The 57,671-nt window shown below is 67.0% G+C and carries 41 protein-coding genes and 1 pseudogene (2 of these 42 cut by a window edge); 25 read left to right on the forward strand and 17 right to left on the reverse strand.

Annotated features, from left to right (window positions below):
- On the reverse strand, positions 1–846 hold the 5' portion of the coding sequence (locus BLU22_RS08115) for an ABC transporter ATP-binding protein (RefSeq protein ID WP_090213509.1). Its footprint begins 39 nt before the window's first position; the window shows 846 of its 885 coding nt (coding positions 1–846); the start codon lies at positions 844–846; its stop codon lies beyond the left edge, outside the window.
- Positions 839–1,246 (reverse strand): hotdog family protein, encoded by a 408-nt coding sequence (locus tag BLU22_RS08120; RefSeq protein ID WP_090213511.1) that lies wholly within the window; start codon positions 1,244–1,246, stop codon positions 839–841. The genes BLU22_RS08115 and BLU22_RS08120 overlap by 8 nt, the downstream gene beginning before the upstream one ends.
- Positions 1,247–1,337: 91 nt before the next feature.
- Here BLU22_RS08120 and BLU22_RS08125 point away from each other — a divergent pair, with 91 nt between their 5' ends.
- The gene (locus BLU22_RS08125; RefSeq protein WP_090213512.1) at positions 1,338–1,883 is read left to right on the forward strand and encodes a methyltransferase family protein; all 546 of its coding nucleotides are present in this window, start codon (positions 1,338–1,340) and stop codon (positions 1,881–1,883) included.
- Positions 1,884–1,968: 85 nt separating this feature from the next.
- Positions 1,969–2,733, forward strand: a complete 765-nt coding sequence (locus tag BLU22_RS08130) for a ParA family protein (protein WP_090213514.1) — start codon at positions 1,969–1,971, stop codon at positions 2,731–2,733.
- A gap of 18 nt (positions 2,734–2,751) precedes the next feature.
- Here the strand turns inward: BLU22_RS08130 and BLU22_RS08135 are convergent, their stop codons facing one another.
- The 7 genes from BLU22_RS08135 to BLU22_RS08165 form a co-directional block, all read right to left on the reverse strand.
- Entirely contained in the window at positions 2,752–3,528 is a 777-nt protein-coding gene (locus tag BLU22_RS08135; RefSeq protein WP_090213515.1) for a universal stress protein, read from the reverse strand.
- A gap of 72 nt (positions 3,529–3,600) precedes the next feature.
- Positions 3,601–4,035 carry a thioredoxin TrxC gene (trxC, locus tag BLU22_RS08140; protein ID WP_090213517.1) on the reverse strand — a complete coding sequence of 145 codons (435 nt, stop codon included), beginning with the start codon at positions 4,033–4,035 and terminating at the stop codon, positions 3,601–3,603.
- Positions 4,036–4,129: 94 nt separating this feature from the next.
- Positions 4,130–5,407: a bifunctional O-acetylhomoserine aminocarboxypropyltransferase/cysteine synthase gene (locus tag BLU22_RS08145; protein ID WP_090213518.1), complete on the reverse strand. Its 1,278-nt coding sequence runs from the start codon at positions 5,405–5,407 to the stop codon at positions 4,130–4,132.
- A gap of 101 nt (positions 5,408–5,508) precedes the next feature.
- The gene (locus BLU22_RS08150; RefSeq protein WP_090213520.1) at positions 5,509–7,302 is read right to left on the reverse strand and encodes an SLC13 family permease; all 1,794 of its coding nucleotides are present in this window, start codon (positions 7,300–7,302) and stop codon (positions 5,509–5,511) included.
- A 182-nt stretch (positions 7,303–7,484) separates the two neighbouring features.
- Positions 7,485–8,948, reverse strand: a complete 1,464-nt coding sequence (gene selO, locus BLU22_RS08155; protein WP_090213521.1) for a protein adenylyltransferase SelO — start codon at positions 8,946–8,948, stop codon at positions 7,485–7,487.
- A 55-nt stretch (positions 8,949–9,003) separates the two neighbouring features.
- Entirely contained in the window at positions 9,004–12,312 is a 3,309-nt protein-coding gene (gene mscK, locus BLU22_RS08160; protein WP_157718980.1) for a mechanosensitive channel MscK, read from the reverse strand.
- Between the two features lie 107 nt (positions 12,313–12,419).
- The gene (locus tag BLU22_RS08165) at positions 12,420–14,156 is read right to left on the reverse strand and encodes a potassium/proton antiporter (RefSeq protein ID WP_090213524.1); all 1,737 of its coding nucleotides are present in this window, start codon (positions 14,154–14,156) and stop codon (positions 12,420–12,422) included.
- A 248-nt stretch (positions 14,157–14,404) separates the two neighbouring features.
- Here BLU22_RS08165 and BLU22_RS08170 point away from each other — a divergent pair, with 248 nt between their 5' ends.
- Positions 14,405–15,253, forward strand: coding sequence for a 23S rRNA (adenine(2030)-N(6))-methyltransferase RlmJ (locus BLU22_RS08170; protein ID WP_090213526.1), 849 nt, complete (start codon positions 14,405–14,407; stop codon positions 15,251–15,253).
- Between the two features lie 82 nt (positions 15,254–15,335).
- On the opposite strand, the gene msrA is transcribed toward BLU22_RS08170, so the two are convergent.
- On the reverse strand, positions 15,336–15,983 hold the full coding sequence (msrA, locus tag BLU22_RS08175) for a peptide-methionine (S)-S-oxide reductase MsrA (protein WP_090213528.1): 648 nt from the start codon (positions 15,981–15,983) through the stop codon (positions 15,336–15,338).
- A gap of 153 nt (positions 15,984–16,136) precedes the next feature.
- On the opposite strand from msrA, the gene BLU22_RS08180 reads away from it, so the two are divergent.
- Positions 16,137–16,706: a hypothetical protein gene (locus tag BLU22_RS08180; RefSeq protein WP_090213529.1), complete on the forward strand. Its 570-nt coding sequence runs from the start codon at positions 16,137–16,139 to the stop codon at positions 16,704–16,706.
- Between the two features lie 124 nt (positions 16,707–16,830).
- Positions 16,831–17,016: pseudogene (locus BLU22_RS08185) on the forward strand (IS5/IS1182 family transposase); the annotation flags it as partial.
- An 87-nt stretch (positions 17,017–17,103) separates the two neighbouring features.
- Here the strand turns inward: BLU22_RS08185 and BLU22_RS08190 are convergent.
- The 3 genes from BLU22_RS08190 to BLU22_RS08200 all read right to left on the reverse strand — a co-directional run bounded on the left by BLU22_RS08190 (position 17,104) and on the right by BLU22_RS08200 (position 27,075).
- Entirely contained in the window at positions 17,104–18,276 is a 1,173-nt protein-coding gene (locus tag BLU22_RS08190) for a ShlB/FhaC/HecB family hemolysin secretion/activation protein (RefSeq protein ID WP_157718981.1), read from the reverse strand.
- A gap of 234 nt (positions 18,277–18,510) precedes the next feature.
- Positions 18,511–20,163 (reverse strand): ShlB/FhaC/HecB family hemolysin secretion/activation protein, encoded by a 1,653-nt coding sequence (locus tag BLU22_RS08195; protein ID WP_090213533.1) that lies wholly within the window; start codon positions 20,161–20,163, stop codon positions 18,511–18,513.
- 3 nt (positions 20,164–20,166) lie between these two features.
- On the reverse strand, positions 20,167–27,075 hold the full coding sequence (locus tag BLU22_RS08200; RefSeq protein ID WP_090213535.1) for a YDG domain-containing protein: 6,909 nt from the start codon (positions 27,073–27,075) through the stop codon (positions 20,167–20,169).
- 367 nt (positions 27,076–27,442) lie between these two features.
- Between BLU22_RS08200 and BLU22_RS08205 the strand changes: the two genes are divergently transcribed.
- From BLU22_RS08205 to BLU22_RS08215, 3 genes are all read left to right on the forward strand, one after another.
- Entirely contained in the window at positions 27,443–28,639 is a 1,197-nt protein-coding gene (locus BLU22_RS08205) for an IS256 family transposase (protein ID WP_090213536.1), read from the forward strand.
- A 171-nt stretch (positions 28,640–28,810) separates the two neighbouring features.
- Entirely contained in the window at positions 28,811–29,500 is a 690-nt protein-coding gene (locus BLU22_RS08210) for a response regulator (RefSeq protein ID WP_090213538.1), read from the forward strand.
- A gap of 74 nt (positions 29,501–29,574) precedes the next feature.
- Positions 29,575–31,311, forward strand: a complete 1,737-nt coding sequence (locus BLU22_RS08215) for a sensor histidine kinase (protein WP_157718982.1) — start codon at positions 29,575–29,577, stop codon at positions 31,309–31,311.
- Between the two features lie 153 nt (positions 31,312–31,464).
- Here BLU22_RS08215 and aceF read toward each other — a convergent pair whose 3' ends face one another.
- The 3 genes from aceF to BLU22_RS08230 all read right to left on the reverse strand — a co-directional run bounded on the left by aceF (position 31,465) and on the right by BLU22_RS08230 (position 37,222).
- Complete coding sequence (gene aceF, locus BLU22_RS08220) at positions 31,465–33,117, reverse strand: dihydrolipoyllysine-residue acetyltransferase (protein ID WP_090213541.1); 1,653 nt, start codon at positions 33,115–33,117, stop codon at positions 31,465–31,467.
- An 11-nt stretch (positions 33,118–33,128) separates the two neighbouring features.
- On the reverse strand, positions 33,129–35,777 hold the full coding sequence (gene aceE, locus BLU22_RS08225) for a pyruvate dehydrogenase (acetyl-transferring), homodimeric type (protein ID WP_090213543.1): 2,649 nt from the start codon (positions 35,775–35,777) through the stop codon (positions 33,129–33,131).
- Between the two features lie 308 nt (positions 35,778–36,085).
- Positions 36,086–37,222, reverse strand: a complete 1,137-nt coding sequence (locus BLU22_RS08230) for an RNA-guided endonuclease InsQ/TnpB family protein (protein WP_090213544.1) — start codon at positions 37,220–37,222, stop codon at positions 36,086–36,088.
- A 133-nt stretch (positions 37,223–37,355) separates the two neighbouring features.
- Here BLU22_RS08230 and glnE point away from each other — a divergent pair, with 133 nt between their 5' ends.
- The 16 genes from glnE (at position 37,356) to BLU22_RS08310 (ending at position 55,861) form a co-directional block, all read left to right on the forward strand.
- On the forward strand, positions 37,356–40,292 hold the full coding sequence (gene glnE / locus BLU22_RS08235) for a bifunctional [glutamate--ammonia ligase]-adenylyl-L-tyrosine phosphorylase/[glutamate--ammonia-ligase] adenylyltransferase (protein ID WP_090213546.1): 2,937 nt from the start codon (positions 37,356–37,358) through the stop codon (positions 40,290–40,292).
- A 96-nt stretch (positions 40,293–40,388) separates the two neighbouring features.
- Complete coding sequence (locus tag BLU22_RS08240) at positions 40,389–41,312, forward strand: branched-chain amino acid transaminase (RefSeq protein WP_090213548.1); 924 nt, start codon at positions 40,389–40,391, stop codon at positions 41,310–41,312.
- A gap of 167 nt (positions 41,313–41,479) precedes the next feature.
- The gene (gene waaF / locus BLU22_RS08245) at positions 41,480–42,529 is read left to right on the forward strand and encodes a lipopolysaccharide heptosyltransferase II (protein WP_090213549.1); all 1,050 of its coding nucleotides are present in this window, start codon (positions 41,480–41,482) and stop codon (positions 42,527–42,529) included.
- Positions 42,530–43,591: a lipopolysaccharide heptosyltransferase I gene (waaC, locus tag BLU22_RS08250; RefSeq protein ID WP_090213551.1), complete on the forward strand. Its 1,062-nt coding sequence runs from the start codon at positions 42,530–42,532 to the stop codon at positions 43,589–43,591.
- Positions 43,591–44,718: a glycosyltransferase family 4 protein gene (locus tag BLU22_RS08255; RefSeq protein ID WP_090213552.1), complete on the forward strand. Its 1,128-nt coding sequence runs from the start codon at positions 43,591–43,593 to the stop codon at positions 44,716–44,718. The genes waaC and BLU22_RS08255 overlap by 1 nt, the downstream gene beginning before the upstream one ends.
- On the forward strand, positions 44,709–45,515 hold the full coding sequence (gene rfaP / locus BLU22_RS08260) for a lipopolysaccharide core heptose(I) kinase RfaP (protein ID WP_090213554.1): 807 nt from the start codon (positions 44,709–44,711) through the stop codon (positions 45,513–45,515). Before BLU22_RS08255 ends, rfaP begins: the two co-directional genes overlap by 10 nt.
- Complete coding sequence (locus tag BLU22_RS08265; RefSeq protein ID WP_090213556.1) at positions 45,515–46,249, forward strand: lipopolysaccharide kinase InaA family protein; 735 nt, start codon at positions 45,515–45,517, stop codon at positions 46,247–46,249. Before rfaP ends, BLU22_RS08265 begins: the two co-directional genes overlap by 1 nt.
- Positions 46,246–46,995, forward strand: a complete 750-nt coding sequence (locus tag BLU22_RS08270) for a lipopolysaccharide kinase InaA family protein (protein WP_090213557.1) — start codon at positions 46,246–46,248, stop codon at positions 46,993–46,995. Before BLU22_RS08265 ends, BLU22_RS08270 begins: the two co-directional genes overlap by 4 nt.
- A complete protein-coding gene (locus BLU22_RS08275; protein WP_090213559.1) occupies positions 46,992–48,431 on the forward strand; it encodes a lipopolysaccharide kinase InaA family protein in 1,440 nt (479 codons plus the stop codon). The genes BLU22_RS08270 and BLU22_RS08275 overlap by 4 nt, the downstream gene beginning before the upstream one ends.
- A 12-nt stretch (positions 48,432–48,443) precedes the next feature.
- Complete coding sequence (locus tag BLU22_RS08280; protein WP_090213560.1) at positions 48,444–50,198, forward strand: carbamoyltransferase family protein; 1,755 nt, start codon at positions 48,444–48,446, stop codon at positions 50,196–50,198.
- A complete protein-coding gene (locus BLU22_RS08285) occupies positions 50,185–51,315 on the forward strand; it encodes a glycosyltransferase (protein WP_090213562.1) in 1,131 nt (376 codons plus the stop codon). Before BLU22_RS08280 ends, BLU22_RS08285 begins: the two co-directional genes overlap by 14 nt.
- A 76-nt stretch (positions 51,316–51,391) precedes the next feature.
- The gene (locus tag BLU22_RS08290; protein ID WP_231975225.1) at positions 51,392–52,123 is read left to right on the forward strand and encodes a CatB-related O-acetyltransferase; all 732 of its coding nucleotides are present in this window, start codon (positions 51,392–51,394) and stop codon (positions 52,121–52,123) included.
- Complete coding sequence (locus BLU22_RS08295) at positions 52,120–53,076, forward strand: glycosyltransferase family protein (protein WP_090213564.1); 957 nt, start codon at positions 52,120–52,122, stop codon at positions 53,074–53,076. Before BLU22_RS08290 ends, BLU22_RS08295 begins: the two co-directional genes overlap by 4 nt.
- A 2-nt stretch (positions 53,077–53,078) precedes the next feature.
- Positions 53,079–53,951, forward strand: coding sequence for a DUF6625 family protein (locus BLU22_RS08300; RefSeq protein WP_090213566.1), 873 nt, complete (start codon positions 53,079–53,081; stop codon positions 53,949–53,951).
- Between the two features lie 3 nt (positions 53,952–53,954).
- Complete coding sequence (locus BLU22_RS08305) at positions 53,955–54,713, forward strand: glycosyltransferase family 2 protein (RefSeq protein ID WP_090213567.1); 759 nt, start codon at positions 53,955–53,957, stop codon at positions 54,711–54,713.
- Complete coding sequence (locus BLU22_RS08310; RefSeq protein ID WP_090213569.1) at positions 54,710–55,861, forward strand: O-antigen ligase family protein; 1,152 nt, start codon at positions 54,710–54,712, stop codon at positions 55,859–55,861. The genes BLU22_RS08305 and BLU22_RS08310 overlap by 4 nt, the downstream gene beginning before the upstream one ends.
- Positions 55,862–55,891: 30 nt before the next feature.
- Here the strand turns inward: BLU22_RS08310 and BLU22_RS08315 are convergent, their stop codons facing one another.
- Positions 55,892–56,467 (reverse strand): BUD32 family EKC/KEOPS complex subunit, encoded by a 576-nt coding sequence (locus BLU22_RS08315; RefSeq protein ID WP_090216333.1) that lies wholly within the window; start codon positions 56,465–56,467, stop codon positions 55,892–55,894.
- 156 nt (positions 56,468–56,623) lie between these two features.
- Here BLU22_RS08315 and msbA point away from each other — a divergent pair, with 156 nt between their 5' ends.
- Positions 56,624–57,671: the 5' portion of a lipid A export permease/ATP-binding protein MsbA gene (gene msbA / locus BLU22_RS08320; protein ID WP_090213570.1), read on the forward strand. 755 nt of this gene lie beyond the right edge of the window; only the first 1,048 of its 1,803 coding nucleotides appear in the window; the start codon lies at positions 56,624–56,626; its stop codon lies off the right edge, out of view.

The raw sequence follows: 57,671 nt of genomic DNA on the forward strand, positions 1-57,671 counted from the left end.
CAGCGACGGCCGGCCGAAGCGCAGCAGGCTGGGTGGCTGCGGCTGGGCGGCGATGAACTGGCACAGGCGCGCCAGCTGCGCGGCGTCGAGCTGCGCCAGGCGGTACCCGGCGGGTAGCGCGTTGAATGCCAGGTCCAGTTCGCCGAACAGCTGCTCGAGGCCGGGCGGCGGCGCCTCCGGCCACTCCAGCAGCAGTTCGTGCTGGTCGCCGAGCAGCTCGCGTTTGTCGAGGTCGAGGCGGATGTGTCCCTCGTCGAGCAGGACGATGCGCTGCGCCACGCGCTCGACCTCGTCGAGGTGGTGGCTGGTGTAGATCGCCGCGCAGCCCTCCGCCGTCAGTTGCTGCACGGCGTCCAGCAGCAGCCGGCGCGACTGCGCGTCGACGCCGGCGGTGGCTTCGTCGAACAGGTAGAGGCTGGCCGGCTGCAGCAGGCCGATGGCGAAGTTCAGCCGGCGCTGCTGGCCGCCGGAGAGCAGCCCGGCGCGCCGCGGCTGCAGCTCGCCCAGTCGGCAGGCTTCGATGCAGCGTTCCAGGCGCTGGCGGCGCGGGCTGCCGCGCAGGCGGTAGAGGTCGGCGAACAGCGCGAGGTTCTCGGCGACGCTGAGGCCGTCGTAGAACGCCGCCTGCTGCGGGATCAGGCCGATGCAGCGCGCGCCGCTCCAGCGGATTTCGCCCTGCTGCGGTTGGCGCAGACCGGCGATCAGCGACAGCAGGGTGGTCTTGCCGGCGCCGTTGCTGCCGAGCAGGCCCAGGCACTGGCCGGCCTGCAGGCGCAGGTCGAGGTGCTGCAGCGCCGGGCGCGCGGCGCCGGGATAGCTGAAGCCGAGGTCGCGCAGCTCAAGCATGTTGCAGCACCAGCAGCAGGTTGCCGTCGAGCAGCAGGCGCTCCTGGCTGTGGATGGTGAAGCGGTAGCTGGCGCCAGCCGGACTCAGCGCCTGCTGCTCGGCCTCGAGCAGCAGCGCGCCGCTGCGTTGCGCGGGGACCGCGTGCAGCTTTAGCGCGCCGAGCTTGCCGAGCAGCGCCATGCCGATGGATTTGTCGCCGCCGTATAGGGCACCATGCGCGGCGCACAGCTGGGCGGCCGCCTCGAACAGCAGGCAGGGCGAAGCCGAATCGCCGAACGGCGCCAGGCAGGACCAGTCGGCCAGGCCGCGGATCTGGCCGGCATCGTGCGCGATAATCCGCTCCAGCCACAGGGCCGAACCCTGGTGCGGCAGCAGGTGGTGCAGGCGGGATCGATCCATGGTCGGGCTGCGCTGGCGAATGGGGGCGGCAGTGTAACAGAAGGCCCGTGCGGCGGCGGCGGGTCGGGAATGGCGAAGGAAGGACGATCCGATGCAGATACTGATTTTCGTGCTGGGCTCGCTGGGGCTGGCCTGGCTGTCGCGCGCCGTGCTGCTGCGCCCGCGTAGCCACGGTTTCTACCGCTTCTTCGCCTGGGAGGCGATTCTCGGCCTGCTGGTGCTCAACGGCCCGGTGTGGTTCGTCGACCGCTATGCGCCGCACCAGCTGCTGTCCTGGGTGCTGTTGTTCGTTTCCATCGGCGTGCTGGTCGCCGGCTTGCACCTGCTGCGCCGGGTCGGCCGGCCAGATACGCAGCGCGGCGAGGAAGGCCTGTTCGCCTTCGAGCAGACCTCGACGCTGGTCACCGTCGGCATCTTCCGCTACATCCGCCATCCGCTGTACGCCTCGCTGCTGTTGCTGGCTTGGGGCATATTCTTCAAGCAGCCCGGATTGCTTGGCGCTCTTTGCGCGCTGCTGGCCAGCGGCGCTCTATGGCTGACCGCACTGAAGGATGAGCAGGAATGCCTGGCGCATTTTGGCGAGGACTATCGGCAGTACATGCAGTTCAGCAAGCGCTTCATCCCGTTCCTGCTCTGAGTCGCACGGCCTGCCAGGCCCCGGCGAACGTGGCAGAATCGCAGCTCATGACATTCGATGAAGCGGACGACAGGGAGATAGCGGCATGCGGCGCGTGGTATTCAATCAGAAGGGCGGAGTCGGCAAGTCGAGCATTGCCTGCAATCTGGCGGCGGTGAGCGCGGCGCAGGGCTATCGCACCCTGCTGATCGATCTGGACAGCCAGGCCAACTCCACCCACTACCTCACCGGGCTGACCGGCGCGGACATTCCGGTGGGCATCGACGACTTCTTCCGCCAGGTGCTGGCCGGCAGCGCCGGCAAGAAGCCCAGGGTCAGGGTGCTGAGCACGCCGTTCGCCAATCTCGACCTGATCACCGCCAGCCCCGAACTGGCCGACCTGCAGCCCAAGCTGGAGGCCAAGCACAAGATCAACAAGCTGCGCAAACTGCTCGACGAGCTGGCCGAGGACTACGAGCGGATCTACCTGGATACCCCGCCGGCGCTGAACTTTTACACGGTTTCCGCGCTGATCGGTGCCGATCGCGTGCTGATTCCCTTCGACTGCGACAGTTTCTCGCGTCAGGCGCTGTACGGCCTGCTGGCCGAGCTGGAGGAGCTGAAGGAGGACCACAACGAGGACCTCGAGGTCGAGGGCATCGTGGTCAACCAGTTCCAGCCGCGCGCCGCGCTGCCGCAGCAGATCCTCGACGAACTGATCGCCGAAGGCCTGCCGGTGCTGCCGGTGTATCTGGGAAGTTCGGTGAAGATGCGCGAGTCGCACCAGGCCTGCCGGCCGCTGATCCATCTCGATCCGCGCCACAAGCTGACCCGGCAGTTCGTCGAGCTGCACGCCCACCTCGAAGGCTGAGGCGCCGCCTCGGGCGGCTCAGCGCACCAGCAGTACGTCGCACGGCGGCTGGCGCAGCATCTGCAGCGCTAGGCTGCCGAGCAGCGCGTCGGCCAGGGCGCCGCGGCTGTGGCTGCCGAGGGCCAGCAGGTGCGGCTGCAGTTCGTCGATCAGTTGCTGCAGACACTGGTCGCGCTCGCCGGCGCGCCAGGCCGGGCGCAGCGGCGGAGCCTCGGCGTCTAGGCGCGCGTGCTCCTCCTCCAGCAGGCGTTCGAACAGCTCGCGCTGGAAGGCCAGTTCCTCGGGGTCGTCGCCGGCGTGCAGGGCGGCGACTTCGTGGACATGGGCGACGTGCAGCTGGGCTTCGGGTTCGAGCAGCGTCGCCGCCCGTTGCAGGGCGCGGCTGGCGCAGGGCGAGAAGTCCAGCGGCACCAGTGCGCGCTGCCAGGGCGCGGGGTCGGCCCGTACCGCGAGCAGCACCGGGGTCGGACAGCGTTGCAGGATCTGCTCCAGGGTGGTGCCGGAAAAGCCCTGCGGCGAGTCGCGGTGATGGTCGCCGAGCACCAGCAGGTCGGCCTGCAGCCAGCCGGCCAGCGCGGGGATCTCCATCGCCGCGCGGCCGCGCGCCAGACGCAGCTCGGCATGGGGCGCCGCGGCGGCCAGCCGGGTGCGGGCGGCAGCCTCGTCGGCGCCCTCGCCCAGCACATGCACCAGACTCAGGCGCGCGCCCTGCCGGCGGGCCAGCTGCTCCGCGCGGCGCAGGGCCAGGTCGGCTTCCGGGCTGAGGTCGTGGGCGATCAGGATGTGCTTGAGCATGGCGGTCTCACACGCAGGACGGAGGGCGCCAGTATGCCGCGCCCGGCCGGGGCTGTCCCGCCCGCGCCCGGCTCACAGGCCGTGGCGCTGCAGCCAGGCGCGGAGTTGCGGCAGCGCGAGGGCGCCGCTCTGCCGCGCCACTTCGCGGCCGTCCTTGAAGAGGATCAGGGTGGGAATCGAGCGGATGCCGAGCTGGCCGGCCAGCCCCTGTTCCGCCTGGCTGTCCAGCTTGGCCAGCCGCACCCAGCCGGCGAGCTGCCGGGCGGCCTGGTCGAACACCGGGGCGAAGGCCTTGCACGGCCCGCACCAGTCGGCCCAGACGTCGAGCAGCAGCGGCAGGTCGCCCTTGAGCTGGGCGGCGAAGTTGCCGGCGTGGACGGCGAAGGGCGCGGCGGGCAGCACGGCCTGCTTGCAGCGCCCGCAGCGCGGGGCGTCGGCGAGGCGCGCGGCGGGAATGCGGTTGAGCCCGTCGCAGTGCGGGCAGGGGACGAGCAGCTGGTCGGTCATGGCAGCCTCCGGGTGGGTATTGCTCCAGAGTGGGGGCGGCGCCAGGGATATCAAGGCGCTGCGGGGTGCGCCGCGACGGCGCACCCCGCGTGGCTCAGCCGCGGGAGGCTTCCAGCGCCTGGGTGAGGTCGGCGAGGATGTCGTCGATGTGCTCGATGCCGATGGACAGGCGGATCATGTCCTGGCTGACGCCGGCGCGGGCCAGCTCCTCGGCGTTGAGCTGGCGGTGGGTGGTGCTCGCCGGGTGGCAGGCCAGCGACTTGGCATCGCCGATGTTGACCAGGCGCACCACCAGCTGCAGGGCGTCGATGAAGCGCGCGCCGGCTTCCAGGCCGCCCTTGATGCCGAAGGAGAGGATCGACGCTGGGGCGCCGCCCATGTACTTCTGCGCCAGTTCGTGCTCGGGATGCTCGGCGAGGCCGGCGTACTTCACCCAGGCCACCTGCTCGTGGCCGGCGAGGAACTCGGCGACCCGCAGGGCGTTGCTGCAGTGGCGCTCCATGCGCAGGGCGAGGGTTTCCAGGCCCTGGAGAATGAGGAAGGCGTTGAACGGCGACAGCGCCGCACCCATGTTGCGCAGCGGCACCACCCGGCAGCGGGCGATGAAGGCCGCGGCGCCGAAGGTTTCGCTGTAGTTGACCCCGTGGTAGGAGACGTCCGGGGTGTTGAGCAGTGGGAAGCGCTCGCGGTTGTCGGCCCAGGGGAACTTGCCGGCGTCCACCACGATGCCGCCGAGGCTGGTGCCGTGGCCGCCCATGTACTTGGTCAGCGAATGCACCACGATGTCGGCGCCGTGCTCGAAGGGCCGGCACAGCGCCGGGCTGGCCACGGTGTTGTCGACGATCAGCGGCACGCCGTGGCGGTGCGCGGCCTTGGCCAGGGCTTCGAGGTCGACGATGTTGCCCGCCGGGTTGCCGATGGATTCGCAGAACACCGCCTTGGTGTTGGCGTCGATCAGCGCCTCCAGCGACTCGATGTCGTCGTGCGGAGCGAAGCGCACCTCGATGCCCTGGCGCGGTAGGGTGTGGGCGAACAGGTTGTAGGTGCCGCCGTAGAGCTTGGCCACCGAGACGATGTTGTCGCCGGCCTCGGCGAGGGTCTGGATCGCGTAGGTGATCGCCGCCATGCCCGAGGCCACCGCCAGCGCGGCGATGCCGCCCTCCAGGGCCGCGACGCGCTTCTCCAGCACGTCGTTGGTGGGGTTCATGATGCGCGTGTAGATGTTTCCCGGCACCTTGAGATCGAACAGGTCGGCGCCGTGCTGGGTGTCGTCGAAGGCGTAGGAGGTGGTCTGGTAGATCGGCACCGCCACCGCCTTGGTGGTCGGATCGGGGCTGTAGCCGGCGTGGATGGCCAGGGTTTCCAGTTTCATGCGCGCGTCCTTGGAGGGCAGGGAAAGCGCGCAGCATGCCGAGAGGCGCCGGCCGCGGTCAATGACGTGGAGCAAGCCGGCCCGGAGCGCCGGGGCCGGGCTTACGGCGCCGGCACCAGCGGCCAGAACAGCGGGATCACCGCCGTGGCCACCAGCCAGAGCAGGATGTTCAGCGGGATGCCGACCTTCATGAAGTCGCCGAAGCGGTAGCCGCCGGCGTTGTAGACGAAGGTGTTGGTCTGGTAGCCGATCGGCGTGGCGAAGCTGGCGCTGGCGGCGAACATCACCGCGACGACGAAGGCGCGCGGATCGACGCCCAGGTGCTGGGCCATGCCGATGGCGATGGGGGTGACCAGCACCGCCACCGCGTTGTTGGACAGCACTTCGGTGAGGATCGAGGTGAACAGGTAGATGAACGACAGCAGCAGTAGCGGCCCGGCCCAAGGCAGCAGGCCCATCACGTTCTCGACGATCAGCCGTACCAGGCCGACCTTGTCCATGGCGATGCTCACCGCCAGCATGCCGAATATCAGGCTGAGGATCTTCCAGTCCACCGCCTTGTAGGCGTCCTCGACGTCCAGGCAGCGGGTGGCCAGCACCACCGCGGCGCCGATGATCGCCAGGCCCTCGATGGGCATCACGCCGAGGGCGGCCAGCAGCATCACCGCGGCGGTGGCGAGGATGGCGATCGGCGCCTTGTCGCGGCGGTAGGCGCGCTCCTGCACGGCGTTGAGGCTGATCAGCTCGCCGTTGTCGGCGAAACGCTTGATCTGCGCCGGGGTGCCCTCCACCAGCATCACGTCGCCGAACTGCAGCTGGAAGTCGTCGAGGTTGCCCTGCACATTCTCGTCCTGGCGATGCACCGCCAGCACGTTGATGCCGTAGCGCGCGCCGAGGTCGAGGTCGCGCATCGGCCGGTGGCTGTAGCGCGAGTTGCGGCCGACGATGGCCTCGGCGAGCACCACGTTCTGGCTGCTCACCGTCTCGAAGGCGTCGCCGCGATTGAAGGCCAGGTGGCCGCTCTCGCGCAGGTCGACGACGTCGCGCACCTGGCCGTGCAGCACCAGCAGGTCGCCGGCGTGCAGCACGAAGTCGTGAGTCGGCCGGCTGATCTGCTCGCCGTCGCGGCTGATCTGCAGCACCTGCAGGCCGCTGCCGCCGTTGAGGTTGGCCTCGCCGATGGTCTTGCCGATCACCGCCGAGCCGGCCGGCACCAGCAGCTCGCTCATGAACGTGCGCTCCAGGTCCGGGCGCAGCTGGCGCGACAGGGTGTCGCGCGCCGGCAGCAGGTGTTTGCCGATGGTCAGCAGGTAGGCCATGCCGGCGGCAGCGAGGATCAGGCCGGCGCCGGTGATCTCGAACATGCCGAAGGGTTCGAGGCCGGCCTTGCGCGCCACGCCGTCGACCAGGATGTTGGTCGAGGTGCCGATCATGGTCAGAGTGCCGCCGAGGATGGTGGCGTAGGACAGCGGGATCAGCAGCTTGGAGGGGAGGGTGCCGGCGCGCTTGGCCAGGGCGATGGCCACCGGAGTGAGGATCGCCACCACCGGGGTGTTGTTGAGGAAGGCGGAGATTACCAGGGCGGTGACGGTCAGGCCGGCCAGCACCCGCGTCGGACTGGTGCCGACCAGATCGCCCAGCCAGTTGCCGAGGGCGTCGATGCAGCCGGTGCGCTCCAGCGCGGCGGACAGCACGAACATGCAGGCGATGGTCACCGGCGCCGAGTTGGACAGCACGCCGAGCACCTCGGCCGGCAGCAGCAGGCCGGTGACCAGCAGGGCGGCCACGGCGATGGCGACGACGATGTCCGGGCTCCACTTCTCGCGGATGAACGCATACAGAACCCAGACCAGCAGGGCGGCGACGAACCAGAGCGACAGCGAGTCCGGAAGCATGGACATCCTTGGGGCGAATCTCGTGTGAGGTATCGGCCGGACGCCCTGTGGGGGGCCGGCGGGGCCTCAACAATAGGGCGATTCGCTTAGACAGTCCAAGAATGTTTGAGCAGGTTTATATGCCTCCGGGTATTAAGAAAACGGGCCGGCCGGGGGGCTGCCGGCGGCCCTGCGCCGCACCCTCAGGACGAGCAGCTGATCGCCAGGTGCTTGCCCCATGCCGGCGGGCGCTCGGCGTAGCGGGCCATGTCCGGCTGCTCGTCGAAGGGCCGCGACAGCACCGCGTGCAGCTCGCGCACCGCCGCGTAGTCGTCCTTTTCCGCCGCCTCGATGGCCTGTTGGGCCAGGTAGTTGCGCAGGACGTAGCGCGGGTTGACCGCGTGCATGCGCGCCCGGCGCTGCGCCTCGTCGTCCGCGCCGTCGCGCTCGACGCGCGCCAGATAGTCGCGGCCCCAGGCGTCGAAGCCGGCCAGATCGACGAATGCCTCGCGCAGCGCGCCCAGCGCCTCGGCGGCCGGGGTTTCGCCGAGGCGGCGAAAGAACTGCGGGTAATCCACGCCGCCCATCTGCATCAGCGCCAGCAGGCGTTGCAGCAGGGCCTCGTCGCCGTCCTCGGCGCGGCGCAGGCCGAGACGCTGGCGCATGCGCGCCAGCCAGTGCTGCCGATAGTGGGGCAGGAAGTGGCCGAGGGCCTCGCGCAGCGCCTCGACCGGAGCCAGCGGAGTGAGCGCCTGGGCCAGCGCGGAGAGGTTCCAGTGGGCGATCGGCACCTGGTTCTCGAAGCGGTAGCGACCGCCGTCGTCGGAGTGGTTGCAGACGTGGCCGGCGTCGAAGTCGTCGAGGAAGCCGTAGGGGCCGAAGTCGAAGGTCAGGCCGAGCAGCGACATGTTGTCGGTGTTCATCACCCCGTGGCAGAAGCCGTAGGCCTGCCACAGAGCGACGGTCTGCGCGGTGCGCTCGACCACCTCGGCGAACAGCGCCGCGACCGGCTCGGCGGCGTCGCGGCAGGCCGGGAAGTGGCAGTCCAGGGCATGCTCGGCGAGCTGGCGCAGGGCCTCGTGCTGGCGGGTGTAGTAGAAGAACTCGAAGTGGCCGAAGCGCAGGTGGCTGGGCGCGAGGCGCAGCAGGGTGGCAGCCTTTTCCGGGCGCTCGCGGTACACCGGGGTGTCGGAGGCGATCACGCACAGCGCGCGGGTGGTGGGGATGCCCAGCGCGGCGAGGTGCTCGCTGGCGAGGAACTCGCGGATCGAGCTGCGCAGCACCGCGCGGCCGTCGCCCATGCGCGAGTAGGGGGTGTAGCCGGCGCCCTTGAGGTGCAGGTCCCAGTGTTCGCCGCGGGCGTTGAGCACCTCGCCGAGCAGCAGGCCGCGGCCGTCGCCGAGCTGCGGGTTGTAGACGCCGAACTGGTGGCCGGAGTAGACCATCGCCCGCGGCTCGGCGTCCTGCCACAGCGACTGGCCGGCGAACAGGGCGACGAACTCGGCGCGCTCGCTCTCGCGCGGGTCGAGGTCGAGCAGCGCCAGGGCCGCCGGGCTGGCCACCACCAGCCGGGGTCGCTCGACGGGCTGGGGCAGCACGGCGGTGGAGAAGGTGTCGCCGAGGCGGGCGAAGCGGTTGTCGAAGGCGAGCTGGTCGAGGGTCTTCACGGGGGTCTCCGGCAATTCCCGAGCATTCTGCTGGGAATTGCCGCAGGCCGTCCAGTCAGGCGTCGCTCGGCTTGAGCGGCTGGTCGGCGACCAGCCGGGCTTCCTGGCCGTGGAGGTTCTTCACGTAGACGTCGAGCTGGCGGAAGGCGATGTCGATGCCCTGCTCGCGGAACTGGCGGTCGATCTCGCGGTTGATCTCGTCGATCGCCGGGTTGCGGTCGCCCAGCTCGCGCACGTGGATGCGCAGCTCGTGGTCGAGGGTGCTTTCGCTGAAGGTGAGGAACAGCACCTGCGGGTCCGGTTCCTTGAGCACCCGCGGGTTGTCGCGGGCGATCTGCAGCAGCAGCTTGCGCACCAGCTCCAGGTCCGAGCCGTAGGCCACGCCGATCCGCAGGGTCACCCGGGTCACGGTGTCGCTCAGCGACCAGTTGATCAGCTGGCTGGTGATGAAGGTCTTGTTCGGGACGATGATTTCCTTGCGGTCGAAATCGATGATGGTGGTGGCGCGGATGCGGATCTTGCTTACCGAGCCGGACAGGTTGCCGATGGTCACCACGTCGCCGATGCGGATCGGCCGCTCGAACAGCAGGATCAGGCCGGAGATGAAGTTGGCGAAGATCTCCTGCATGCCGAAGCCGATGCCCACCGACAGCGCGGCGACCAGCCACTGCAGCTTGTCCCAGCTCAGGCCGAGGGTCGACAGGGTGCTGACCAAGCCGAAGGCTACGATGGCGTAGGACAGCAGGGTGGTGGTGGCATAGGCGCTGCCCTGGGCCAGACGCAGGCGCGACAGCACGAGGATTTCCAGCAGGCCCGGCAGGTTGCGCGCCAGCATCAGGGTCACGACGAGGATCGCCAGGGCGCCGAGCAGGTCGCCGAGGCTCAGCGGCACGTTGCTGACCTGCTCGCCGCTGACGCTGGTGTATTCGTAGAGAGTCACGCTGTCGAGGTAGGTGAACACCGCCAGCAGGTCGGCCCAGACCAGGTAGAACAGACCGATGAAGCCGAGCAGCAGGCCCAGGCGCACCAGGCGCAGCGACTGCTGGTTGATCTGCTCCAGGGCCAGGGTCGGCTCCTCGATCACCTCGCCGCCCTCGGCGCCTTCGCGCGGCTGGCTCTGCTGGCGCTCCAGGGCGCGCTGGAAGGCCAGGCGCCGCGCGGCGACGCCCAGGCCGCGGATCACCGTGGACTGCACCACCACCCAGATGGCGATCAGGTAGAGGGTGTCGAGCAGCCGGTCGGTGAGCTTGAGGGCGGTGTAGTAGTAGCCCGAGCCGACCAGCAGCAGGTGGGCCAGCGGCAGGCCGACCAGCAGCAGCGCGGCGACGAAGTGCAGGATCCGCGAGCCGAAGAATGGCGGCTGGCTGAGCATGATGCGCAGCAGGATGGCGCCCATCAGCAGGAAGCCGACCAGCACGATGAGGATGCCCAGCACGTCGTCGGCCAGTCCCGACAGCTGGCGCTGGGCGATGCTCACCACCAGCACCATCGGCATCACCACCAGGCCGAGCTTGCGCACCTGGCGCTGCAGGGTCTGCACCTGGGCGGCCGGCCACTGGAAGTGCTGCTCGGCGACGCCGCCGCGGGCCAGCAGGCGGTAGCTGACGCCGAACACCAGCATGGCCTGGGCCAGCTTGAGCAGCGATTCGCCGAACACCGTGGTGGCCTGCTGCGGGTCCTGGATCAGCAGCAGGCCGCAGGCGGCGACGATCAGCGGGACCGGCAGCACCAGCAGGAAGTGGCAGAACAGCGCCAGCGGGGTGATCAGCTGGCTGTCGCTGCGCGGGTGGTTGACGTTGCGGTCGAGGGCCGCGAGCTGGCGGCGCAGCCAGCCGCGTCCGGCGAGCAGGGCGCCGAGCAGGGCCAGCAGCGGCACCAGCAGCAGCGGCTGGCCGATCAGACCGTGGCCGATGGCACGGGCGCTGTCGGCCACCGGCAGGGCGTCGAGCTGGCGCTGCAGGCGTCCAGGCGCCTCCTTGAGCCAGGCCAGGTCGAGGGGCTTGTTGCTGGCCACCCAGAACATCTGCTCGTCGAGGGTGCGGCTGAGGCTGGCGCTGGTGTCGAGCAGCTGCTTCTGGTTGAGCTGCAGGGTGATGGCCTGGGTGAGCAGGTTGCCCAGCTCGCCGTTGAGGCGTTCGAGCAGCTCCAGACGCCCGCGCACCAGCTGGTCCAGTTCCGCGCGCAGCTCGTCGGTGACGCTGTCGCTGGGCTGGCTGGCCAGCAGGCTGTCGACGTACAGGCCGGGGTTGGCGATCTCGGCGCGGCGCTGGTTGAGTTCGAACTGGTAGAGGCGCAGGTCGGCGATCTCGTCGGCCAGCTTGCCGTAGACGCTGACCTTGGGCAGGGCGTTCTTCTGCTGATAGAGGATGCGGGTCAGCAGCAGGCTGCCCTTGAGCACGGCGATCTGCTCGTCGAGGGCCTGGGCGGTCTGCTGCAGGCTGTCGAGCTGCTGCTTGGTTTCGAGGTTGCGGCGGGTCAGCTCGTTGGCGCGGTCGGTGGCCTTGAGCAGGTAGTCGCTGAGCGCCAGGTTGAGGTCGGCCTGGGTGGCCAGCAGACTGCCGCGGCGGTTGTCCTGGCTGTCGCGGGCCAGTTGCGCGACGGTTTCCGCCGACTCCTCGCGACGCTTGTCGTTGAGGGTGTTCTGCAGGGCGAGGATGTCCGCTTCCAGCTGGGCGATGCGCTGGGTGAGCAGGGCGCGGCGGCTGGTCGAGAGGTCCTGCAGCAGGCTGTTGCCGGCCAGTTCCTGGCTGCGCAGGCGCGACACCGCTTCCAGGGCGGCCAGTTCGGTCTGCAGCATGGTCTGCTGCTCGGCGCTCAGCGGTCCGCTCTTGTCGCGGCCGGCCTTGAGGATGTCGCGGATCGCCTGGCTGCGGGTCTGGTTGGCGCTGATCTCGGCCTGGGCGCGCTCGGGGCGGGTCTGCGCCTCGATCAGCGCGTTGGTGGCCTGGGCCAGCTGCTCCTGCCAGTCGTTGAGCTGCGGCAGGCGCTCGGCGAGCAGCGCCTCCAGCGCTGCGACGGGGCGCTCGCGGTAACGCTGCAGCAGGTGCTCGGGGTTGACCGGCTGCAGCTGGGCCAACTCGTGCTGGGCCCGTTCGGTCTGCTGCGGCGCGCTGGCCAGCTGCTGCTTGAGGGCGGCCAGCCGCGCGTCGCTGTCGCGCAGGCGCTCCAGGTTGGCGAGGGTCTTCTGCAGGCTGTCCTGCAGGCTCTTGTGTTCGGCCTCGGGCAGCTTGCGCGCTTCGAGGGCGGCGAGGCTCTCGCGCACGCTGTCGGCGCTGGGCAGGTCGTTGGCCGCCTGGGCGAGGGTGGTGAACAGCAGCAGGAAGGCGAGCAGGAGAGGGGCGTACAACGGGCGTGGCTGGCGCATGGCGGGGGACGGGCTGGCGAATGAGCGCAAAGCCTACTGGGGACGGGCGGCCAGCGGCAAGCCGCCCGTCGTGCGTCGAAGCAAAAGCGCCGGACGGGCCTGCCGGCTCAGAACAGCAGTTGCGGGCCGCTGCGTCCCTCGGGGAACTTCACCCCGACCTTGCGGATGCGTTTGCCGTCCATCTGCGCCACGGTCCAGAGCTGTCCCGCCCACTCGATCTGGTCGCCGACCACCGGCTCGCCGCCGATCTCGCGGGCCATCAGCTGGGCCAGCTGCAGCTCGGCGTCCTGGGCGTCGAGCTTGAGGCCGTAGAGCGCGGCCACCGCGCCGAGCTGGGCGTCGCCTTCGAGGATGAAGTCGCCGAAGAAGCGCAGGTCGCGCTGCGGCTCCTCGCTGAACAGCTTGCCGAGGGCCGGCAGGTCGTGCTCGTGGCCGATCACGCAGAGGATGTCGCCGACCTCCAGGCGGGTGCTGCCGCTGGGGTGCAGCAGTTCCTTGCGCCGGAACAGCGCGGCGATACGGGTGCCCTCGGGCATCTTCAGCTGGCGCAGCTGGGCGCCCACGCACCAGCGGTCGGCGCGCAGCTTGTAGACGAACATCTCCCACTGGCTGGTCGGGTGGATCTGCAGGCCGGCGCGGGAGATCGGCGCTGGCTGCGGCGGCACCTCGACGCGCGCCTTGCGCGCCGCCCAGCCGAGGGTGCTGCCCTGCACCAGCAGCGAGACCAGCACGATGAAGAACGCCACGTTGAAGAACAACTGGGCATTGGGCAGTCCGGCGACCAGCGGGAACACCGCGAGGATCACCGGCACCGCGCCGCGCAGGCCGATCCAGGAGATGAACAGGCGCTCGCGGAAGTGGAAGGCGCGGAACGGCAGCAGGCCGATGAACACCGACAGCGGGCGGGCGAAGAGGATCATCCACAGCGACAGCAGCAGCGCCGGCACGGCGATCGGCAGCAGCTGGTGGGGGGTGAGCAGCAGGCCGAGGACCAGGAACATGCCGATCTGGCTGAGCCAGGCCAGGCCGTCGAACATGTGCAGGATGCCGTGGCGGTTGCGGATCGGCCGGTTGCCGAGCATCAGGCCGCAGGTGTAGACGGCGAGGATGCCGCTGCCGCCGATCTCCCCGGACAGCGCGTAGATCATGATCCCGCCGCTGACCGCCAGCAGCGGGTAGAGGCCGTCGGCCACCGACAGGCGATTGACCAGCTGCAGCAGCAGCCAGCCGCCGGCCAGGCCCAGGGCGATGCCGATGCCGAACTGCTGCACCAGGCTGAACAGCACGTCCCAGGCGGTCAGGCTCTGCCCCGAGGCGAGCACGCCGATCAGGGTCACGGTGAGGAACATGGCCATCGGGTCGTTGCTGCCCGACTCGATCTCCAGGGTCGAGCCGACCCGTTCGTTGAGGCCCTTGCCGTTGAGTAGGTTGAACACCACCGCGGCGTCGGTGGAGCCGACGATGGCGCCGATCAGCAGGCCTTCGAGCAGCGTGAGGTTGAACAGCCAGGCGGCGGCCACCCCGGTCAGGCCGGCGGTGATCACCACGCCCACGGTGGCCAGCGACATCGCCGGCCACAGCGCGACGCGGAAGGTCGCCGCGCGGGTGCGCATGCCGCCGTCGAGGAGGATCACCGCCAGCGCCAGGTTGCTGACCAGGTAGGCCAGCGAGTAGTCGTTGAACACGATGCCGCCGATGCCGTCGACGCCGGCGAGCATGCCGACCGCGAGGAAGATCACCAGGACGGGGATGCCGATGCGCGCCGAAAACGAGCTGACCAGGATGCTGACGCCCACCAGCAGGGCACCGATGAAGAACAAGCTGTTGACGGCCGCAGGATCCAAAGGCTTCTCCCGTGTGCGGGGTTGACGGCAAGGCGGTTTCATGCAGGGTGCATGCCAAGCGATTCTAACCCGTTGATTTATCGAATGGTCAAAAAATATCCGTGAATTTTTGTGACGATTTTTCTGTCTCCGGCCGCTCTGCGCCGCGACTGCGGAGGACGCTGGCGAACTGCTAGACTGCGCGCCACCCCGTTTTCCTGGCCGGCCGCACTCGCGGCGCCGGCCGCTGCAGCCGGAACCCGCCGCCGATGAACTACCGTCACGCCTTCCACGCCGGCAACCATGCCGATGTGCTCAAGCACGCCGTCCTCTGCCGCCTGCTCGCCCTGCTGGCGCGCAAGGACAAGCCCTTCGCCTACCTCGACAGCCATGCCGGCATCGGCTTCTACGACCTGTGCGGCGTGCAGGCCGGCAAGACCGACGAATGGCGCGAGGGCATCGGCCGCCTGTGGTTGCGCGACGACCTGCCGGCGCTGCTCGACGACTACCGGGCGACCATCGCCGCGCTCAACCCCGACGGCGGGCTGCGCTACTACCCCGGCTCGCCGGAGATCGCCCGCCGCCTGAGTCGCGCGCAGGATCGCGTGCTGCTCAACGAGAAGCACCCCGAGGACGGCCGTCTGCTCAAGGACAACATGGCCGGCGACCGGCGGGTCAGCGTGCACCTGGGCGAGGGCTGGCACCTGGCCAAGGCTCTGCTGCCGGTGGCCGAGAAGCGCGCGCTGCTGCTGATCGACCCGCCCTTCGAGCAGGCCGACGAGCTGCAGCGCTGCACCGAGGCGCTGGCCACCGCCATCGCGCGGATGCGCCAGACGGTGGTGGCGATCTGGTATCCGATCAAGGATCAGCGCCAGCTCAAGCGGTTCTACCAGGAGGCGCAGAAGAGCGGCGCGCCCAAGCTGCTGCGCGCCGAGCTGTGGGTGCATCCCACCGACAACCCGGCTGGCCTCAACGGCTCGGGCCTGCTGATCGCCAATCCGCCGTGGCCGCTGGAAGACGAGCTGCGCGAGCTGCTGCCCTACCTGGCCGAGCGCCTGGCACAGAGCCAGGGCGGCTGGCGGCTGGACTGGCTGATCGAGGAGCAGGCGGGCGGCTGAGACCGCCGGGAGTGCGCCGGGCGGACCAAGCGCTAGCGCGCGGCCGTGGTGCGCGCGGTGCCCACGGCGCGCCCCTCGCCGCTCACTCCGGCAGGCACACCCCGGTGCCGCGCAGGCCGCAGTAGCCGCCGGGGTTCTTGGCCAGGTACTGCTGGTGGTAGGCCTCGGCGTAGTAGAAGGGCACGTCCTGGCGGATCTCGGTGGTGAGCGGGCCGTAGCCGGCGTCCGCCAGCGCGGCGGCGTAGGCGGCGGCGCTGGCCTGTGCCCGGGCCAGTTGTGCGGCCGTGGTGCAGTAGATCGCCGAGCGGTACTGGGTGCCGATGTCGTTGCCCTGGCGCATCCCCTGGGTCGGGTCGTGGGCTTCCCAGAACACCCGCAGCAGCGCCTCCAGCGAGGTTTCCCGCGGGTCGAAGACCACCCGCACCACCTCGGTATGCCCGGTCAGCCCCGAGCACACCTCGTCGTAGGTGGGGTTGGGCGTGATGCCTCCGGCGTAGCCGGCCGCGGTGACCCTGACCCCCGGCTGCTGCCACAGACGCCGTTCGGCGCCCCAGAAGCAGCCCATACCGAGCAGCAGCTCCTCGCAGCCGGCGGGGAAGGGCGGTTGCAGGGGCTGGCCGTTGACGCAGTGCGTCTCGGGCACCGGCATCGGGCTGTCGCGGCCGGGCAGGGCCTGGTCGGCGCCGGGCAGCGCCTGCTTGTGGACGAGGATTGCGGAGCGCAGGACCATGGCGGCCTCCTGGACTGTGATGTGGATACGGCCTTTCAAGATGCCCGCCAGGGCGGCGTCCCGCAACCTTGTCACATCCTGTTGCCGGTGGTTCGCCGCCGCTGCCGGCTGGATTATGCTGGCGGCAGTTTTCACCACCAAGGACACGCCTTCATGCGATCCGGACTTCTGCAACGCCTGCGCCGCGGGCTGCTGCTGGCCCTGCTCGGCGCCAGCCTGCCGGCCAATGCCGCCGGCGAAAACGTTCCCGCCAGCGCCCGTCAGGGCGACAGCGGCGAAGCCAGCCACAGCCTGGCGCTCGACGGCGCCGAGCGCGCCCGCTACCTGAGCGAGCTCAAGCGCCTATACCCCGGCAAGAGCGCGCAGCGCGCCCTGCTCGAACACTGCAACCGCCTGCTGGAGAGCTACGCACCCTGCACCCAGGGCCGCGCGGCGCGCGAGGCGGTGCCGCTGTTCCAGCTGGAGCTGCTCGGCGACGCCCTCAAGGTGCGCGGCGAGCTGCGCCATGCCGACGGCCGGCTGAGCCTGAGCGAGCGGACCCTGCCGCTGGCCGGGCTGCCCCGCCAGCTGGGTTATCTCTATCCCGAGCAGGGCGCGCTCTGCCATGTGCTCGATCCGCGCGATGCGACGCCGCTGCTGACCCTGAGCCGCGATCTGACCGGGGTGGCCGAGCTGACCCGGGCGCTGGGCCTGCTGATCGGCGAGCTGCAGCAAGCGGCCTGAGCCGTTCTGCTGATTGCCGGAACACAAGAAACCCCGCCGAGGTTATGCGTAGTCTCTGACCACTCATAATCTTGACCAGAATGCCGTATCCCACCTCGGGGTATGGCATTTTTTGCATCTGACCAAGATTAGGTGGTTGCTGGCAGACAAGGGCTACGATGCCGAGCACTTGCGCCAGTACTGCGACCGTTACCGGATGCCGCCTGTGATTCCGCTGCGAGCCATAAAACGCAAGCCCAAGCCGGGATGACCAAGGCTGTTCGACCGCCCGAAATACCGGCAGCGCGACATCATCGAGCGGATGTTCGGCTAGCTGAAGGAGATCCGCCGAATTAATCGCCCCGAATCCCCACTAAGTGCGGAAAGTGACTTGGCTAAACGCTTACGCCAAGGAGGTTCAGAAAGAGTAAGCCAGCTGTGTCCAAATGCGGGGTTGGCGCTCTATGTCGTTCTGCGCCGGATGGTCGCCGACTTTCCAGCCTGCCAGCGCGCTGAGGTTCCAGGTGCGATCCGACCATCCCGCCCCAAAGCCTGACGCGGAGAGACGACGGGGCGAGGTGTCGGTGGTCCAGCTAGGTGTATTGAGGCGCGCGACGCCGTGATCGGCGAATGCGACCAGTCGCCAGGTAGTGGTCAGGGCGTAGCGCAGTTCGACGCTGGCTAGCCAGCCCTTGTCGCCGAATGCTGCGGTCTGATGCATGGCGCGCGCACCGAACACACCGCCGACATAGAGTTTTTCCGAGTCGTCCAGATTGTCATCGCTCCACTGGCCCTGGGCGCGAACGTACAGGGCCAGGCGCCCTCCCAGTTGCTGCAGGCGCGCAAGGTCGGCGCGCAGCACACTGAAACGGCCCGCATCGGCCTTGCCCACTAGCGAATAGGGCGAGCCATCGATATTCAGGCTGCCCTCGCTCCAGCGCAGTGAAAGGCTAGTCTCGGCTCCGTTCAGCAAGTCGTCTCGGACAGTGCCGGAGAGGCCGTAGCTGAGCACGCGGGATCGTTTTTCACTGTGTACGCCGAGCAGTCCAATTTCATCCTGCAGGCGTTTGTCGTCGAACTGCAGCCGGGCTTTGAGGTTGAACACCTCGTATTGAAGGAGCGGTTGGATGATGAATGCACTGGCAGTGCGGGTCTTGCCCTTGGCGGCAAGTATTTCGAGCTCATCGCCCAGCTCGTAGGACAGGTCCGAGAGGATAACGCCCAGTCGGCTCGACCAGGGGCCGACGTCCAGATGATAGGCAGCCCAGTGGTAATGACCTTCCTCGGCCGAGCCCATGCTGCGCAGACTCAGCAGGTCGTTCTGGTCAAGCAGGCCATGCAGGTTGATGGCGCTAGAGAATCGGGCTTGGTCGTCATGGCCGCCGAAGTTGTCCACTGCCAGGCCACCACTGATGAACGGCATCGCACTCAGATCATCGGGCGGATCATAGGTGGTGTTGCCCAGCGTCAGGCTGCTGCGCGATGGCAGGTCGGGGATTTCCTGAAAGGGCAGCAACTGCGCCGCTGCGTTGGCTAGGCAGGAACCTGCAAGTGCAGACAATGCGAACAACAGGCGACAAGCCAATCGCATACAAGGCATACCTGGGTAATCGTCGGGACAGGCTCGGGGTATACGAGCGCACAGTGGCGAGGCAGGGTATGGTTTCAGGTTCTTGCTTTGCAAGCCAAACGGGCCGATACCTGGCGCAGGCCATTGTCGGATGGACAGCGCTCTTCTTGTCCACCATTGCGAGCGTGCAGTGGTGGACGGGTAAAGTGCCGTCCACCCTGCAGGAAGCCGCCCCGAATGCGGGTCAACCGATGCTTAGAAAAACCGTACCATCTGCGCCCACACCCTTGGGCTACGCTCGACGTCGCTTTGCGCGTCGTCATTACCTAGCTTCCAGGCGGCTACAGTGTTGATCTGCCAGCCGTATGCGGCCCACCGGGCGCCGACGCCGGTACCCGACAGGCTGCGGTGGTTCTCGCCACTGCTCCAGGTGTCCTTGTTTAGCCGTACCTGCCCATGGTCGATGAAGGTGCTCAGCTGCCAGGCATCGCTCAGCGCGTAGCGAAGTTCGAGGTTGGCCAGCCAGCCCTGGTCGCCGGATGCCTCACCCTGGGGGTAGGCGCGCACACCATAGGCACCGCCGAGGCTGATTTTCTCCGAGCTATCCAGGTTGCCGTCGGCCCACTGGCCCTGCAGTTGGCCGTACAGGCTGAAACGCTCGCTCAGGCGCTGCAGGCGCACCAGGCTCGGGTTGAGCTTATGGAAGCGGCCCTGGGTGCCCGCAGTCAGATCGTCGATGGCCTGGTTGAGTTCGCCATCGATGTTCAGGCTACCCTGACTCCAGGACAGGGCGAAGCTGTTCACGCCACCGCCGAACAGGTCGTCGCGGCTGTTGCCGGTGAGGCTGGCGATGACCATGCGCGAGCGCTTGTCGCTCTTGCTGTCGAACAGGTCGATGTCATCCTTCAGGCGCTTGTCATCGAACTGCAATTGCGCATACAGGGAAAAGTCCCGACTGCGTACCAGCGGCTGGATCGTATAGAGACTGGCGATACGCGCATTGCCGTGCGCCTTGAGATCGTCGAAATCCTTTTCCAGCTGGTAATCCATGTCCGAATAGGCAACCCCTACCTGGGTGGCCCAGTTGCCGATTGGCAACTGGTAGCCAATGCGGCCGTACTGCTGGTCTTCGTCCGAAGCCATGGCACGCAGTGACAGGCGATCCCCCAGCCCCAGCGGACTATTGACGTTGAGCGTGCCGCCCAGCCGGTATTCGCCGGTGAAGCGGTTGCCGTAGTTGTCGGCATCCACCGAGCCGGATAGCAAGGGGCCGGGCTGCACGTCCACCAACAGGTCGGTGGCACCGACCGAGGCGCCTGGTTTGAGGGTGGACTTCACCTCTACCCCAGGCGTGTCGGCGAGCAGCAATAGGCTGCGTTCCAGCGCTGCGGAGCGCACGGCATCACCAGGCTTGAGAGCGGCAAGCGGCGCCAGGGCTGCGCCCGACACCCGCGACTGATTGTTCAGACCGACTTCGCCGTAGCGACCTTCCATTACGGCGATCTGCACCACACCGCCATCGATTTCCTGGGCCGGAATATAGGCCCGGGCCAGGGGATAGCCGCGTTCGCGATACAGGCGAGTGATGCGATTGGCGCCGGCCTGCAGTTCGCCGAGAGAAACCGTGCGGCCTTGCAGGTCGGCTAGCAGGGGCAGCAGCTCTTCGCTGGCGAGGGCGCTGTTGCCCTGCAGGGTAAAACTGTTGATCGCCAGGCTTGGCCCGCTCTTGTTCATCTCGGTCGAGGGCGCATCGGGCAGGTTCAGCTCCAGCCGCTGCTTGCCGGGCAGTTGCAGCGGGCGTTGATCAATCACCTGCTGCGACTGTCCAGCATCCGGCAAGATAGTCGCCATCACAGGCAGCGACAGCAGTGATACGGCACCGCCGAGCAATGTGTGAGCGAAACGCATAGATCAGAGTCCTTCTGGCATGAGGATGGTGTGCAGGTTCAGTTCCTCATCGCGTTGGTCGTTAGTCAGGGCTTCAAAATCTTGTGCCTGCTGGCTGGTCTTGCTTGAAACGGCTTGGCTGTTCGAGGCCAGTACGCTGATATAGGACGTATTTCTGTCGCCTAAGGGCTGTTCGGCCATCGGCGCAGTAGCAACTTGAAGCGTTCCATCCACATAGTGGATGTCATAGTTGGCTAGGGACGCGCCGAGCGCGTTACTAGCGACAATGGCGTAGTTGCCGACAGCAGCTGTTGCAGGTTTCCCGACACTACTGAGAGTAACCGAAGCAACACTATCGCTACCAACCAGCCCCCTGACGCTGTAACCGCTCAGATCGATGCTTTGACCAAAGGTCTTACTGGCGTCCAAGGCTGCGATGGTAAGGGCAGCCTTGCCGATAGTTAGGCTGCCGGCGGTATAGCTTAGGTTGTAGTTGTCGGCAGTCAGGCCGCTAGCGCTCAGGCCATAGATGCCTGCATTAACCGCCCCTTGGGCGGTGCCACTGTAGCTGAGCGTGCCGCCGAGTACCGACTCCGTTTCGCCGTTGACAAAACCGCTGAAGCTTACTTCCTTGCTGGCACTGAAGGCCCTGCCATCGTAGGTTTTGCTGGCGTTATTGACCGTGACGTTCAGGCTGGCCCGCTGGATCGAGGCCGTCAGCCCGGCGGGCTGGACGAGCAGGTAGTTGCCGGCGTCGGCGCCGCTCAGGGTGTAGCCGCTGACGCTCACCGCCTTGCCGGTGCCGGCGTTCTTGTCGGCGAAGGCGCCGATGCCGGTGCCGCCGAGCGTGACCACATCGCTGCCGAAGGCGCTGACGCTGGCGGTGCCGTTCAGGGTCGCGACCGTGGTGCCGTCGTAGGTCTTGTCGCTGGCGGTGATGCCGTTGACGTTCAGGCTGGCCCGCTGGATCGAGGCCGTCAGCCCGGCGGGCTGGACGAGCAGGTAGTTGCCGGCGTCGGCGCCGCTCAGGGTGTAGCCGCTGACGTTCACCGCCTTGCCGGTGCCGGCGTTCTTGTCGGCGAAGGCGCCGATGCCGGTGCCGCCGATCGTGACCACATCACTGCCGAAGGCGCTGACGCTGGCGGTGCCGTTCAGGGTCGCGACCGTGGTGCCGTCGTAGGTCTTGTCGCTGGCGGTGATGCCGTTGACGTTCAGGCTGGCCCGCTGGATCGAGGCCGTCAGCCCGGCGGGCTGGACGAGCAGGTAGTTGCCGGCGTCGGCGCCGCTCAGGGTGTAGCCGCTGACGCTCACCGCCTTGCCGGTGCCGGCGTTCTTGTCGGCGAAGGCGCCGATGCCGGTGCCGCCGAGCGTGACCACATCGCTGCCGAAGGCGCTGACGCTGGCGGTGCCGTTCAGGGTCGCGACCGTGGTGCCGTCGTAGGTCTTGTCGCTGGCGGTGATGCCGTTGACGTTCAGGCTGGCCCGCTGGATCGAGGCCGTCAGCCCGGCGGGCTGGACGAGCAGGTAGTTGCCGGCGTCGGCGCCGCTCAGGGTGTAGCCGCTGACGCTCACCGCCTTGCCGGTGCCGGCGTTCTTGTCGGCGAAGGCGCCGATGCCGGTGCCGCCGATCGTGACCACATCACTGCCGAAGGCGCTGACGCTGGCGGTGCCGTTCAGGGTCGCGACCGTGGTGCCGTCGTAGGTCTTGTCGCTGGCGGTGATGCCGTTGACGTTCAGGCTGGCCCGCTGGATCGAGGCCGTCAGCCCGGCGGGCTGGACGAGCAGGTAGTTGCCGGCGTCGGCGCCGCTCAGGGTGTAGCCGCTGACGCTCACCGCCTTGCCGGTGCCGGCGTTCTTGTCGGCGAAGGCGCCGATGCCGGTGCCGCCGATCGTGACCACATCACTGCCGAAGGCGCTGACGCTGGCGGTGCCGTTCAGGGTCGCGACCGTGGTGCCGTCGTAGGTCTTGTCGCTGGCGGTGATGCCGTTGACGTTCAGGCTGGCCCGCTGGATCGAGGCCGTCAGCCCGGCGGGCTGGACGAGCAGGTAGTTGCCGGCGTCGGCGCCGCTCAGGGTGTAGCCGCTGACGCTCACCGCCTTGCCGGTGCCGGCGTTCTTGTCGGCGAAGGCGCCGATGCCGGTGCCGCCGAGCGTGACCACATCGCTGCCGAAGGCGCTGACGCTGGCGGTGCCGTTCAGGGTCGCGACCGTGGTGCCGTCGTAGGTCTTGTTGCTGGCGGTGATGCCGTTGACGTTCAGGCTGGCCCGCTGGATCGAGGCCGTCAGCCCGGCGGGCTGGACGAGCAGGTAGTTGCCGGCGTCGGCGCCGCTCAGGGTGTAGCCGCTGACGCTCACCGCCTTGCCGGTGCCGGCGTTCTTGTCGGCGAAGGCGCCGATGCCGGTGCCGCCGAGCGTGACCACATCGCTGCCGAAGGCGCTGACGCTGGCGGTGCCGTTCAGGGTCGCGACCGTGGTGCCGTCGTAGGTCTTGTTGCTGGCGGTGATGCCGTTGACGTTCAGGCTGGCCCGCTGGATCGAGGCCGTCAGCCCGGCGGGCTGGACGAGCAGGTAGTTGCCGGCGTCGGCGCCGCTCAGGGTGTAGCCGCTGACGCTCACCGCCTTGCCGGTGCCGGCGTTCTTGTCGGCGAAGGCGCCGATGCCGGTGCCGCCGAGCGTGACCACATCGCTGCCGAAGGCGCTGACGCTGGCGGTGCCGTTCAGGGTCGCGACCGTGGTGCCGTCGTAGGTCTTGTTGCTGGCGGTGATGCCGTTGACGTTCAGGTTGGCCCGCTGGATGGTCAGACTGGCATTTGTGTTCGCGTAGCTGATGTCATAGCCCTGTTGGCCGGAATACAAGCCGCCCAAGAGCAGTGTGCCGTTGGCTTGGCTGTAGTCGCCCGCGTTTTTGCTGTGGGTGACATAGGTCAGGCTGCCATCCAATGTCGCGCCGGAGAGGCTGGTGGTGTAGCTAGTCGTGCCGCTGGCGACGTTGCCGTCGTAGGTTTTGCCGGTGATGCCGCCCGCACTCGCCGAGACGGTGACCTGCTGCAGGAAGCTACGCAGCAGCGGGCCTGTGTAGCCTTCGTAGATACGCCAGACGGCGTTCGTACCGCCTGTACCGGCAATGTTCCAGCCTGCGAAGGTACGCGCCTGGGTGAGCTCTTCCCGGGTCTTGCCGGCGCCGATACCGTTCCCCGCGAATGCACCGGTTGCCGCACCGCCATTGTTGATGCTGCTGCCTTGCGCATCGGTGGTTGCGTAGAAGCTGGCGGTGATCTGGCCAAAGCCGAAGTCGTTGCCGACCAGCCCGCCGACGTTACTCGTGCCCGAAACGCTGCCCGTAGCATAGGTATTGCTGATGCTGTCGCCTTCGTGGTGCCCAACCAGCCCGCCGACATCATTGTTGGTGCCGGAGACGCTGCCGGTGGCATAGGCGTTGCTTATGCTTTCGCCGCGGTTGTACCCAACCAGCCCGCCGACGCGGCTGGTGCCAGAAACGCTGCCGGTGGCATAGGCGTTGCTGATGATGCCGCCGTAGTTATTCCCGACCAGCCCGCCGACGCTCACTCCGCTGCCGTACAGCCCATCGAATACACCCGACACGCTACCCGTGGCATAGGCGTTGCTGATAGTGACGCGCGCGCTGGAGCCAACCAGCCCGCCGACGTTGCTGCTGCCCGCAACGTTGCCCGTGACATAGGCGTCGTCGATAAAGCCTTCGGAGTGATACCCAACCAACCCGCCGACGTCGCTGCCACCCTCAACATTGCCGGTGACATAGGCGTTGTAGATGCTGCCGTTAACGTTGCGCCCAACCAACCCGCCGACCCCGTCCCCGTCCCCAAACACGCTGCCGGCGGCATACACGTTGCGAAGAGTGCTGGACTCGTTTGTTCCCACCAGCCCGCCGACGGCGCCCGCGCCTGAGACACTGCCGGTGGCATAGGCGTTGCTGATGCTGCCCTCGGCGTTGGCCCCAACCAGCCCGCCGACGGAGTTCGCGCCTGAGACACTGGTGGTGGCATAGGCGTTGCTGATGCTGCCGCGTTCGTTGAGCCCCACCAGCGCGCCGACATTGTCGGCGCCCGAGACGCTGCCGCCCACCAGCCCGATATTGCGGATCACGCTGCCGTTACCAGTCTTGCCAAACAGGCCCACAGCATTCGTGCCGCCACGGTTGATGGTCAGACCGCTGATGGTGTGATCCAGCCCGTCGAACGTGCCGGCGAAGAGGTCGGCGCCATAACCAATCGGCTGCCAGCCCGCGCCGGCGTTGGCCGTGGCGCTGGCTGTGCTGTGATAGCCCACGCTGTTCTGATCCAGGTCGACCGTCAGCACGAAGTGCTTGCCCGCGGTGTCACCAAGGATGTGGTTGATGTTCTGCAACTGCTGCCAGCTGGCCAGTACCCAGGGGTTGTCCGCCGTGCCGGCGCCGGCGTCGAAATACTGGTAGCCCGTCTTGGGCGTTACGCCTTGCAGCGTGGGTAGGCGGTGGAAGACGTAGCCGCCCGTGTCGGTGGGCATGCGCCAGGTGCTGCCAAAATCCCAGCCGGAGAAGGTGCTCGCCTGCTGCAGCTGTGCGGTTGTTCTGCCCAGGCCAGCTGCGCTGCTGGCCTGGCCGGTGGTTTGGGTGTCCCAATAGGCGTTGCTGACGCCGCTATAGATGCTGTCCTTGAGCCCGACCAGCCCGCCGACAGAGCTCGTGCCTGAGACACTGCCGGTGGCATAGGCGTTCGTGATGAAGGTGTTGGTGCTGCCGCTGAGATGCCCGACCAGCCCGCCAACCTTGTCGTTGCCCGAAACGCTGCCGGTGGCATAGGCGTTGCTGATTCTGCCAGAGGAGGCGTTGTTCCCAACCAGCCCGCCGACATTGTTGTTGCCCGAAACGCTGGCGCTGGCATAGGCGTTACTGATAGAGACGCGGGAGAGGCCGACCAGCCCGCCGACGTGGTCGCCGGTGCCCGTGACGCTGCCGGTGGCATAGGCGTTGCTGATGGAGGCCATGCCGTCCCCGACCAGCCCGCCGACGGAGCTTTTGCCCGAGACGCTGGCGTTGGCATAGGCGTTTTTGATGGTGCTGTAGTTCATCCCAAGCAACCCGCCGACGTTGTCGCCGGTGCCCGAGACGCTGCCGGTGACGTAGACGTGGCTGATGGTGCCGTTCCCTCGGTATCCGGCCAGCCCGCCGACGTAACTTTTGCCCGAGACGCTGACGCCCACCAGCCCGACATCGCGGATCCGGCCGGCGTCGGCCCGGCCAAACAGCCCCACATAGTCCTGATCGCCACGGTTGATGGTCAGATTGCTGAGGGTATGACCTAGGCCGTCGAATATTCCGGTGAAACTGCGGAGATTGTTGTTTTCATCCCTACTGCCATCCCCCACCGGCTGCCAGTTGGCGATGCCGCTCAGATCGATATCGCTACCCACGGCATAGTTGCCGGCCAGATCGTTCCGCATGGCTTGCAGCGCAGCGGCATCGTTGACCACGGTGTAGGTGACGACGCCACCATAGATGCTGCCGTCCAGGCCCTTTTTGGTGCTGAAGTTCTGCCCGCTTTGCAGGTTGACGGGAGCGTTGATGAAGTAGTCCGCGCTGATGAAGCCATGTTCATCGCCGTCGCGCTGGCCGTAGTACAGCGCCAGTTTGCCGTTTGCGTGCTCGGCGGTGATGCTGGCGTTAATGTGGATGTCGTTGTGGGCGCTCAGGGTGAGGGTGGTGTCCTGGTTCCAGATCAGCGCGGCGTTGACGTGGATATCGCCCTGGTCTTCGCCGGCGGCCACCGTCTGCAGGGTGACGCTGGTGCTATTGAGGTTATTGCTGAGGGTGTCGGCGCCGATGCCACTGTCGCTCAGAGGCGCCTTGCCCGCGCTGACGGTGAAGTCGGTGGGATCGATCAGCCATTCACCGGTCTTGCCGTTCGCCGCTTTGGTGGTGACCTTGGCGCTCTCCGCCACTTTGACGTGGGCACCGCTGGTCTCGATAAAACCGCCGTCGCCGCCATCGGGCGCGCTGGCATCCAGGGTGCCGGCCACCTCTATGGTGCCTCCGTCGAAGTCGCCGAGCAGGACGATCTTGCCGTCCTTTTCACCGAGGGTGCGGGCTTCGATCACGCCGGTGTTGTTGACCACCGTCTTGAGCAGCGCCTCGCCGGCATTGGCGGTCAGCAGCACCTGGCCGCCGTCGGCGCGGATCAACTGGCGGTTTTCCACCAGGGCATCGACCTGTGCCTCATCGACCTGCACGTTGAGCAGGCCATCGCCGGCAAAATCCAGGGTCATCGCGTTGCCCGCGGCCAGGGCTACCGTGCCCTGGTTGGCGACGATCACGCCGTTGTTGCTGACGGTACCGCCGAGCAGGGCGACGCTGCCGCCGTCGGCTGCAGTGATCTGGCCGTTGTTGATGACGCTGGCATTGCTGCCATCGCCCTTGAACCGGTAGTTACCCGCTTCGAAGTCGCTGTTGCTGATGTCCAGCGTGGAGGCTACCAGGCCGCCGACATTGACCTGCGCGCCTTGGCCGAACAGCACGCCGTTGGGGTTGACGATAAAGACCCGGCCATTGGCATCGAGCTGGCCCATGATCTTCGAACCGTCGGCACCAAGCACGCGGTTGAGGGCAATGGCATCGCTGCCCGGCTGGTTGAAGGTGACCTTGTTGCCGGCAGCAATATCGAAGCTTTGCCAGTCGATGGCGAGCTTGTTGCTGGACTGGTCGATGACCATCTGGTTGGCGCTGGGCGTACCTATTTGTCCCTGGCCGGACACCACCTGGCCCCCCGTTGGCAGGTCGGCTGCGCACGCCACAGCTGGCAGCAGAAGGGCCGTCGCAAGGACAGCGCCCGCTCCTTTGCCACGTCGGCGAGCATGCTCATCGGTAACGCTCCAGGCGCTGAGGCTTGGGTTCCAGACGAGGGCATAGGTGCGGTTCATGGTGTCATCCCTTTAACAATGAAGACCGGCCTGTCTGCCCAGATGTGGCGCGATAGGGGGTGAACCGGGTATTGGACACGCAGGCCTGATAATAAAAAGGTATTAGGCGGGAGGTGTTGGCGATTGGCTATCACTGAAACTAGGTAATTTCGGTGACTTTTTACTGCCGCGAGCACGAGCTGTGGCCATACCAACGGGTAGAGTCCTGACCCGCTGAATCAGCGGTGAAAGCGTGCTCATGGATCGTGTCCCAACGAGTGGTGTAACTGAGATCCGCCAGAAGCGCCGTCAGGCGTGAGAAAGGATGGTCACCGTGGTTTCCGGCTAGGTTGAGTTTGCCGACCTAACCATCACCGGAGAAACCACGATGACCAAGCACACTATCGCACTGGACGAACTCGCCGAGAAAGGTCCGGATGCCGACCTGCTCAGGCACATGATCCAGTTCGTCGCTCAGCGCCTGATGGAGCTCGATGTCGAGACACGCTGCGGTGCCGGCTACGGCGTCAAGAGCGAGGATCGCAGCAACAGCCGCAATGGTTACCGGGATCGCCTGTGGCAGACCCGTGCCGGCGACGTCGAACTACGCATTCCCAAGCTGCGCCAGGGCAGCTATTTCCCACCCTTCCTGGAGCCCCGGCGTACGGCCGAGAAGGCCCTGGCCGCGGTGATCCAGGAGGCCTACGTGCAAGGCGTCTCGACCCGCTCGGTCGACGAACTGGTACAGGCCATGGGCATGAGCGGAATCTCGAAAAGTCAGGTGTCACGCCTGGCCTGCGAGATCGACGAGCGCGTCCATGCCTTCCTGGACCGCCCCATCGAGGGAGACTGGCCCTACCTATGGGTTGATGCCACCTACGTCAAGGTGCGCGAGGCCGGGCGCATCGTCTCGGTCGCGGTGACAATCGCTGTGGCCGTGAACACCGATGGCGTGCGCGAGGTACTGGGCATGCGGGTCGGGCCTTCGGAAGCCGAGCCGTTCTGGACCGACTTCCTGCGCAGCCTGATGCGTCGTGGCCTGCGCGGGGTGAAACTGGTCATCTCCGATGCCCACGAAGGGCTCAAGGCGGCGGTGGCCAAGGTTCTGAAAGCAACCTGGCAGCGCTGCCGGGTGCACTTCATACGCAACGCCCTGGCGCATGTCGGCAAAGGCCAGCGCACCATGGTAGCCGCGCTACTGCGCACGGTGTTCGCCCAGGATTGCGAGGATGAGGCCCGTCGACAGTGGCGTGCTGTGGCTGATCAGCTGCGCGAGCGATTCCCGAAGATTGCCAAGCTGATGGATGGCTGCGAAGACGAGGTGCTGGCTCACATGGGCTTCCCCAAGGCGCACCGGCAGCAGATCCACAGCACCAACCCGTTGGAGCGCCTGAACGCCGAGATCAAGCGCCGTACCGACGTGGTAGGCATCTTCCCCAACGACGCTGCCATCATCCGCTTGGTCGGAGCGATGCTGCTGGAGCAGAACGACGAATGGAGCCTGCAACGCCGCTACATGCAGCTTGAGGGACTGCAATCGCTCAGTGACAATCAACCCGCTCGGCTATCCGCTGTGATCAGCTGAGCCCCCGCAGACTCGACTGCCAGAGACATGGCAGTTACACCACTTCCCGGGACACGATCTGCTCATGGCGCTGTGATGGAGGCCTGGCCATACCTGATTCCAGTGATGGTCGAATGCCGGCATTGGTGCCAGAATCCGGCCTTCATTTAGCTTTCCGAGTTTCGCTCGCTGATGTTGACTGCCAGCCATACCTCCGATAATGCTCTGCTACCTGCACCGGTACTGGTGGTTGAGGACGACCCGCTGATGCGTCAGCGGCTAGCGCGGGTACTCGGTGAAATCGGTTACGCACAGGAGGCGGTGAGTTTTTCGGTAAACCTGGCCGAGGCGCGCGCGCATGTTAGCCAGCAACCGGTGGCGATGGTGCTGGTGGACCTGGGGTTGCCGGACGGCAATGGCATCGAATTGATCCAGGAGTTGCGCACGCAGGACCCAGCGCTGTGGATCCTGGTGATTTCAGCCTGGAGCACCGAAGATGCAATCCTTGGTGCGTTGAGGGCCGGCGCCACGGGCTACCTGCTCAAGGAGCGCGACGACCTGGAAGTCAGCCTGTCGATTCGTAGCGTGTTGCGCGGCGGTGCGCCAATCGACCCGTTTATCGCGCGGCGCATTCTGGCCTTGCTGCCGACGGTGCCGTTGCAAACGCCCAGCGACACAAGCGACATCGAAGCACTCAGTGCCCGCGAGAGCGAGATTCTCGAATGGGTTTCCCGCGGCTTGAGCAACCGGGAAATCGCCGAACAGTTGGCCATTTCCCGCTATACCGTCGAATGCCATATCAAACGGATTTACCGCAAGCTAGCCGTCTCTTCACGTACTCGCGCGCTAAGCGAGGCTCGGCAGCGCGGCTTATTGCCCTGACCCTGCTGCTGCTCCTGTTACCTTGGTTTCCGAGTCCCGCACAGGCGAACTGCCAGGCGACCATTACCCGCGTAATGGTGGCTCCCGAGCGGGGCGGCGATGGTGTACGCCCGCTCGCAGGCTGGCAGACAGTAACCCTTCCGGATCTGTGGCAGCGCCACTGGCCCGGCTTTCTGGGGCCGGTGTGGTATCGGCTGGACTGGCAAGCCGACTGTGCTGGTGAGCCGCTGGCGCTGAACATCGATCGCATGGTTATGGCGGGCGAGGTGTGGCTCAACGACGATCTGATCTGGCGTGACGCGAGCCTGGCCGAGCCGTTGTCGCGCAGCTGGAATCTGCCACGCTACTGGCTGCTGCCGTTATCCCGGCAGCAGGAGGCCAATACTCTGTGGGTTCGCCTGGTGGGCTCGGAGCATGCCGCGCCGGGTCTGGGCACGGTGCGCCTGGGTGTATCCGCGCAGGTCTGGCCGGAGTACCGTCAGCAGCTATTGCAGCAGCGTGAGCTCATTTTCGTCAGCCTGCTGATTTCCCTGGTGTTGGGTGTGCTGTTTCTGACGTTCTGGCTGTCCCGCCGCCAGGAACGTGCCTTCGGTTGGTTCGCGCTGGCTTCGGTGCTGTGGTCGGTTGGCCTTGGCAATATGCTGGTGACCACAGCCTGGCCATTCACCAACGGTGAGGTTTGGGATCGCCTAAGCCTGCTGGCATTGGCGCTCTATTGTCCAGCGTTCTGCATGTTCATTTGGTCGCTCGGCGGTATGCGCTTTGCGCGCCTGGAAAGGGCTATCTGGGCTGGCGTGATCCCGTTCTGCGTGGCCGTAGTGCTGGTGCCGAAGGCGCAGATTGGGCTGCTGCAGATAATGTCCGCCTTTTCGCTCAGGCTGGTCTTGTTTGTTCTCGCCATGCAGCTCATTTGGCATACGTACCGCAGGCGACAACCCCGTCTGATGGTATTCGGGGCGCTTATGGCGGCGTTGTCGATCTATGAGTTTCTGGCCTTCATTGGCGTGCTTGATGTTGCAGGGGTGTATGCCGCGCTGTCGGCCCCCGTCTTGTCCTCGGTGATGTTTCTGGTCCTGGCCATGCGTTTCACCAACAGCCTGCAGCGCATCGAGTCCTTCAACGATGAGCTGCAGGCAAGCGTGGAAAGCACACGGGCGGAACTGACCCAGACGCTGCAGCGCGAGCACCAGCTGGAAGCCGAAAATATTCGCCTTAATGAACGCCTGCGCCTGACTCATGATCTGCATGACGGCCTGGGTAGTTCGCTGATGCGTTCGATTATCCGCATGGAGCATGGCGAGGGGCTGAAAGATGATCAGTTTCTGTCCGTGCTGAAGACGTTGCGTAGTGACCTGCGTGACGTCATCGACGGCTCGTGCGCGGTGCCCGCCTGGCAATCGCCGCAGGAGTGGCTGGCGCCGCTGCGGCGGCGGTTCATCGACCTGTTCGACGATCTGGGTATCGAGTCGCAGTGGAGTCTGCCGGAGCACTGGCCGGGGGCTTTCACGCCGCCGCAGCTGTTGGCCCTGACGCGATTTCTCGAAGAGGCGCTAACCAATGTGCTAAAGCATGCGGGCGCCACACGGCTGGACGTGGGGGTGCGTGCCGAGGGGGAGAATGGCCTGAGCATATGGGTATGTGACGATGGTCGGGGATTCGAGGTGGATGCCGTACTTGCAGCGGGCACCGGAGTCGGCATGAGCAGCATGCGCGTGCGTATCGAGCGCATGGGCGGGCAACTGCGGGTCGAGTCCCGCCCTGGTGAAACGCTGCTGACGGCTACCATTCAGGGTGAGCCACCATGCGATTAACCAAAAAAATGCCCCGAACAATGTCGGGGCAAATATGATTGTTAACAGTCCACAGATACTTGAAGTTACTCAATCATTCACAAACTATGTACCTTGTAACTCCACATAACGCTTGGCAGTGTTTCTTATGGGCGGTGGAAACGTCCGGCGCCGTTACAGCAGCAGCGAACGGATCTCCGCCAGCAGGTCGGCCAGGCGGCGGGTGAAGCGCGCCGCCGCGGCGCCGTTGATCACCCGGTGATCGTAGGACAGCGACAGCGGCAGCATCAGCCGCGGCTGGAACGCCGCGCCATCCCACACCGGCTGCATGGTCGCCTTGGACACGCCGAGGATCGCCACCTCCGGCGCGTTGACGATCGGCGTGAAGCCGGTGCCGCCGATGTGCCCGAGGCTGGAGATGGTGAAGCAGGCGCCCTGCATGTCGTCGGCCGACAGCTTCTTGCTGCGCGCCTTCTCCGCCAGCTCGGCGGCCTCGGCAGCCAGTTGCAGCAGGCTCTTCTGGTCGACGTTCTTGATCACCGGCACCAGCAGGCCGTCCGGGGTGTCCACGGCGAAGCCGATGTGCACGTACTTCTTGCGGATCAGCGCCTTGCCGCTGGGGGCCAGGGAGCTGTTGAAGTCCGGCAGCTCGCGCAGCACATGGGCGCAGGCCTTGAGCAGGAACGGCAGCACGGTCAGCTTGACGCCGGCCTTCTCGGCGACCTTCTGCTGGGCCTTGCGGAAGTCCTCCAGCTCGCTGATGTCGGCCGACTCGAACTGGGTGACGTGGGGCACGTTGAGCCAGCTGCGGTGCAGGTTGGCGGCGCCGACCTGCATCAGGCGGGTCATCGCCACCTCTTCCACCTCGCCGAACCGGCTGAAGTCGACGGTCGGGATCGGCGGGATGCCGGCGCCGCCGGAGACGCCAGCCTCCGGTGCGGCCTTGGCCTTGTGCATCATGGTCTTGACGTAGGCCTGCACGTCCTCCTTGAGCACCCGGCCTTTCGGCCCGGTAGCCGGCACTTCTGCCAGATCGACACCAAACTCGCGGGCCAGCATGCGCACCGCGGGGCCGGCGTGGACCTTGCCGGCCGGACGCTTGGGCGCCTCGACCAGCGGCGCGATGGCGCTGAGCGGCGGGTCGCCGGCGGCCGGGGTCTGCACCGCCGCCGGAGCGGAGGCCGGTGCGCTCGCCGGGGCTGCAGCCGGAGCCGCAGCGCTGGGCGCCGGGGCGGCGGCCGCGGCAGCCGCGCCGCTGACCTTCAGGGTCAGGATCAGCTCGCCGGTGCCGACCTCGTCGTTGAGCTTGATGGCCAGGCTGTCGACCACGCCGGCCTGCGGGCAGGGGATCTCCATGCTTGCCTTGTCCGACTCCAGTACCAGCAGCGACTGGTCGGCCTCGACCGCATCGCCGGCCTTGACCAGCACCTCGATGATGCGCGCCTTGCCGCTAGAGCCGATGTCCGGCACATGCACTTCCTGCAGGCTGTCGGCGCTCGCGGCCGGCGCGGGGCTCGGCGTCGGAGCGGGCGTCGGTGCGGCTGCAGCCGGTGCCGGTGCCTCGGCGGCGACCGGCGCGGCCTGGGCGCTGGCGCCCTCGGCCTCCAGCTCGATCAGCTCCTGACCTTCCTTGAGGCGGTCGCCGAGCTTGACGAGGATGCTCTTCACCACCCCGGCGCGCGGCGCCGGGATTTCCATGCTGGCCTTGTCCGACTCCAGGGTCACCAGGCTCTGGTCGGCCTCGATGCGCTCGCCGACCTGCACGAGGATCTCGATCACTTCACCTTCGCCGTTGCCGATATCGGGTACGCGAATCAACTCACTCATCGCCACTCTCCTCAGCAGTCCAGCGGGTTGGCTTTATTGGTGTCGATGCCGAACTTGGCGATCGCCTCGGCGATCACCGTGCGCTCGATCTCGCCGCGGTCGGCCAGGGCCTCCAGCGCGGTCAGCACCACCCAGTAGCGGTCCACCTCGAAGAAGTGGCGCAGTTTCTTGCGGCTGTCGCTGCGGCCGAAGCCGTCGGTGCCGAGCACCTTGTATTCCTTGACCGGGACCCACTGGCGGATCTGGTCGGCGAACAGCTTCATGTAGTCGGTGGAGGCGACCACCGGACCCTTGCGGCCGTTCAGGCACTGCTCGACGTAGGACAGCTCCGGCTCGCGCTCCGGGTGCAGGCGATTGCGGCGCTCCACGGCCAGGCCTTCGCGGCGCAGCTCGTTGAAGCTGGTCACGCTCCATACGTCGGCGGCGATGCCGTAGTCCTCGCGGAGGATCTTCGCCGCCTCGCGCACTTCGCGCAGGATGGCGCCGGAGCCCATCAGCTGGACGTGGCAGGCAGCGTCGCGCTTGTCCTCTTCCAGCAGGTACATGCCCTTGATGATGCCGTCCTCGACGCCCTCGGGCATCGCCGGCTGGGCGTAGGCCTCGTTCATCGCGGTCAGGTAGAAGAACACGTTCTGCTGTTCTTCGGTCATCTGGCGGATGCCTTCGCGGATGATCACCGCCATCTCGTAGGCGTAGGTCGGGTCGTAGGTGCGGCAGTTGGGGATGGTCGAGGCCAGGATGTGGCTGTGGCCGTCCTCGTGCTGCAGGCCTTCGCCGTTGAGGGTGGTCCGCCCGGCGGTGCCGCCGATCAGGAAGCCGCGCGCACGGCTGTCGCCGGCCGCCCAGGCCAGGTCGCCGATGCGCTGGAAGCCGAACATCGAGTAGAACACGTAGAACGGCAGCATCGGCTGGTTGTGGTTGCTGTAGGCGGTCGCCGCGGCGATCCAGCTGGACATGGCGCCGGCCTCGTTGATGCCTTCCTCGAGGATCTGGCCCTTCTTGTCCTCGCGGTAGAACATCACCTGGTCCTTGTCCACCGGCTGGTACAGCTGGCCGACCGAGGAGTAGATGCCGAGCTGGCGGAACATGCCTTCCATGCCGAAGGTGCGCGCCTCGTCGGGGATGATCGGCACGATGCGCGAGCCGAGATCCTTGTCCTTGACCAGCTGCGAGAGGATGCGCACGAAGGCCATGGTGGTGGAGATTTCGCGCTCGCCGGTGCCGTCGAGGATCGCCTTGAGGGTTTCCAGCGGCGGTGTCGGGATGCTGAAGCTCTTGCTGCGGCGCTGCGGCACGAAGCCGCCGAGCTTCTCGCGGCTCTTGAGCATGTACTTCATTTCCGGGCTGTCAGGCTCGGGCTTGTAGAACGGCAGTTCTTCGAGCTTGTCGTCCGGGATCGGGATGCCGAAGCTGTCGCGGAAGGCCTTGAGGCTTTCCAGGTCGACCTTCTTGACGTTGTGGGTGATGTTCTGCGCCTGGCCTGCGCCGGTGCCGTAGCCCTTGATGGTCTTGGCGAGGATCACGGTCGGCTGGCCGGTGTGGTTGACCGCCGCGTGATAGGCCGCGTAGACCTTGAACGGGTCGTGGCCGCCGCGGTTGAGCTTCCAGATTTCCTCGTCGGAGAGGTCCTTGACCATCTCGGCCAGCTCCGGGCGGGCACCGAAGAAGTGCTCGCGGACGAAGGCGCCGTTGTTGGCCTTGTAGTTCTGGTACTCGCCGTCGACCACCTCGTCCATGCGCTTCTGCAGCAGGCCCTGGGTGTCCTTGGCGAACAGCGGGTCCCACAGGCGGCCCCAGATCACCTTGATCACGTTCCAGTCGGCGCCGCGGAAGTTGCCTTCCAGTTCCTGGATGATCTTGCCGTTGCCGCGCACCGGGCCGTCGAGACGCTGCAGGTTGCAGTTGATCACGAAGATCAGGTTGTCGAGCTTCTCGCGGCCGGCCAGGGAGATGGCGCCGAGGGATTCCGGCTCGTCGGTCTCGCCGTCGCCGAGGAAGCACCAGACCTTCTGCTTGCCGGCGGGGATGAAGCCGCGGTGCTCCAGGTACTTCATGAAGCGCGCCTGGTAGATCGCCTGGATCGGGCCCAGACCCATCGACACGGTGGGGAACTGCCAGAAGTCGGGCATCAGCCAGGGGTGCGGGTAGGAGGACAGGCCGTTGCCGTCCACCTCCTGGCGGAAGTTGTTCAGCTGATCCTCGGTGATCCGCCCTTCGAGGAAGGCGCGGGCGTAGACGCCGGGGGAGGCGTGGCCCTGGAAGTACACCAGGTCGCCGCCGTGTTCCTCGGTCGGCGCCTTGAAGAAGTAGTTGAAGCCGATGTCGTAGAGGGTCGCGCTGGAGGCGAAGGTGGAGATGTGACCGCCCAGGTCCGGGTCCTTCTTGTTGGCGCGCATCACGGTCGCCAGTGCGTTCCAGCGGATCAGCGAGCGGATCCGTCGCTCCATGAACAGGTCGCCCGGCATGCGGGCTTCATGGGTCACCGGAATGGTGTTGCGGTAGGGCGTGGTGATGGCGTACGGCAGCTGCGTGCCGGTGCGCGAAGCCTGCTCGCCCATGCGGGTCAGCAGGTAGTGGGCGCGGCTCTCACCTTCACGATCGAGGACGGACTCCAGGGCGTCCAGCCATTCCTGGGTTTCGACGGGATCGAGATCTTGCATGGCTTGCTCCAGGGCGGAAAGGCTTCCAGAATCGGTTGCCGGATATCGCGACCGGTCTTGTGGGCGGTCGCAGCGAATTTTGTGCTTGTCGGGCCCGCGCTGTTGCAGCGCCGGCCGCGCCGGGTGTCTCCCGGGTGTTTGTAGTTTTACTACATATCGACGGCAAAAGCAGCACCCCCGGACAAGGCTTTCGTAGCAAAACTACAGGTGTCGATGGCCGGCGAGGCCGGGCGCCGCGTGTGCAGCATAAGGATAGACCCGTTGACTGCTCCCCTTCCTGAAGGAGGGAGATTCCCAATTCACCGAGATCAGGACAGCGGTACTTGACCGATGCCACTTACGTTCTCTCCAAGGGCTAACACCGCCAGCCCGGCGGCTTTGATGTTGACCGCAGCGTTCACGTCGCGGTCATGCTCGCACCCGCATGCCGGGCAGGCCCAGCGGCGGATGTTGAGCGGCAGAGCGTTCAGCGTGTGTCCACAAGTGGAGCAGCGTTTGGAGCTGGGATACCAGCGGTCGATGGCGACCACCTGTCGCCCGGTCCATTCGCCCTTGTACGCCAACTGGCGCACCAGCTCGCCCCAGCCGGCATCGGCAATGGCCTTGCTCAGGGCCGGGTTGCGTATCAGGTTCTTCACAGCGAGTGATTCGACGCAGACCACTTGGTTCTCGTTGATCAGTCTGCGGGACAGCTTGTGCAAGCCGTCCATCCGGCAATCGGAGATTTTCGCGTGAATACGGGCCACTTTCTGCCGGGCCTTGGCACGGTTGGCCGAGCCCAGTTTCTTTCTGCTCAAACGGCGCTGGGCCAAAGCCAGGCGGGCGGCGTATTTCGCGGTATGGCGGGGATTGCCGATCCGTTCGCCCTCGCTGGTGACGAACAGGTCTTTCAGGCCCAGGTCGATGCCGAGAGTTTTCGGTGTGACGGGCAGGGTTTCGGGCATGAACTCGCACAGGCAGGACGCGAAGTAGCGACCTGCTGCGTCCTGCGACACGGTGACGGTGGAGGGGGCGGACGGCAGCGGACGGCTCCAGCGGATCGCCAGGGGCTCGGCGCACTTGGCCAGAAACAACTGGCCGTCGCGGTACCTGAAAGCCGAGGTGGTGAACTCAGCCGATTGCCGGTAGCGCTTTTTCTTGAAGGCCGGGTATTGCGCGCGCCCCTCGAAGAAGTGCTTGAACGCGGCCTGCTGATGGCGAAGACACTGCTGCAGCGGCACGCACGAGACTTCGTTCAGGAAGGCCAATTCCGGCAGCTTCTTGATCGCCGTCAGGCGGGCATTGGCTTGGGTGTAATCGATCTTCTGCCGCTCGTTGAAGAGCGCATCGGTACGCCAGCGCAGTACCGTGTTGTAGACGAAGCGCACGCAACCGAACGTCCGCGCCAGCAGGTCAGCCTGCTCGGGCGTCGGGTAGAAGCGGTATTGGTAGGCGCGTTTCATCATGATTCACAAAATAACCAACTCTCTGTGAAGATAGCAGCTACCCAATAAAGGAGGCAGCGAGAACAGGGGTGCTCTGTGAGCGCCGCGCTATCCCTCTCCGTACTCGAAGTACGGGGTTTCTCGCGCAAATCAGATGAGCCGTCCCTCCCTGATCTCCCCGCCTGCCGAGCTGCAGGCGCTGCTCGAACACAGCCTGCCGTCTTTCCTCGGGCGCCTCGATGACGCCGGTCAAGCGGCCTTCGCGGCCTGGCCGGAGGAGCGTCGCGACGCCCTGCGGCGAGTGTTCGCCGCCAGCGACTTCGTCGTCGAGCAGGCCGTGCGCGATAGCGCGATGCTCCTCGAACTGGCCGCCAGCGGCGAGCTGGAGCGGCGTCTGGCGCCCGGCGAGCTGCGCGCCCAGCTGGCCGCGGCGCTGGACGGCTGCGCCGGCGAGGACGACCTGGCGCGGCGCCTGCGCCGCTACCGCAACCGCCAGCAGACGCGGATCATCTGGCGCGACGTGACCCGTCAGGCCGATCTGGCCGAGACCTGCAGCGATCTCTCCGACCTGGCCGACGCCAGCATCGACCTGGCCTATCGCTGGCTGTACGCCCAGCAGTGCGCGCAGTCCGGTACGCCGGTCGGCCGGCGCAGCGGCGCGGCGCAGCATCTGGTGGTGCTGGGCATGGGCAAGCTGGGCGCCCATGAGCTGAATCTGTCCTCGGATATCGACCTGATCTTCGCCTATCCCGAAGGCGGTGAGACCGAGGGCGCGCGCCGGTCGCTGGACAACCAGGAGTTCTTCACCCGTCTGGGCCAGAAGCTGATCAAGGCGCTGGATGCCATCACCATCGACGGCTTCGTGTTCCGCGTCGACATGCGCCTGCGCCCCTACGGCTCCAGCGGCCCGCTGGTCTACAGCTTCAACGCTCTGGAACAGTACTACCAGGACCAGGGCCGCGACTGGGAACGCTACGCGATGATCAAGGCGCGGGTGGTCGGCGGCGACCAGGCCGCCGGCGCGCAGCTGCAGCAGATGCTGCGGCCGTTCGTCTATCGCCGCTACCTGGACTTCTCGGCCATCGAGGCGCTGCGCAGCATGAAGCAGCTGATCCAGCAGGAGGTGCGCCGCAAGGGCATGACCGAGAACATCAAGCTCGGCGCCGGCGGCATCCGCGAGGTAGAGTTCATCGCCCAGGCCTTCCAGCTGATCCACGGCGGGCGCGACCTCAGCCTGCAGCAGCGACCGCTGCTCAAGGTGCTCGATACCCTGGCCGGGCAGGGCTACCTGCCGGCCCCGGTGGTCGACGAGCTGAAGGAGGGCTACTGCTTCCTGCGCTACCTGGAGCATGCCCTGCAGGCCATCGCCGACCGCCAGACGCAGATGCTCCCCGATGGCGAGCTGGAGCGCGCGCGGGTCGCCTTCATCATGGGCTTCGACGGCTGGAACGCGCTGCTCGACCGCCTAGCCCACTGGCGCGGGCGCGTCGACTGGCACTTCCGCCAGGTGATCGCCGACCCCGAGGACGAAGTCGGCGAGGGCCGCCAGGGCGTCGGCGACGAATGGTTGCCGCTGTGGCAGGGCGCCCTGGAGGCCGAGGCCGCGCAGCACCAGCTGCACGAGGCCGGCTTCGTCGACTCGCTCAGCGCCTGGCAGCGTATCGAGGGCCTGCAGCACAGCTCGCCGCTGCGCGCCATGCAGCGCCTGGGTCGCGAGCGGCTCGACGCCTTCATGCCGCGCCTGCTGGCGGCGATGGCCGAGCGCGACAACCCCGATCTGATGCTCGAACGGGTGCTGCCGCTGGTCGAGGCGGTGGCGCGGCGTTCCGCCTATCTGGTGCTGCTCTCGGAAAACCCCGGCGCCCTCGGCCGCCTGCTGACCCTGTGCGCCGCCAGCCCGTGGATCGCCGAGCAGATCGCGCGCTTCCCGCTGCTGCTCGACGAGCTGCTCAATGAGGGCCGGCTGTTCAGCCCGCCGGGCAAGAGCGAGCTGGCCGCCGAGCTGCGCGAGCGTCTGACGCGCATTCCCGAGGACGACCTGGAGCAGCAGATGGAAGCGCTGCGCCACTTCAAGCTGGCCCACGGCCTGCGCGTGGCGGCTTCGGAGATCGCCGGCAGCCTGCCGCTGATGAAGGTGTCCGACTACCTGACCTGGCTGGCCGAGGCGATCCTTGAGCAGGTGCTGCAGCTGGGCTGGCGCCAGGTCACCCAGAAGCACGGCTTCCCGCTGTGCGAGGACGGCAGCCTGGCCCGCGAGCCGGAGTTCGTCATCGTCGGCTACGGCAAGCTCGGCGGCATCGAGCTGGGGCATGGCTCCGACCTGGACCTGGTGTTCATCCACAACGGCGATCCGCAGACCGAAACCGACGGCGCCAAGCCGATCGACAGCGCCCAGCTGTACACCCGCCTGGGCCAGCGGATCATCCACCTGCTCACCGCACAGACCGCCTCCGGCGCGCTCTACGAGGTCGACATGCGCCTGCGCCCGTCCGGCGCGGCGGGCCTCCTGGCCAGTTCGCTGGCGGCCTTCGAACGCTACCAGCAGGGCGAGGCCTGGACCTGGGAGCACCAGGCGCTGGTGCGCGCTCGGGTGCTGGCCGGCTCGGAGACGGTCGGCGAGCGCTTCGAGGCGATCCGCGCCGCGGTGCTCGGCCGCGAGCGCGACGAGGCGGCGCTGCGCACCGAAGTGAGCGAGATGCGCGCCAAGATGCGCGACAATCTGGCGACCCGCGCCACCGCCGGCGGTACCGCCGCAGAGGCCTTCGAGGCCGCCGCGGCCTTCGATCTCAAGCACGATGCCGGTGGTATCGTCGATATCGAATTTATGGTGCAATATGCCGTTCTGGCCTGGTCGCGGCAGTATCCGGAACTGCTGCGGTTCACCGACAACATCCGCATTCTGGAAGGGCTGGAGCGGGCTGGCCTGATCGCGAGCTCCGACGTCCGTCTCCTGCAGGAGGCCTACAAGGCCTATCGTGCAGCCGCCCACCGCCTCGCCCTGCAAAAACAGGCCGGGCAGGTCAGTGGCGATCACTTCCACGAGGAACGCCGCGGCGTGATGCGGATCTGGCGCGAGCTGGGGCTCGCCTAGTCCCATTGCGACAGGAAGACTGACACGGCGGGCAGCGCGCTGTCCGCCCCGGGCCTGTTGATGGCAAACCCGAATTCTTGAAGGAGCTGGCAAAAAATGTCGATGGCCGATCGTGATGGCGTTATCTGGTATGACGGCAAACTGGTGCCCTGGCGCGAAGCCAACACCCATGTGCTGACCCACTCCCTGCACTACGGCATGGGCGTGTTCGAGGGCGTGCGCGCCTACAAGACCCCCGATGGCACCGCCATCTTCCGTCTGCAGGCGCACACCGATCGTCTGTTCGACTCCGCGCACATCATGGGCATGAAGATCCCGTTCACCAAGGACGAGATCAACGAGGCCACCCGCGCCGCGGTGCGCGAGAACAACCTGGACAGCGCCTACATTCGTCCGCTGGCCTTCTACGGCTCCGAAGGCATGGGCATCCGCGCCGACAACCTGAAGGTCCACGTGGTCATCGCCGCCTGGCATTGGGGCGCCTACATGGGCGAGGAAGCGCTGGAAACCGGCATCAAGATCCGCACCAGCTCGTTCACCCGTCACCACGTGAACATCTCGATGACCCGCGCCAAGGCCAGCGGTCACTACATCAACTCGATGCTGGCCCTGCAGGAAGCCGTCTCCGCCGGCGCCGACGAGGCCCTGCTGCTGGATCCGGAAGGCTACGTGGCCGAGGGTTCGGGCGAGAACATCTTCATCGTCAAGGACGGCGTGATCTACACCCCCGAGGTCACCGCCTGCCTGAACGGCATCACCCGCAATACCGTGCTGACCCTGGCCCGCGAGCAGGGCGTGGAGATCGTCGAGAAGCGCATCACCCGCGACGAGGTATACATCGCCGACGAGGCCTTCTTCACCGGTACCGCCGCCGAAGTGACCCCGATCCGCGAACTGGACGGCCGCCAGATCGGCGCCGGCCGCCGCGGCCCGGTCACCGAGAAGCTGCAGAAAGCCTACTTCGACCTGGTCACCGGCCAGACCCAGGCCCACGCCGAGTGGCGCACCCTGGTCAAGTAAGCGGCATGCGCGCGTAGGGTGGGTTGGCCGCTGCGCGGCGTAACCCACCATCCGGCCCATCGGGCCGGCCAGCGGTGGACCCGCCGGCGGATGCCTGCGGCATCCCTGGTGGGTTACGCTGCTGGCGCAGCTGACCCACCCTACGATTTCCTGCTTCCGGCTCTTCTATGAATATCCTGATCATCGGCCCCAGCTGGGTAGGCGACATGGTGATGGCGCAGACGCTGTTCCAGTGTCTCAGGCAGCGCCACCCCGGTTGCCAGATCGACGTGCTGGCCCCGGAGTGGAGCCGGCCGATCCTCGAACGCATGCCCGAGGTGCGCGCTGCGCTGAGCTTCCCGTTCGGCCATGGCGTGCTCGACCTCGCCGGGCGCCGCAGGATCGGCCAGTCGCTGGCCGGCCAGTACGACCAGGCGATCCTCCTGCCCAACTCGCTGAAATCCGCGCTGGTGCCGTTCTTCGCCGGCATCCCGACGCGCACCGGCTGGCGCGGCGAGATGCGCTACGTGCTGCTCAACGACATCCGCACGCTGGACAAGGCGCGCTACCCGCTGATGATCGAGCGCTTCATGGCCCTGGCCTTCGCGCCCGGCGCCGCGTTGCCGCAACCCTATCCGCGCCCGCAACTGGCCATCGACCCGGCCAGCCGCTCTGCGGCGCTGGCCAAGTTCGGCCTGGAGCTGGACCGCCCGGTGCTGGCGCTGTGTCCCGGCGCCGAGTTCGGCGAGGCCAAGCGCTGGCCGGCCAGCCACTACGCCGCGGTGGCCGACGCCAAGATCCGCGCCGGCTGGCAGGTCTGGCTGTTCGGCTCGAAGAACGACCACCCGGTCGGCGAGGCGATCCGCGACGAGCTGATCCCCGGCCTCAAGGAGGAAGCGGTCAACCTGGCCGGCGCGACCAGCCTGGCCGAGGCCATCGACCTGCTGTCCTGCGCCGATGCGGTGGTGTCCAACGATTCGGGGCTGATGCACGTGGCTGCCGCGCTGAACCGCCCGCTGGTGGCGGTGTACGGCTCCACCTCGCCGCAGTTCACGCCGCCCCTGGCCGAGCAGGTGGAAATCGTCCGCCTGGGCCTGGAGTGCAGCCCGTGCTTCGAGCGCACCTGCCGCTTCGGCCATTACAACTGCCTGCGCGACCTGTCGCCGCAGCCGGTGCTGGACGCCCTGCAGCGCCTGGCCGGCGAGCCGCTGGCCGATCCCTTGCCGCAGGTGGACTGAGTGCGCGTCCTGCTGATCAAGACCTCGTCGCTGGGCGATGTCATCCACAGCCTGCCGGCGCTCACCGACGCCGCGCGGGCGATTCCCGAGATCCGCTTCGACTGGGTGGTCGAGGAAGGCTTCGCGGAGATTCCCGCCTGGCATCCGGCGGTCGAGCAGGTCATCCCGGTGGCCCTGCGCCGCTGGCGCAAGCGGCCCTGGCAGACCTGGCGCAGCGGCGAGTGGCGCACCTTCAAGCGCGCCGTCGCCGCCCACGAGTACGATCTGGTGATCGACGCCCAGGGCTTGTTGAAGAGCGCCTGGCTGACCCGCTACGCCCGCGGCCCGGTGGCCGGCCTGGACCGCGCCAGCGCCCGCGAGCCGCTGGCCAGCCGCTTCTACGATCTCGGCTTCGCGGTGCCCTGGGGCATGCACGCGGTCGAGCGGGTGCGCCAGCTGTTCGCCCAGGCCCTCGGCTATGCGCTGCCCGAGGGCGGCGGCGACTACGCACTGGATCGCCAGTGCCTGCTGGCCGGGCGCAGCCCCGAGACGCCCTACCTGCTGCTGCTGCACGGCACCACCTGGGTCACCAAGCACTGGCCGGAGCGCTACTGGCGCGAGCTGGCCGAGCGGCTCTGCGCCCAAGGCTGGGCGCTGCGCCTGCCGTGGGGCAATGCCGAGGAAAAGGCCCGCGCCGAACGCATCGCCGCCGGTCTGGCCGGCGTGCGGGTGCTGCCGAAGCTCAATCTGGCCGGCATCGCCGCCGAACTGGCCGGCGCCAGCGCCTGCGTGGCGGTGGACACCGGCCTCGGCCACCTGGCCGCGGCGCTCGACGTGCCCACCGTGTCCCTCTACGGCCCGACCAACCCGGGCTACACCGGCGCCTACGGGCACGGCCAGCTGCACCTGGCCAGCGATTTCCCCTGCGCGCCCTGCCTGAAGAAGCACTGCGCCTACGTGCCCTCCGACGAGGACCGCCAGCGCTTCGACCTGACCACGGAACAGCCGCTGTGCTTCACCCGCCTGAATCCGGCGCGGGTCGCCGCCGAACTGGCGGCCCTGCTGCCTTCGAGAATCGCCTGATGCAACTGGCCTTCGTGCTCTACAAGTACTTCCCCTATGGCGGGCTGCAGCGCGACTTCCTGCGCATCGCCCTGGAATGCCAGCGCCGCGGCCACGCCATCCGTGTCTACACGCCGATCTGGGAGGGCGAGGTGCCCGCCGGCTTCGACGTGCGGGTGGCCAGGATCCGCTCCTGGTCCAACCACCGGCGCAACGAGAAGTTCAGCGCCTGGCTGGCCGCCGATCTGGCCCGCGACCCGGTCGACCGGGTGGTCGGCTTCAACAAGATGCCGGGCCTGGACGTCTACTACGCCGCCGACGGCTGTTTCGAGGACAAGGCGCAGACCCTGCGCAATCCGCTGTACCGCTTCAGCAAGCGCTACAAGCACTTCGCCGCCTACGAGCGCGCGGTGTTCGCCCCCGAGGCGAAGACCCAGATCCTGATGATTTCCGAGGTGCAGCAGCCGCTGTTCGTCAAGCACTACGCCACCCCGGCCGGACGCTTCCACCTGCTGCCGCCGGGCATCGCCCAGGATCGCCGCGCGCCGGCCAACGCCGCCGCGATCCGCGCCGAGTTCCGTCAGGAGTTCGCGCTGGGCGACGACGATCTGCTGCTGGTGCAGATCGGCTCGGGGTTCAAGACCAAGGGTCTGGACCGCAGCCTCAAGGCGCTCGCCGCGCTGCCGCGCGAGCTTAAAAAACGCACCCGGCTGATCGCCATCGGCCAGGACGACCCCAGGCCGTTCCTGCTGCAGGTCAAGGCCCTCGGCCTGTCCGAGCAGGTGCAGATCCTCAAGGGGCGCAGCGACATCCCGCGTTTCCTGCTCGGCGCCGACCTGCTGATCCACCCGGCCTACAACGAGAACACCGGCACCGTGCTGCTCGAGGCGCTGGTCTCCGGCCTGCCGGTGCTGGTCAGCGACGTGTGCGGCTACGCCCACTACATCGGCGATGCCGACTGCGGCCGGGTGCTGCCCAGCCCGTTCGAGCAGGAGCGCCTCAACCGGTACCTGGCCGAGATGCTCGCCGACGCCGCGGCGCGCGCGCGCTGGGGCGCCAACGGCCTGGCCTATGCCGATACGGCGGACCTCTACTCCATGCCGCAGAAGGCCGCCGACGTGATCCTCGGGGAAGGGACATGCAACTGATCCTCGCCGAACCCTTCAAGACCCTCTGGCAGGGCAAGGACGCCTTCGCCGAAGTGGAAAAGCTCGACGGCCAGGTCTACCGCGAGCTGGAGGGGCGCCGCACCCTGCGCACCGAGGTCGCCGGGCGTGGCTACTTCGTCAAGATCCATCGCGGCATCGGCTGGGGCGAGATCGTCAAGAACCTGCTCACCGCCAAGGCCCCGGTGCTCGGCGCCGGCCAGGAGTGGACGGCGATCCGCCGCCTCACCGAGGCCGGCGTGCCGACCATGACCGCGGTGGCCTTCGGCGAGCGCGGCCTGAACCCCGCCGCGCAGCACTCCTTCATCGTCACCGAGGAGCTGGCGCCCACCGTCAGCCTCGAAGACTTCAGCCTCGACTGGCGCAGCAACCCGCCGGCGCCGCGCCTCAAGCGCGCGCTGATCCGCCGCGTCGCCGAGATGGTCGGCGCCATGCATCGCGCCGGGGTCAACCACCGCGATTGCTACATCTGCCACTTCTTGTTGCATACGGACAAGGCGGTGAGCGCCGACGACTTCCGCCTGTCGCTGATCGACCTGCACCGCGCCCAGACCCGCGAGCGTGTGCCGCGCCGCTGGCGCGACAAGGACCTGGCCGCGCTGTACTTCTCGGCGCTGGACATCGGCCTGACCCGTCGCGACCTGCTGCGTTTTCTCAAGGACTACTTCCGCCGTCCGCTGCGCGACACGCTGCGCGACGAGGCGCGCCTGCTCGGCTGGCTGGAGCGCAAGGCGGCGAAGCTCTACGCGCGCAAGCAGCGCTACGGGGATGCGCTCTGATGGCGGCCTGGACACTCGACCCCGGCTATGCCGCGCTGCACGCCGACTTCGGCAGTCTGGCGGCGGTGTTCGCCCTGCAGGGCGAGCGCATCACCTCCGATCCGCTCTCCGAGCTGATCCGCATCGAGCGTGCGGGCGTGCGTTATTACGTCAAGCGCTACAGCGGCGGCGGCAAGGGCCTGCGCCGCTGGCTGGGCCGGCCACGGGTCAAGGCCGAATGGCAGAACCTGCGCCACTTCGCCAAGTGGGGCATTCCCACCGCGCCCATCGTCGCCTGGGGGCTGGAGCGGCGCGGCGGGGTGTTCGCGCGCGGCGCGATGATCACCCGCGAACTGCCGGGAACCCTCGATCTGGCCGAGCTGGCCCAGCGTGGCGATCCGCGCCTGCGCGACGGCGCCTGGGTGCGCCAGGTCAGCGCGCAGATCGCCATGGCGACCCGGCGCATGCACGACCACCACTTCACCCACAACGACCTGAAGTGGCGCAACCTGCTGGTCGACGAGGAGGGCCGGGTGTTCCTCATCGACTGCCCGTCCGGCAGCTTCTGGTGGGGGCCGCTGCTGCGCCGGCGCATCGTCAAGGACCTGGCCTGCCTGGACAAGGTCGCCAAGTACGTGCTGAGCCGCAGCCAGCGGCTGCGCTTCTACCTGCAATACCGCGGCCGCGCGCGGCTGAACGACGCCGACAAGCGACGCATCCGGCAGATCGTCGGCTACTTCGAGGGAAGGGAATGAAGGACTTCATCGCCGGCGAAGACCGTCTGCTACTGGCCCGCCATGGCCTGGACAACTTCGCCGCGCTCTGGGCGCTGGAGCTGCCGGCGGTCGACGAGCCGAACACCGAGCGCGGCGGCTGGAGCAGCGTCTGTCGTCTGGAGCTGGAAGATCGCGCCTACTACCTCAAGCGTCAGCGCAACCACCTGACCCGCAGCCTGTGCCATCCGCTGGGCGAGCCGACCTTCGCCCGCGAGCTGCGCAACATCCAGCGCTACCAGGCACTGAAGATTCCCGCCTTGAGCGCCGCCTTCTACGCCGAACGGCGCCTCGACGGCGACCGCTGCGCCATCCTGCTGACCCATGCGCTGGACGGCTGGCGCGACCTGAACGACTGGCTGGACGACTGGGCGAGCCTGCCCGGCGTCGAGCAGCGCGCCATCCTGCGCGCCTGCGGCGAGCTGATCCGCCGCCTGCACGGCGCCCGGCAGATGCACGGCTGCCTGTATCCCAAACACATCTTCCTGCGCCGCGAGGCCGACGGCTTCCGCGCCTGCCTGATCGACCTGGAGAAGACCCGGCCGTTCTGGCTGGCGCAGCGCGACCGCATCAAGGACCTGGAAACCCTGCTGCGGCGCAGCGCGCGCAGCTGGGGCGACAAGGACCTGCGCGTGCTGCTCGGCTTCTACCTCGACGAGTTCGAGCGTCTCGACCAGTGGAGCGCGCGCCTGGCCGCGCGCCACAGCGACAAGGCGAACCGCCGATGAAACTGGCCGAACTGTGCGGCGCCGGCCGCAGCCCGGCGCTGCCGCTGGACATCGAGCTGCCGGAAGGCCGCCTGCGCCTGCTCAGCCTGTTACGCGTGCTGCCCGGCCAGCGCTACGTCGGCGAGGCCGAATGGCAGGGCCGGCGGGTGCTGGCCAAGCTGCTGGTCGGCGCCAGGGCGGCGCGCCAGCACGCCCGCGAGCGCGAGGGCGCGCGATTGCTCGGCGAGCAACGACTGGACAGCCCGGCGCTGCTCGCCGAGGGACTGAGCGGGGAGGGCGGCTGGCTGCTGTTCGAGTTTCTCGACGGCGCCGAAAGCCTAGGCGCCGCCTGGCAGGCGCTGTCCGAGCAGCCGCCGCTGTCCGCCGCCCAGGCCGCGCTGCTCGGCGAGGCCCTGCAGGCCATCGGCCGCCTGCACGCCCGCGGCCTGTGGCAGGACGACCTGCACCTGGACAACCTGCTGCGCCATGCCGGGCGCCTGCAGCTGATCGACGCCGGCGGCATCCGCGCCGCCACGCCCGGCCAGCCACTGCCGCACGCGCAGGCGCGAGACAACCTCGGGGTGTTCTTCGCCCAGTTGCCGGCCGAGCTGGACGCCCACCTCGATGCGCTGCTGGCCGACTACCGCCGCGGCAATCCGGCCCTCGCGCTGCAGGCCGCCGACCTGCGCCGGCCCATCGCCCAAGTGCGCCGCTGGCGCCTGCGCGACTACCTGAACAAGCTCGGCCGCGACTGCTCGCTGTTTCGCGTCGAGCGCGACGCCCGTGGCCTGTGTGCCCTGCGCCGCAGCGAAGGCGCCGAACTGGATGCGCTGCTCGACGATCCGGATCGCCACATCGAACGCGGCCACCTGTTCAAGACCGGCGGCGCCGCCACCGTGGCGCGCATCGAGCTGGACGGCCGCCCGCTGCTGGTCAAGCGCTACAACATCAAGAACCCCCTGCACTGGCTCAAGCGCTGCTGGCGACCGAGTCGCGCCTGGCACAGCTGGGTCGAGGGCAACCGTCTGGACTTCCTCGGCATCGCCACGCCGCTGCCGCTGGCGGTGCGCGAGGAGCGCCGCCTCGGCCTGCGCGGGCGCGCCTGGCTGGTTACCGAATACCTGCAGGGGCAGGATATAATCGCGCGCTTTGCGGCACTGGACGGCCGGCTGCCGGCGGAAGCCGAGCTGGTCGCCCTGGACCGGCTGTTCGCCACGCTGCTGCGCGAGCGGATCAGCCATGGCGACCTGAAGGGCCACAACATCTTCTGGCAGGACGGCCGCTGGGCGCTGATCGACCTCGACGCCATGCGCCAGCACCGTTGCCCGCGGCGCTTCGCCCGGGCCTATGCCAAAGACCGCGCACGCTTTCTGCGCAACTGGCCGGCCGATTCGGCCCTGTACCGGTTGCTCGACCAACGTTTACCGCAGGTGCCCGGCACCTGCCCGAATAGATAGAGGGATACATCTGTGGCATTGACCGTCCTCGGCCTTTCCGGCGCCCTCAGCCATGACCCGTCCGCGGCCCTCTACATCGACGGCAAGCTGATCGCCGCCGTCGAAGAAGAGCGCTTCGTGCGCGACAAGCACGCCAAGAACCGCATGCCCTACGAGTCGGCCAAGTTCTGCCTGGAGCAGGCCGGCATCAAGCCGAGCGACGTCGACGTGGTGGCGATTCCCTTCGCGCCGATCAGCCTGTTCGACAAGGCGCGCTGGCACTACGCCAAGCGCTACGCCTACGCCCCGGACCGGGCGCTGGACGCCATCCTGTTCGGCAACCGCCGCTACTACCGCTACAAGAAGCGCATCCAGTGGTGCCTGCAGCAGCTCGGTTTCGACCTGAAGAAGGTCAAGATCGAGCCGGTCGAGCACCATCTGGCCCACGCCTCCAGCGCCTACCACTGCTCCGGCTTCAGCGAGAAGACCGCGATCATGGGCATCGACGGCAAGGGCGAGTACGCCACCACCTTCTTCGGCTGGGGCGAGAACGGCAAGATCCACAAGATCAAGGAATTCTACGATCCGGACTCCCTCGGCGGCCTGTACGGCGCGCTCACCGAGTACCTCGGCTTCGAGATGCTCGACGGCGAGTTCAAGGTGATGGGCATGGCGCCCTACGGCGACGCGGCCAAGTACGACTTCTCGCGGCTGGCCAAGTTCGAGAACGGCGAGCTGGTGATCAACACCGAGTACGCCAACGTCATCGGCTTCCGCCGCTACAAGGAAAACGGCAAGGGCTACTACTTCTCGCCCAAGCTGATCGAGTGGCTGGGCCCGAAGCGTGAAGGCGACATCGCCGACGACCCGTACATCCACTACGCTGCCAGCATGCAGGCTCTGTTCGAAAAGCTGGCGCTGGAGATGATGGATTACTACCTCGGCGACATCATCCGCGAAACCGGCAAGATCGCCTTCGCCGGCGGCTGCGCACTGAACGTCAAGCTCAACCAGAAGATCATCGCCCGCGACGAGGTCAAGGAGCTGTTCGTGCAGCCGGCCTCGGGCGATGCCGGTACCGCGGTGGGCGCCGCCGCCTACGTGTCGGTCAAGCGCGGCGTGCCGGTGGAGAAGATGGAGCACGTCTACCTCGGCCCGGCCTACTCCAACGAGGACGTGATCGCCGCCTGCGCCCGCCACCCGAATGCGCCGAAGTGGCGCAAGATCGACGACGCGCCGGCACGCATCGCCCGGATCATGGCCGACGGCAACCCGGTGGCCTGGTTCCAGGGCCGCATGGAGTTCGGCCCGCGCGCCCTCGGCGGGCGTTCGATCATCGGCTGTCCGAGCGTGCCGGGCGTCGCCGACCGCATCAACGAGCAGATCAAGTTCCGCGAGCGCTGGAGGCCGTTCTGCCCGTCGATGCTGGACACCGTCGCCCCGCAGATGCTCAAGGTCGACCACCCGAGCCCGTTCATGACCTTCACCTTCGAAGTGAACGAGGAGTGGAAGGACCGCGTGCCGGAAGTGGTCCACGAGGACGGCACCTCGCGCGCCCAGGTGCTGGAGCGCCGCCACAACCCGCGCTGGTACGACCTGATGCTCGAACTGGAGAAGCTCACCGGCAACGGCGTGTCGCTGAACACCTCGCTCAACCGCCGCGGCGAGCCGATGGTCTGCTCGCCCACTGACGCGCTGAACATGTTCTACGGCTCGGACCTGCAGTACCTGATCATGGAAGACATTCTGGTGGTCAAGGACGGGGTGGACGGGTATGACAACGTCTGAGGCGCCGGATGGCGTGCAGCCCTGGGTGCTGCAGTTCTGCCACGGCTATGACGGCCCGTTCCTCGATTGCGCGCGGCAGTACGCCGCGCTCTTCGTCGGCACGCCCTACAAGGTCTGCACCGTCTACCTGACCGGCGCGCCGAGCGATGAGGTGGTGCGTGGCTCGGCCTCGGATGAGGTGATCTTCCTCGATCACTCCAGCCGCGCGGTGCGCGGGCTCAAGCTCAAGGCCATCGCGCAGATCCGCCGGATCGCCGCCTCGCGGGACTTTCGCCTGTGCATCGCCCACCGCTTCAAGCCGATCTATGTGGCGCTGCTGGGCACGAAGCTGCCGGTGATCGGGGTGCATCACGCCTTCGGCGACTATCGCCGCCGCTCGCGGCAGCTGTTCGCCAATTTCTTCGGCAAGCGCCTGGCCCTGCTCGGCGTGTCCAATGCGGTGCGCGACGACATGCGCGCCAGCCTGCCGGACTGGCCGGCCGAGCGCATCGAAACCCTTTACAACCGCATCGACGTGGCCGCGGTGCAGGCCGAGCAGGTCTCCCGCGAGGCGGCCCGCGAGTTCCTCGGCCTGCCGCCGGACGCCTGGGTGGTCGGCAACGTCGGCCGCCTGCATCCGGACAAGGACCAGGCCACGCTGATCCGTGGCTTTGCCCTGGCGCTGCCGCGGCTGCCGGCCGGCAGCCTGCTGGCGATCATGGGCAGGGGGCGCCTAGAGTCGTCGCTGAAGGCGCTGGCGGCGGAGCTGGGTATCGCCGAGCAGGTGCGCTTTCTCGGCCAGGTGCCGCAGGGGCGTCGTTATTTCAAGGCCTTCGACGTGTTCGCCCTGACCTCCGATCACGAGCCGTTCGGCATGGTGCTGCTGGAGGCGATGGCCGCCGGAGTACCGGCGATCTGCTCGAATTGTGGCGGCGGCAGGGAAGTGGTCGAGGGTGTCGGGCGACTGTTCACGCTGGCCGACGAGCAGGCCCTGGCGCGCGCGCTGACGCAGGCTGTGGCCGTGGCGCAGGACGGCCCGCAAATGGCCGAGGCGCTGCAGCGTTTTTCCGATCAGCGCGTACGGGCCACCTTCTGGCAGTTGCCGATGGTGCTCCGCCAATCGCTGCCGACCGATTAGACGGCTGCGATGCAGCCAGTGACGTGCGCCATGCCGCGCACCCAATGACGCAATCGAATTTCCAGGGGCATTTATCGTGTTCAAGGCGCTGAAGGCCACTCTGTGCAGGCGTTGGTTGCGCAAGCGCGGCTTCAAGTTGGCTGTCGATGTCCACGCCTTGCCGGGCAAGGCGCTGCTGGTGCTGGAGGAGGGGGCTTCCATCGGCGAAGTGCTTGGCGCCTTCGAGCACTTGCAGGTCGGCGCCATGAGCTATGTACGCAGCGCCTCCGAACTGCTGAATGTCGCGCGGATCGGGCGATTCTGCTCGATCGGCAACGCCGTCGTGATCGGCCAGGAGAGGGCCGGCCATCCGCTGGACTGGGTCAGCTCGCATCCCTTCCAGTACACCGGGACGGCGTTGCACTATGCCGCCCCCGGCAAGCCGGTAGAGATCGGACATGACGTCTGGATCGGCCGCGAGGCGATGATCATGGAGGGCGTCACCGTCGGCACGGGGGCGGTGATCGCGGCGCGTGCCGTGGTGACCCGCGACGTGCCTGCGTATGCGGTGGTCGCCGGGACGCCGGCACGCATCCTGCGTTATCGGCATCCGCCGCAGGTGATCGAGGCGCTGCTGGCGAGCGCCTGGTGGGAGCTGCCGGTCGATGTCCTGCAGAGCCTGCCGCTGAATGAGCCCGAAGCCTTTCTGAGCGCCATTGCCGCCCTGCGGGAGCCCCGACGGATGTCATGTAGACAAGTCGAAGTCAGCCGCCGAGGCTGTCGCGAGCTTCCGCTGGTACAAGCCGAGCGAGTGGGTGAAATGAAATGAAAGTTCTGTTCCTGGTTCAGGCCGAACAGCGGGCGATCCTTGATCGCCTCTACGAAGGCATCCAGCACCACTGCGAGTGCGACATCCGCTGGCTGGGGCGCGAAGAGCAGGCCAACCTGCGCCGTTATTTCCGCGATCATGTAGATGTGGCCCGCTACGACCGCATCCTGTTCTTCCTGCGCTTCAAGCAGGAAATCCGCCAGGTGGATTTCATCCGCAGCGTGCCGAATCTGGTGATCCTCGAACATGATGCCTACCAGAACTACATCCCCTGCAAGTACACCGGCAGGTTCAGCGCGCACTATCGCAAGCTGCCCTGGGCGCGGGTGATCGGCTCCGGTCAGGTGGTGACCCGGCGCTTGCGCGAGGAGGGTGTGGATGCCGTCTTCGTGCCCAAGGGCTACGACCAGGCCTTGCTACGCGATCTGGAGCGCGAGCGCGATATCGAACTGGGCTTCGTCGGCAGCACCAAGAGCGTCGCCTACAGCGGGCGCAAGGCGCTGCTGGACGAGCTGGCGCAGGTGGAGAACCTAGTGGCGACCCGCACCAAGTCCGGCGAAGACTACCTCAATGCCCTCAACCGTATCCGCTTCTTCGTCAGCGCCGACGTCGGCATGGGCGAGTACATGATCAAGAACTTCGAGGCCATGGCCTGCGGCTGCGTACTGCTGGCCTACGATCAGGGCGAGGAGGAGAACCGCGCGCTGGGCTTCGTCGACATGGAGAACCTGGTGCTGTACCGGACGGTCGACGAACTGCGCGGCAAGCTGGCGCAACTGCGCGGCGATCCGGCCTGGGCGGCGCGGATCGCCGCCAGCGGCCGGGCGCTGGCCGAGTCGCGCTACAGCTTCGCGCGCATCGGCGCCCAGATCGTGCAGGCCATGCAGGCACCCTTGCGGCCCGCCCCGGCGCCCGGCTGGTTCAGCCGGCTGCGCAATCGCCTGGGAGTCTGAGGATGACCGCGCCGCGCCTGCTGTTTCTGGTCCCCTATTTCGGCCGCTGGCCGTTCTGGATGCCGTTCTTCCTGCAGAGCTGTCGTTTCAACCCGGATGTGCAGTGGCTGTTCTTCACCGACTGCGGCACACCGCCCGATGCGCCGGACAACGTGCGCTTTCGGGCCATGAGCTTTGCCGACTACTGCGCTCTGGTGTCCGCGCGGCTGGGCATCGACTTCCGGCCGCAGAGCCCCTACAAGCTCTGCGACCTGAAGCCGGCGCTGGGGCATGTGCATGCCGACGAGCTGGAGGGCTTCGATTTCTGGGGCTTCAGCGATATCGATCTGGTGTATGGCGATCTGCGCGGCTATTTCAGCGCCGAACGGCTGCAGCGTTTTGATCTGCTCTCCACCCATGAGCGGCGCGTCTCCGGCCATCTGTGCCTGCTGCGCAACAACGCGCGGATGCGCGAGGCCTTCATGCAGGTGCCCGGCTGGCAGGCGAAGCTGGCGTCCAGCGAGCACAACGCCTTCGACGAGGGCGCCTTCAGCCGGCTATTCATCCGCCACAAGAGCTGGCCGGCACCGTTGCGGCGACTGGCCGACGCCTGCAACCCCTGGCGGCGCTGCAGCGAGTTCGTCGAGGCCTTCAGTACGCCGAATGGCCGGGTGGCCTGGCTCGACGGCAGCTTCGATTTTCCGCGGCGTTGGATCTGGCAGCGTGGGCAGTTGCGCAACGACCGCGACGGTACGCGGCAATTCCCCTATTTCCACTTCATCGGCTGGAAGTGCGATGCCTGGCCCGCCCATGGCGAACATGAGCTGTCGGGCGATGCCGCGCTGGCCGCACAAGATGCCTGGAGCATCACCCCCCAGGGTTTTCGAGAGGTTTGAATCTTGATCTTTTCCAAGGACAGTGACGTCACTCTGGTGGTGACCAGTTGCGGGCGCTTCGACCTGCTCACCCGGACGCTGGCCAGCTTCGATGCCTTCAATACCACGCCGATCCGCGAAGTGTTCATCACCGAGGATTCGGGCGACAAGGCGGTGGAGGCCTGCATTCCCGAGCACTGGCGCGCGCACACCACTTTCTTCGTCAACGTGCCCCGGCTGGGGCAACTGCGCTCTATCGATCTGGCCTACTCCCACGTCAAGACGCCGTGGATCTTCCACTGCGAGGACGACTGGGCGTTCTATCGGCCGGGCTTCATCGAGGAATCGCGGACGCTGCTGGAAGCCGATCCGCAGGCCCTGCAGGTCTGGCTGCGCAGTTTCGCCCACGATCTGGCGATTCACAGCCCGTACGTCTACCTGGGCGAGCGCCAGGTGATCCAGGGCATTCCCTGCTATCGGGTCGGCTCGCACAAGGAGGACTGGCAGGGCTTCTCCTTCAATCCCGGATTGCGCCGTCTGGCCGACTACCAGGTGCATGCGCCCTATGCCCGGCACGCCGGCGAGAAGGACCTGTCGCGGCTGTACGCCGACGAGCAGCGCCATGCGCTGATCCTGGAGAACGACGCCGTGCTGCATACCGGCTTCGGCGAGCATGTCAGCGTGCCCGAGGAGCGCGCCAAGAAGGCGCGGCGCAAGAAGCACGAGCGCATGCGCCTAGTCTTGGCTTTCGTGATAGGTCTTCTGCTTGGAGTGTTTCTGTGAGTGCCGTACAACGCCTAAAGGGATTGCATGAGCGGTTCGGCTATTTCACGCCGGCCTTGCTGATCTTCATTGCCTGCTTCCTGCTGCTACCGACCAGCAAAATGGTCAATAACGTCTACTATGTTCTGCTGGCGTTGCCGGCCTTGGGGGTGTTGCTGGCGCACAAAGGGCGTGATGTACAGTCGTCGCCCGCGCTATGGCTGTGGGGGGCACTGTGTGCCTGGTACGTACTGATCGGTGTCCTGTCGGCGGATGGGCAGTATTTCAAGCATGTGCTCTATGTGGCCCTGTTCGTACTGCTGGTCAGTCAGCTGGCGGATCCGCAGTTGCTGCGGACCCCATTGTTCGCGCGCGGCCTTTTCTGGATTCTGGGGTTCTACGTACTGGGCTCGGCCATCGTCTATTGGATCTCTGGACGTTACGAGCCGGGCGAGCGGGTGCTCTGGCTGCCGGGCAGGATGACCGGACCGATTTATACCAGCATGTGGCTGGCATGCTGCTTCGCCCTGGCGCTGCCAGCCTGGGTAGCGCAGCGGCGCTGGGTGGAGCTGGCCGCTGCCGTGGCGTTGGCGGTGTTCTGCATGGCTTATGTGCTGCAGAGCCGATCTGGACTGGTCGGCCTGCTGGCGCTCGGCGTGCTGGTCGCTGGATGGCTGACGCTACGCCGGGCGCGTCATCTGTTGTGGCTGGGAGTCGCTGCCGTATTGCTCGGTGGACTGGTCCTGTTCGCCATACGCGAAGTACCGGAGGTATCCAGCTTGTTCGCCCGTGCCGACTCCGGCCGCTTCGAGCTGTGGCGCATCCTGGCGGGCGAGTGGCTGGAGTGTGGATTGTGGCTGGGCTGTGGCATGCAGCATGTCAGCGAGACAACCCTTTCCGGTGGAGCTCATATCCAGCATCCCCACAATATCTTCCTGGCACTCGGCCTCTACAGCGGCCTAGTTTCTCTGCTGGTCTTCCTAGCACTGATGGCAATCGTCCTCCAGCGCGCCTGGCGGCAGCGCGATCCCTGGGGGCTGTACCTTTTGGTTGCGCTGATCGTGCTGAACTTCGATGGCAGCAAGCTGGTGGGCAACCCGGACGAGCTCTGGCTGTTGGTGCTGTTGCCGATGGCGCTAATCATCAATAGGTACGGGACTGCCATGTAGAGGATCAGTACCGGTGGGGCAGAGCGATCCTCAGGAGCGTTCTACCCGTGCCGGCTTGCCGTAGTCCCACAGCTGGGTGCTGTCGAAGGCGAAGCCTTCCTTGCGCAGGTACTTGTCGAAGTGTTCGCGGTTGCGGCGGATCAGGCGTTGGCTGAGCGGCGGCCGGCGCAGTTGTAGATCGGCGATGTCGATCAGGCCGAGCAGGCCGTCCGGAGTACGAACGATATTGCCGAGGTGCAGCGAGCGGAAATACACACCGCTTGCGTGCAAGAGGCCGATGAAGGACGCGAGTTGTGGCAGCAAGGTCTGCCAGAAGCTGGCGTCGTCGCGCAACAGTTGGGAAAGGGTCTCGCCCGGCAGCGGCTGGTAGAGCACTGCGGTCCATGCCGGGTCATCCAGTCGATATAGCGCCAGTGGCTGCAGGGTCGGTATGCCGCGGGCCTGAAGAGCGTCGGCATTAGAGCAGAAACGCTGGGAGTGCGGGCGCAGCAATGCCGAGGAGAGCAGGCGCTTGCGGCGGAACAGCTTGAGCATGTTGCCGTCGCGCAGCCGGTAGACCTTGGGGCCGAAGCTGTCCTGCTCAAGGATCCGGGCACCTTCGGTCATCTCGCTCAGCATCGCCGTGGGCAAGGGGGTAAACGTCAGCACGTATCGGGCGCCTCAATGATCGCAAGGCGGCATATGATGCCTGATCTCGGTGGGGCGCTGCCATGGCGGGAGGAGTGTTAAGATTGCTGTCCCCTTTTTCGGGCGAGAGCCGTCATGACAGAAACCCCCGGGCAGGAGGCTGCATCCAGCCTCAAGATCTATTTCCGCCTGCTGGCCTATGTGAAGCCCTACATCGGCTATTTCCTGGTCAGCATCGTCGGCTATGTGATCTTCGCCTCGACCCAGCCGATGCTGGCGGGAATCCTCAAGTACTTCGTCGACGGGTTGAGCAATCCCGATGCCGCCCTGTTCCCCGGCGTGCCCTGGCTGGCCGAGTTGCCGCTGCTGCACGCGGTGCCCCTGCTGATCGTGCTGATCGCCACCTGGCAGGGCTTCGGCTCGTTCCTCGGCAACTACTACCTGGCCCGCGTTTCGCTCGGCCTGGTGCATGACCTGCGCGTGCAACTGTTCAACAGCCTGCTGACGCTGCCCAATCGCTACTACGACCAGCACAACTCCGGTCACCTGATCTCGCGGATCACCTTCAACGTGACCATGGTCACCGGCGCCGCCACCGATGCGATCAAGGTGGTGATCCGCGAGGGGCTGACGGTGATCTTCCTGTTCGCCTACTTGCTGTGGATGAACTGGATGCTGACCCTGGTGATGCTGGCGATCCTGCCGGTCATCGCCCTGGTGGTGAGCAGCGCCAGCAAGAAATTCCGCAAGCAGAGCAAGAAGATCCAGGTGGCGATGGGCGATGTCACCCATGTCGCCTCGGAAACCATTCAGGGGTATCGCGTGGTGCGCAGCTTCGGCGGCGAGCGCTACGAGCAGCAGCGTTTCTTCGGCGCCAGCCAGAGCAATACCGACAAGCAGTTGCGCATGGTCAAGACCGGCGCGGTGTATACGCCGACCCTGCAACTGCTGATCTACATTGCCATGGCCGTGCTGATGTTCCTGGTTCTGCTCCTGCGCGGCGACGCCACCGCCGGCGATCTTGTGGCCTACATCACCGCCGCCGGCCTGCTGCCCAAGCCGATCCGCCAGCTTTCCGAAGTCAGCGCCAACATCCAGAAAGGTCTGGCCGCCGCCGACAGTATCTTCGAGCAGCTCGACGAGACCCCGGAAACCGATGCCGGCACGGTCGAGCGCGAGCGCA

It is taken from the genome of Pseudomonas guangdongensis (assembly GCF_900105885.1).
GTDB classification, from domain to species: Bacteria; Pseudomonadota; Gammaproteobacteria; order Pseudomonadales; family Pseudomonadaceae; genus Geopseudomonas; species Geopseudomonas guangdongensis.

Excerpts from the sequence above, each read along its gene's own strand:
- BLU22_RS08120 (WP_090213511.1), bottom strand. The coding sequence starts at position 1,246 with ATGGATCGATCCCGCCTGCACCACCTGCTGCCGCACCAGGGTTCGGCC.
- BLU22_RS08125 (WP_090213512.1), top strand. The coding sequence starts at position 1,338 with ATGCAGATACTGATTTTCGTGCTGGGCTCGCTGGGGCTGGCCTGGCTG.
- BLU22_RS08130 (WP_090213514.1), top strand. The coding sequence starts at position 1,969 with ATGCGGCGCGTGGTATTCAATCAGAAGGGCGGAGTCGGCAAGTCGAGC.
- BLU22_RS08135 (WP_090213515.1), bottom strand. The coding sequence starts at position 3,528 with ATGCTCAAGCACATCCTGATCGCCCACGACCTCAGCCCGGAAGCCGAC.
- trxC (WP_090213517.1), bottom strand. The coding sequence starts at position 4,035 with ATGACCGACCAGCTGCTCGTCCCCTGCCCGCACTGCGACGGGCTCAAC.
- BLU22_RS08145 (WP_090213518.1), bottom strand. The coding sequence starts at position 5,407 with ATGAAACTGGAAACCCTGGCCATCCACGCCGGCTACAGCCCCGATCCG.
- BLU22_RS08150 (WP_090213520.1), bottom strand. The coding sequence starts at position 7,302 with ATGCTTCCGGACTCGCTGTCGCTCTGGTTCGTCGCCGCCCTGCTGGTC.
- mscK (WP_157718980.1), bottom strand. The coding sequence starts at position 12,312 with ATGCGCCAGCCACGCCCGTTGTACGCCCCTCTCCTGCTCGCCTTCCTG.
- BLU22_RS08170 (WP_090213526.1), top strand. The coding sequence starts at position 14,405 with ATGAACTACCGTCACGCCTTCCACGCCGGCAACCATGCCGATGTGCTC.
- msrA (WP_090213528.1), bottom strand. The coding sequence starts at position 15,983 with ATGGTCCTGCGCTCCGCAATCCTCGTCCACAAGCAGGCGCTGCCCGGC.
- BLU22_RS08180 (WP_090213529.1), top strand. The coding sequence starts at position 16,137 with ATGCGATCCGGACTTCTGCAACGCCTGCGCCGCGGGCTGCTGCTGGCC.
- BLU22_RS08190 (WP_157718981.1), bottom strand. The coding sequence starts at position 18,276 with ATGCGATTGGCTTGTCGCCTGTTGTTCGCATTGTCTGCACTTGCAGGT.
- BLU22_RS08195 (WP_090213533.1), bottom strand. The coding sequence starts at position 20,163 with ATGCGTTTCGCTCACACATTGCTCGGCGGTGCCGTATCACTGCTGTCG.
- BLU22_RS08200 (WP_090213535.1), bottom strand. The coding sequence starts at position 27,075 with ATGAACCGCACCTATGCCCTCGTCTGGAACCCAAGCCTCAGCGCCTGG.
- BLU22_RS08205 (WP_090213536.1), top strand. The coding sequence starts at position 27,443 with ATGACCAAGCACACTATCGCACTGGACGAACTCGCCGAGAAAGGTCCG.
- BLU22_RS08210 (WP_090213538.1), top strand. The coding sequence starts at position 28,811 with ATGTTGACTGCCAGCCATACCTCCGATAATGCTCTGCTACCTGCACCG.
- BLU22_RS08215 (WP_157718982.1), top strand. The coding sequence starts at position 29,575 with ATGGTGGCTCCCGAGCGGGGCGGCGATGGTGTACGCCCGCTCGCAGGC.
- aceF (WP_090213541.1), bottom strand. The coding sequence starts at position 33,117 with ATGAGTGAGTTGATTCGCGTACCCGATATCGGCAACGGCGAAGGTGAA.
- aceE (WP_090213543.1), bottom strand. The coding sequence starts at position 35,777 with ATGCAAGATCTCGATCCCGTCGAAACCCAGGAATGGCTGGACGCCCTG.
- BLU22_RS08230 (WP_090213544.1), bottom strand. The coding sequence starts at position 37,222 with ATGATGAAACGCGCCTACCAATACCGCTTCTACCCGACGCCCGAGCAG.
- glnE (WP_090213546.1), top strand. The coding sequence starts at position 37,356 with ATGAGCCGTCCCTCCCTGATCTCCCCGCCTGCCGAGCTGCAGGCGCTG.
- BLU22_RS08240 (WP_090213548.1), top strand. The coding sequence starts at position 40,389 with ATGTCGATGGCCGATCGTGATGGCGTTATCTGGTATGACGGCAAACTG.
- waaF (WP_090213549.1), top strand. The coding sequence starts at position 41,480 with ATGAATATCCTGATCATCGGCCCCAGCTGGGTAGGCGACATGGTGATG.
- BLU22_RS08255 (WP_090213552.1), top strand. The coding sequence starts at position 43,591 with ATGCAACTGGCCTTCGTGCTCTACAAGTACTTCCCCTATGGCGGGCTG.
- rfaP (WP_090213554.1), top strand. The coding sequence starts at position 44,709 with ATGCAACTGATCCTCGCCGAACCCTTCAAGACCCTCTGGCAGGGCAAG.
- BLU22_RS08265 (WP_090213556.1), top strand. The coding sequence starts at position 45,515 with ATGGCGGCCTGGACACTCGACCCCGGCTATGCCGCGCTGCACGCCGAC.
- BLU22_RS08270 (WP_090213557.1), top strand. The coding sequence starts at position 46,246 with ATGAAGGACTTCATCGCCGGCGAAGACCGTCTGCTACTGGCCCGCCAT.
- BLU22_RS08275 (WP_090213559.1), top strand. The coding sequence starts at position 46,992 with ATGAAACTGGCCGAACTGTGCGGCGCCGGCCGCAGCCCGGCGCTGCCG.
- BLU22_RS08285 (WP_090213562.1), top strand. The coding sequence starts at position 50,185 with ATGACAACGTCTGAGGCGCCGGATGGCGTGCAGCCCTGGGTGCTGCAG.
- BLU22_RS08295 (WP_090213564.1), top strand. The coding sequence starts at position 52,120 with ATGAAAGTTCTGTTCCTGGTTCAGGCCGAACAGCGGGCGATCCTTGAT.
- BLU22_RS08300 (WP_090213566.1), top strand. The coding sequence starts at position 53,079 with ATGACCGCGCCGCGCCTGCTGTTTCTGGTCCCCTATTTCGGCCGCTGG.
- BLU22_RS08315 (WP_090216333.1), bottom strand. The coding sequence starts at position 56,467 with ATGACCGAAGGTGCCCGGATCCTTGAGCAGGACAGCTTCGGCCCCAAG.